48 protein-coding genes and 1 pseudogene (1 of these 49 cut by a window edge) are annotated in these 57094 nt (G+C 72.0%); 18 read left to right on the forward strand and 31 right to left on the reverse strand.

Going from position 1 to position 57094, the window contains the following annotated elements:
* The coding region (locus tag ACWGH0_RS05700) for a hypothetical protein (protein ID WP_453402870.1) at positions 1 to 232 on the forward strand (232 nt) is incomplete at its 5' end.
* A gap of 197 nt (positions 233 to 429) precedes the next feature.
* Here ACWGH0_RS05700 and ACWGH0_RS05705 read toward each other — a convergent pair.
* Positions 430 to 1437, reverse strand: coding sequence for a stage II sporulation protein M (locus ACWGH0_RS05705; RefSeq protein WP_453402871.1), 1008 nt, complete (start codon positions 1435 to 1437; stop codon positions 430 to 432).
* 136 nt (positions 1438 to 1573) lie between these two features.
* On the opposite strand from ACWGH0_RS05705, the pseudogene ACWGH0_RS05710 reads away from it, so the two are divergent.
* Positions 1574 to 2593 (forward strand): annotated as a pseudogene (locus ACWGH0_RS05710) (RDD family protein); the annotation flags it as partial.
* A 535-nt stretch (positions 2594 to 3128) separates the two neighbouring features.
* On the opposite strand, the gene ACWGH0_RS05715 reads toward ACWGH0_RS05710, so the two are convergent.
* Both ACWGH0_RS05715 and ahcY read right to left on the reverse strand, forming a co-directional pair.
* Positions 3129 to 3743 carry a hypothetical protein gene (locus ACWGH0_RS05715; RefSeq protein WP_453402872.1) on the reverse strand — a complete coding sequence of 205 codons (615 nt, stop codon included), beginning with the start codon at positions 3741 to 3743 and terminating at the stop codon, positions 3129 to 3131.
* Positions 3744 to 3843: 100 nt separating this feature from the next.
* Positions 3844 to 5301: an adenosylhomocysteinase gene (gene ahcY, locus ACWGH0_RS05720; protein ID WP_453402873.1), complete on the reverse strand. Its 1458-nt coding sequence runs from the start codon at positions 5299 to 5301 to the stop codon at positions 3844 to 3846.
* 285 nt (positions 5302 to 5586) lie between these two features.
* On the opposite strand from ahcY, the gene lepB reads away from it, so the two are divergent.
* Entirely contained in the window at positions 5587 to 6288 is a 702-nt protein-coding gene (gene lepB, locus ACWGH0_RS05725) for a signal peptidase I (protein ID WP_453402874.1), read from the forward strand.
* Between the two features lie 273 nt (positions 6289 to 6561).
* Here lepB and ACWGH0_RS05730 read toward each other — a convergent pair whose 3' ends face one another.
* From ACWGH0_RS05730 to ACWGH0_RS05755, 6 genes are all read right to left on the reverse strand, one after another.
* Positions 6562 to 7530: a cation diffusion facilitator family transporter gene (locus ACWGH0_RS05730; RefSeq protein ID WP_453402875.1), complete on the reverse strand. Its 969-nt coding sequence runs from the start codon at positions 7528 to 7530 to the stop codon at positions 6562 to 6564.
* Between the two features lie 97 nt (positions 7531 to 7627).
* The gene (gene manA / locus ACWGH0_RS05735; RefSeq protein ID WP_453402876.1) at positions 7628 to 8800 is read right to left on the reverse strand and encodes a mannose-6-phosphate isomerase, class I; all 1173 of its coding nucleotides are present in this window, start codon (positions 8798 to 8800) and stop codon (positions 7628 to 7630) included.
* 139 nt (positions 8801 to 8939) lie between these two features.
* Positions 8940 to 10073: an SIS domain-containing protein gene (locus ACWGH0_RS05740; protein WP_453402877.1), complete on the reverse strand. Its 1134-nt coding sequence runs from the start codon at positions 10071 to 10073 to the stop codon at positions 8940 to 8942.
* A gap of 92 nt (positions 10074 to 10165) precedes the next feature.
* The gene (locus ACWGH0_RS05745) at positions 10166 to 10348 is read right to left on the reverse strand and encodes a Trm112 family protein (protein ID WP_453402878.1); all 183 of its coding nucleotides are present in this window, start codon (positions 10346 to 10348) and stop codon (positions 10166 to 10168) included.
* Positions 10349 to 10699: 351 nt separating this feature from the next.
* Entirely contained in the window at positions 10700 to 12073 is a 1374-nt protein-coding gene (locus tag ACWGH0_RS05750; protein ID WP_453402879.1) for a phosphomannomutase/phosphoglucomutase, read from the reverse strand.
* A 67-nt stretch (positions 12074 to 12140) separates the two neighbouring features.
* A complete protein-coding gene (locus ACWGH0_RS05755; RefSeq protein WP_453402880.1) occupies positions 12141 to 12515 on the reverse strand; it encodes a DUF3499 domain-containing protein in 375 nt (124 codons plus the stop codon).
* A gap of 321 nt (positions 12516 to 12836) precedes the next feature.
* Between ACWGH0_RS05755 and ACWGH0_RS05760 the strand changes: the two genes are divergently transcribed.
* Complete coding sequence (locus ACWGH0_RS05760; protein WP_453403003.1) at positions 12837 to 13301, forward strand: metallopeptidase family protein; 465 nt, start codon at positions 12837 to 12839, stop codon at positions 13299 to 13301.
* Between the two features lie 27 nt (positions 13302 to 13328).
* Here the strand turns inward: ACWGH0_RS05760 and ACWGH0_RS05765 are convergent, their stop codons facing one another.
* The 3 genes from ACWGH0_RS05765 to ACWGH0_RS05775 all read right to left on the reverse strand — a co-directional run bounded on the left by ACWGH0_RS05765 (position 13329) and on the right by ACWGH0_RS05775 (position 19158).
* Positions 13329 to 14894, reverse strand: coding sequence for a DUF5719 family protein (locus tag ACWGH0_RS05765; protein ID WP_453402881.1), 1566 nt, complete (start codon positions 14892 to 14894; stop codon positions 13329 to 13331).
* On the reverse strand, positions 14891 to 18637 hold the full coding sequence (locus tag ACWGH0_RS05770; RefSeq protein WP_453402882.1) for a glycosyltransferase: 3747 nt from the start codon (positions 18635 to 18637) through the stop codon (positions 14891 to 14893). Before ACWGH0_RS05770 ends, ACWGH0_RS05765 begins: the two co-directional genes overlap by 4 nt.
* Before the next feature lie 257 nt (positions 18638 to 18894).
* Entirely contained in the window at positions 18895 to 19158 is a 264-nt protein-coding gene (locus ACWGH0_RS05775) for a WhiB family transcriptional regulator (RefSeq protein WP_028810740.1), read from the reverse strand.
* 746 nt (positions 19159 to 19904) lie between these two features.
* Here ACWGH0_RS05775 and ACWGH0_RS05780 point away from each other — a divergent pair.
* The 3 genes from ACWGH0_RS05780 to ACWGH0_RS05790 all read left to right on the forward strand — a co-directional run bounded on the left by ACWGH0_RS05780 (position 19905) and on the right by ACWGH0_RS05790 (position 22983).
* Complete coding sequence (locus tag ACWGH0_RS05780; RefSeq protein WP_453402883.1) at positions 19905 to 20414, forward strand: cysteine dioxygenase; 510 nt, start codon at positions 19905 to 19907, stop codon at positions 20412 to 20414.
* A gap of 161 nt (positions 20415 to 20575) precedes the next feature.
* On the forward strand, positions 20576 to 21532 hold the full coding sequence (gene cofD, locus ACWGH0_RS05785; RefSeq protein WP_453402884.1) for a 2-phospho-L-lactate transferase: 957 nt from the start codon (positions 20576 to 20578) through the stop codon (positions 21530 to 21532).
* Between the two features lie 32 nt (positions 21533 to 21564).
* Entirely contained in the window at positions 21565 to 22983 is a 1419-nt protein-coding gene (locus ACWGH0_RS05790; protein ID WP_453402885.1) for a coenzyme F420-0:L-glutamate ligase, read from the forward strand.
* Positions 22984 to 23273: 290 nt separating this feature from the next.
* Here ACWGH0_RS05790 and ACWGH0_RS05795 read toward each other — a convergent pair whose 3' ends face one another.
* The 3 genes from ACWGH0_RS05795 to ACWGH0_RS05805 form a co-directional block, all read right to left on the reverse strand.
* Positions 23274 to 24284 carry a DNA-3-methyladenine glycosylase family protein gene (locus ACWGH0_RS05795; RefSeq protein WP_453402886.1) on the reverse strand — a complete coding sequence of 337 codons (1011 nt, stop codon included), beginning with the start codon at positions 24282 to 24284 and terminating at the stop codon, positions 23274 to 23276.
* A gap of 40 nt (positions 24285 to 24324) precedes the next feature.
* The gene (locus ACWGH0_RS05800; RefSeq protein WP_453402887.1) at positions 24325 to 25407 is read right to left on the reverse strand and encodes a sugar phosphate nucleotidyltransferase; all 1083 of its coding nucleotides are present in this window, start codon (positions 25405 to 25407) and stop codon (positions 24325 to 24327) included.
* 77 nt (positions 25408 to 25484) lie between these two features.
* A complete protein-coding gene (locus tag ACWGH0_RS05805) occupies positions 25485 to 26867 on the reverse strand; it encodes a peptidoglycan recognition protein family protein (protein ID WP_453402888.1) in 1383 nt (460 codons plus the stop codon).
* Between the two features lie 139 nt (positions 26868 to 27006).
* Here ACWGH0_RS05805 and ACWGH0_RS05810 point away from each other — a divergent pair, with 139 nt between their 5' ends.
* The 4 genes from ACWGH0_RS05810 (at position 27007) to ACWGH0_RS05825 (ending at position 32960) form a co-directional block, all read left to right on the forward strand.
* Complete coding sequence (locus ACWGH0_RS05810) at positions 27007 to 27771, forward strand: TIGR03089 family protein (protein ID WP_453402889.1); 765 nt, start codon at positions 27007 to 27009, stop codon at positions 27769 to 27771.
* Positions 27772 to 27934: 163 nt separating this feature from the next.
* Positions 27935 to 29317 (forward strand): LCP family glycopolymer transferase, encoded by a 1383-nt coding sequence (locus ACWGH0_RS05815; RefSeq protein WP_453402890.1) that lies wholly within the window; start codon positions 27935 to 27937, stop codon positions 29315 to 29317.
* Between the two features lie 219 nt (positions 29318 to 29536).
* Positions 29537 to 31261, forward strand: a complete 1725-nt coding sequence (locus ACWGH0_RS05820; RefSeq protein WP_453402891.1) for an LCP family protein — start codon at positions 29537 to 29539, stop codon at positions 31259 to 31261.
* 31 nt (positions 31262 to 31292) lie between these two features.
* On the forward strand, positions 31293 to 32960 hold the full coding sequence (locus ACWGH0_RS05825) for an LCP family protein (RefSeq protein WP_453402892.1): 1668 nt from the start codon (positions 31293 to 31295) through the stop codon (positions 32958 to 32960).
* Between the two features lie 65 nt (positions 32961 to 33025).
* On the opposite strand, the gene ACWGH0_RS05830 is transcribed toward ACWGH0_RS05825, so the two are convergent.
* The gene (locus ACWGH0_RS05830; protein ID WP_453402893.1) at positions 33026 to 34042 is read right to left on the reverse strand and encodes a glycosyltransferase family 2 protein; all 1017 of its coding nucleotides are present in this window, start codon (positions 34040 to 34042) and stop codon (positions 33026 to 33028) included.
* Between the two features lie 87 nt (positions 34043 to 34129).
* On the opposite strand from ACWGH0_RS05830, the gene ACWGH0_RS05835 reads away from it, so the two are divergent.
* Entirely contained in the window at positions 34130 to 35593 is a 1464-nt protein-coding gene (locus ACWGH0_RS05835) for an LCP family protein (RefSeq protein WP_453403004.1), read from the forward strand.
* 9 nt (positions 35594 to 35602) lie between these two features.
* Here the strand turns inward: ACWGH0_RS05835 and ACWGH0_RS05840 are convergent, their stop codons facing one another.
* Positions 35603 to 36157 carry an acyl-CoA thioesterase gene (locus tag ACWGH0_RS05840; RefSeq protein ID WP_453402894.1) on the reverse strand — a complete coding sequence of 185 codons (555 nt, stop codon included), beginning with the start codon at positions 36155 to 36157 and terminating at the stop codon, positions 35603 to 35605.
* A gap of 107 nt (positions 36158 to 36264) precedes the next feature.
* Here ACWGH0_RS05840 and ACWGH0_RS05845 point away from each other — a divergent pair, with 107 nt between their 5' ends.
* A complete protein-coding gene (locus ACWGH0_RS05845) occupies positions 36265 to 37524 on the forward strand; it encodes an LCP family protein (RefSeq protein ID WP_453402895.1) in 1260 nt (419 codons plus the stop codon).
* A gap of 103 nt (positions 37525 to 37627) precedes the next feature.
* On the opposite strand, the gene ACWGH0_RS05850 is transcribed toward ACWGH0_RS05845, so the two are convergent.
* A complete protein-coding gene (locus ACWGH0_RS05850; protein WP_453402896.1) occupies positions 37628 to 38785 on the reverse strand; it encodes an acyl-CoA dehydrogenase family protein in 1158 nt (385 codons plus the stop codon).
* Positions 38786 to 38961: 176 nt separating this feature from the next.
* Here ACWGH0_RS05850 and ACWGH0_RS05855 point away from each other — a divergent pair, with 176 nt between their 5' ends.
* On the forward strand, positions 38962 to 40308 hold the full coding sequence (locus tag ACWGH0_RS05855) for a UDP-glucose dehydrogenase family protein (RefSeq protein WP_453403005.1): 1347 nt from the start codon (positions 38962 to 38964) through the stop codon (positions 40306 to 40308).
* 1 nt (position 40309) lies between these two features.
* On the opposite strand, the gene ACWGH0_RS05860 is transcribed toward ACWGH0_RS05855, so the two are convergent.
* Positions 40310 to 40813, reverse strand: a complete 504-nt coding sequence (locus ACWGH0_RS05860) for a CGNR zinc finger domain-containing protein (protein ID WP_453402897.1) — start codon at positions 40811 to 40813, stop codon at positions 40310 to 40312.
* A 95-nt stretch (positions 40814 to 40908) separates the two neighbouring features.
* Between ACWGH0_RS05860 and ACWGH0_RS05865 the strand changes: the two genes are divergently transcribed.
* Positions 40909 to 41286 carry a VOC family protein gene (locus ACWGH0_RS05865; protein ID WP_453402898.1) on the forward strand — a complete coding sequence of 126 codons (378 nt, stop codon included), beginning with the start codon at positions 40909 to 40911 and terminating at the stop codon, positions 41284 to 41286.
* A 10-nt stretch (positions 41287 to 41296) separates the two neighbouring features.
* Here the strand turns inward: ACWGH0_RS05865 and ACWGH0_RS05870 are convergent, their stop codons facing one another.
* From ACWGH0_RS05870 to ACWGH0_RS05885, 4 genes are all read right to left on the reverse strand, one after another.
* Positions 41297 to 42460, reverse strand: a complete 1164-nt coding sequence (locus ACWGH0_RS05870) for a dipeptidase (RefSeq protein WP_453402899.1) — start codon at positions 42458 to 42460, stop codon at positions 41297 to 41299.
* Between the two features lie 968 nt (positions 42461 to 43428).
* Entirely contained in the window at positions 43429 to 44652 is a 1224-nt protein-coding gene (locus ACWGH0_RS05875; RefSeq protein ID WP_453402900.1) for a dipeptidase, read from the reverse strand.
* Entirely contained in the window at positions 44649 to 45185 is a 537-nt protein-coding gene (gene purE / locus ACWGH0_RS05880) for a 5-(carboxyamino)imidazole ribonucleotide mutase (protein ID WP_453402901.1), read from the reverse strand. Before purE ends, ACWGH0_RS05875 begins: the two co-directional genes overlap by 4 nt.
* Positions 45182 to 46387, reverse strand: coding sequence for a 5-(carboxyamino)imidazole ribonucleotide synthase (locus tag ACWGH0_RS05885; RefSeq protein ID WP_453402902.1), 1206 nt, complete (start codon positions 46385 to 46387; stop codon positions 45182 to 45184). The genes purE and ACWGH0_RS05885 overlap by 4 nt, the downstream gene beginning before the upstream one ends.
* An 85-nt stretch (positions 46388 to 46472) precedes the next feature.
* Here ACWGH0_RS05885 and ACWGH0_RS05890 point away from each other — a divergent pair, with 85 nt between their 5' ends.
* Positions 46473 to 46988: a GtrA family protein gene (locus ACWGH0_RS05890; RefSeq protein ID WP_453402903.1), complete on the forward strand. Its 516-nt coding sequence runs from the start codon at positions 46473 to 46475 to the stop codon at positions 46986 to 46988.
* On the opposite strand, the gene ACWGH0_RS05895 is transcribed toward ACWGH0_RS05890, so the two are convergent.
* Positions 46981 to 48246, reverse strand: coding sequence for an ATP-binding protein (locus ACWGH0_RS05895; RefSeq protein ID WP_453402904.1), 1266 nt, complete (start codon positions 48244 to 48246; stop codon positions 46981 to 46983). The genes ACWGH0_RS05890 and ACWGH0_RS05895 overlap by 8 nt on opposite strands.
* A gap of 15 nt (positions 48247 to 48261) precedes the next feature.
* Positions 48262 to 48939: a response regulator transcription factor gene (locus ACWGH0_RS05900; RefSeq protein ID WP_453402905.1), complete on the reverse strand. Its 678-nt coding sequence runs from the start codon at positions 48937 to 48939 to the stop codon at positions 48262 to 48264.
* Positions 48940 to 49326: 387 nt separating this feature from the next.
* Between ACWGH0_RS05900 and ACWGH0_RS05905 the strand changes: the two genes are divergently transcribed.
* Positions 49327 to 50826, forward strand: a complete 1500-nt coding sequence (locus ACWGH0_RS05905; RefSeq protein ID WP_453402906.1) for a peptide MFS transporter — start codon at positions 49327 to 49329, stop codon at positions 50824 to 50826.
* A 77-nt stretch (positions 50827 to 50903) separates the two neighbouring features.
* Here ACWGH0_RS05905 and ACWGH0_RS05910 read toward each other — a convergent pair whose 3' ends face one another.
* The 6 genes from ACWGH0_RS05910 to ACWGH0_RS05935 all read right to left on the reverse strand — a co-directional run bounded on the left by ACWGH0_RS05910 (position 50904) and on the right by ACWGH0_RS05935 (position 56306).
* Positions 50904 to 52298 (reverse strand): hypothetical protein, encoded by a 1395-nt coding sequence (locus tag ACWGH0_RS05910; RefSeq protein ID WP_453403006.1) that lies wholly within the window; start codon positions 52296 to 52298, stop codon positions 50904 to 50906.
* Between the two features lie 14 nt (positions 52299 to 52312).
* On the reverse strand, positions 52313 to 53449 hold the full coding sequence (locus ACWGH0_RS05915; RefSeq protein WP_453402907.1) for a hypothetical protein: 1137 nt from the start codon (positions 53447 to 53449) through the stop codon (positions 52313 to 52315).
* Positions 53446 to 54354, reverse strand: coding sequence for a COG1470 family protein (locus tag ACWGH0_RS05920; protein ID WP_453402908.1), 909 nt, complete (start codon positions 54352 to 54354; stop codon positions 53446 to 53448). Before ACWGH0_RS05920 ends, ACWGH0_RS05915 begins: the two co-directional genes overlap by 4 nt.
* 8 nt (positions 54355 to 54362) lie before the next feature.
* Positions 54363 to 55055, reverse strand: coding sequence for an LPXTG cell wall anchor domain-containing protein (locus tag ACWGH0_RS05925; RefSeq protein ID WP_453402909.1), 693 nt, complete (start codon positions 55053 to 55055; stop codon positions 54363 to 54365).
* Positions 55056 to 55250: 195 nt separating this feature from the next.
* Positions 55251 to 55742: an ATP-binding protein gene (locus ACWGH0_RS05930; protein WP_453402910.1), complete on the reverse strand. Its 492-nt coding sequence runs from the start codon at positions 55740 to 55742 to the stop codon at positions 55251 to 55253.
* 195 nt (positions 55743 to 55937) lie between these two features.
* Entirely contained in the window at positions 55938 to 56306 is a 369-nt protein-coding gene (locus tag ACWGH0_RS05935) for an STAS domain-containing protein (RefSeq protein ID WP_453402911.1), read from the reverse strand.
* Positions 56307 to 56545: 239 nt separating this feature from the next.
* Here ACWGH0_RS05935 and ACWGH0_RS05940 point away from each other — a divergent pair, with 239 nt between their 5' ends.
* Positions 56546 to 57094, forward strand: partial view of an RNA polymerase sigma factor SigF gene (locus tag ACWGH0_RS05940; protein ID WP_453402912.1) — the 5' portion only. It continues 408 nt past the right edge of the window; only the first 549 of its 957 coding nucleotides appear in the window; its start codon is at positions 56546 to 56548; its stop codon lies beyond the right edge, outside the window.

Here is a 57094-nt window from a genome sequence, read left to right on the forward strand (position 1 = left end):
TCTGGCGTTGACTTTTGGCACGCTGTTGAGTTCTCAAGGAACGGACGCTTCCTTTGTACTCACCCTCTCGGGCTTTCCTCCGGGCTTTCGTTCGGTACTTCGTGTTTCCAACCTTACCAGATCCGTTTTCCGTTCCGTTTCCGGTTCGGAGTTTGTTTCTGGTGGCCGTTGGAGTGGCCTTTTGCCTTTCGGCTTGTCCCCGACTTTATCAGAACCATTTCCGCCGACCTAATCGGCTTCGTGGTTCGAAATTCGAATCGAGAGGCTCTCCAGGAAGTAACACCGCCGGAGAGCGAGACAGACGCTAACCGTTGCCAGTGGGTATGTCCACCCGTTGCAACCGTTTGAATCTACCTCCCCACGCCAGCCGTGTCAACAGCTCTTGTGGGGCGGACAGGACAGTACCAGCTCAGAGGGGTCGTACGCACATCACGCGGCTGTGGGGAGCTCCGCGCTGCGGTCGGCCTCGTCGACGTCGCCCTGGTCGCCCGCCCGGGCCGCTCGGCCGCCGAGGACGTAGACGTACGCGAGGAAGGCCAGTTCGGCGACGACCCCGATCGCGATACGGGCCCAGGTCGGGAGGCCGGACGGCGTGACGAAGCCTTCGATCACGCCGGCGACGAACAGGACGAGCGCCAGGCCGACCGCCATGCCCAGAGCCGCGCGTCCTTCCTGAGCCAGGGCGGTGCGACGGGTTCTCGGGCCCGGGTCGATGAGGGTCCATCCCAGGCGCAGACCGGTGCCTGCTGCCACGAAGACGGCGGTGAGTTCCAGCAGGCCGTGCGGTATGACCAGGCCCAGGAAGACGTCGAGGCGGCCGGCCGAGGACATCAGGCCGAAGGCGACACCCAGGTTCAGCATGTTGAGAAAGAGGATCCAGAGGACCGGGAAGCAGAGGAAGGCGCCAAGGACCAGGCACATGGCGGCGGCCTGGGCGTTGTTCGTCCACACCTGGGCGGCGAAGGACGCGGCGGGGTGGCTGGAGTAGTACGTCTCGTACTGGCCGCCCGGGCGGGTCATGTCGCGGAGCTCCCCGGGCGCCGCGATGGCGGCCTGGACCTCGGGGTGGGTGGCGATCCACCAGCCGATGACGGCGGCCACGGCGATGGAGAGCAGTGCGGTGGGGACCCACCAGTGGCGGGTGCGGTAGATCGCGGCGGGAAAACCGGCGGTGAGAAAGCGGGTCGCGTCGCGCCAGGACGCTCGGCGGGTGCCGGTCACCGTGGCACGGGCCCGGGCGACGAGCTGGGTGAGGCGGGCGGTGAGCGTGGGGTCCGGGGCGCTCGACTGGATGAGCGAGAGGTGGGTGGCCGTGCGCTGGTAGAGGGCGACGAGTTCGTCGGCTTCCGCGCCGGTGAGGCGGCGGCCGCGACGCAGGAGGTGGTCCAGTCGGTCCCACTCGGCGTGGTGGGCGGTGACGAAGACGTCGAGGTCCATGATCGGCTGCTGCTCCAGGCCCTGGGTCCGTACGGTCCGTACTGCGCGGCGCGCGCTGCGGGCCAGCTTGGCAGACTGGGGATCCAGGGGGCAGGGGCGGGAGGAGCCGCCATGGGCGGTGGAGGGTGGGTTTCCGGTGAGTGAGCTAGTTACGGGTGACGCGGTCGTACTGGGGCTGCGGCCGGCGAGGCTGCCCAGCCGGGCGCTTGCTCTGGCCATCGACATGGCAGTGGTGTGGACGGCTTACCTGAGTGTGTCGGTGGGCCTGGCGATAGCCACCGCCTCGCTCGACGAGGCGGCGGGCATGGCGATCGCGGTGGCGTCGTTTCTGCTGGTGCTGGTCGGGGCTCCGATCGCGGTGGAGACGCTCACGCACGGGCGGTCCCTCGGGAAGATGGCGTGCGGGCTGCGGGTGGTGCGGGACGACGGGGGGCCGATCCGGTTCCGGCACGCGTTGGTGCGGGGGGCCGTGGGGGTGGTGGAAATCCTGGCAACGTTCGGGGTCGTCGCCTGTATCGCCTCGCTGGTGTCGGAGCGGGGGCGGCGGATCGGCGATGTTTTCGCGGGGACGCTCGTCGTACGGGAACGGGTGTCGGCGGGGCGGGTCGGTGCGGTGCCGCCTCCCCCACCGTGGCTGGTGGGGCGGTTCGCCACTCTTGATCTCTCGGGGGTGCCGGACGGACTGTGGCTCGCGATACGCCAGTACCTGACGCGGATGGGGCAGCTGGATCCGCAGGTGAGCTGGTCGATGGCTGAGCGGCTGGCCGGGGATCTCGCGCAGCGCACGGGGGCGCCGGCGCCGCGGGACGTACCGCCGGCGATGTACCTGGCCGCCGTGGTGAACGAGCGGCAGGCGCGGGACGCGCGGCGGGTGGGAAGCGGTGGAGGTACCGGGGCCGTGGGGGGCGGTGGGGGTGCTGTGGTTGGCGCTGCTGCGGGTGCGGGTGCGGCTTCTGCGTCCGCTTCGGGGGGTTCTGCTTTTGGAACAGGTTCAGGTGCGGCCGCTGGTGCCGGTGCCTGGCCTGGTGCCGGTGCGGGAGCTGGAGCCGGTGCGGGGTGGAGCGCCGGTGGCGGTACGCCGGGTGCCGGTCCCAGTGCCGGTGCGGGGTCGGATGCCGGTGCGGGGTCAGTCACCGGTGCGGACGCCGGAACAGGGTCGGGCGCTGGTTCTCGTACGGGGTGGGGCGCCGGTCCCACTACCGGTGGGGCAGACATCGGGGCGGACGCCGGCTCGGGCTCCGGTCCTGGTACGGACTCGGGTGCGGGGGCTGAGGGGAGTGACTTGCCGGGGGGTCCGGTGGAGGTGCGGCGGGCGCCCGGCCGGACCGGGTTCGCGCCGCCTGCTTAGGGTTGCCGGCCTCCTTGCGACCTCTGTGAATGCGGGCCCCGGTTTCTCCACGGGCTGAGGCTGTACGGGGCGATTGCTTTGCGCCGTCGAAGGCGGCCGCTGTGGTCGGTCTAGCTGCCCCCGACAGAGCGGGCGGGGCGCGGTGCAGCCGTTGTGCGGGCGGTGAAGCGTGGCACGCGGGCCGCGGGCCCGCTCACGCCGCCGGAAGGTCATGCGCCGCACCAGGGTGTCTCGCCTCCGGGGACGGCGTGCGTGGAGGGCGCGTACGGCCCAGGTGGCTCCGTGCTGCGTGTCGAGTGAACTGTGACGGGCCTCGGGGCGAGGGGGCCTCTCGGCGTCGGGGTCAGGGGAAGACCGAGGGTGGGGTTTCCAGGTGTTCGAGTTCCAGGCCGGGGGCTGACAGGACCACGTCGCCGGCGATGTGCACGAGGTGCTGTTCACCGGTGTCCAGGGCGTTGACCTGGTACTCGTCCACCGTCAGGGGGCCATTGTCAGTGGCATGCGCTTCACTCTTCCGCAAGGCCCAGGACTGGTCGATGGTGCGGGGGGCCAGGACCGGGTCGGTGAAGGCGACCAGGCGGACACGGGTGGCGGGGGAACCGGGGGTGAGGCGGAGGAGACGGGTGGTGGCGATGAGGAAGGCGGGGGATGTGCCGGTGAAGGTGTGGGCGCGCGCGTTGCCTTCTGTGGCGTGAGTGCCGGTCGGGTCGGTTCGGACCCAGGTGACGCCGTCGATCGCGGCGCCCCTGACCTGCCAGCTCGCGGCGTGCAGTTCGAGGCGGATGGGGCGGCCGAGTTCGTCGATGGCCAGGTCGACGGACCCGGCGTGGTCGCCCGAGGGGGTGGTGATCTGCGAGACGTAACGCCAGCCGGAGGGGCCGGGGGCGCAGTGGAAGTGTTCTTCGCCGAGGGGGGTGTGGTCGTGGGGGTCGTGGAGCGAATAACGGCCGCGGGGCATGGGTCTCGGGTCCTTAGGGGTCCGACATGGGGCAGGCCCCCGACACGGGGGTGCGGGGGCCTGCCTGCAAGTTACTGCTGCTGAGTGCCGGGCGTACGGCTCAGTAGCGGTAGTGGTCGGACTTGTACGGGCCGTCGACCTCGACGCCGATGTAGGCGGCCTGCTCGGGGCGGAGGGTCGTGAGCTTGACGCCGAGGGCGTCGAGGTGGAGGCGGGCGACCTTCTCGTCGAGGTGCTTGGGGAGCACGTAGACGTCGGTCGGGTACTCCTCGGGCTTGGTGAACAGCTCGATCTGGGCCAGCGTCTGGTCCGCGAAGGAGTTGGACATCACGAACGAGGGGTGGCCGGTGGCGTTGCCCAGGTTCAGCAGGCGGCCCTCGGAGAGGACGATGATCACCTTGCCGTCGGGGAACTTCCAGGTGTGGACCTGCGGCTTGACCTCGTCCTTGACGATGCCGGGCACGGCGGCGAGGCCGGCCATGTCGATCTCGTTGTCGAAGTGGCCGATGTTGCCGACGATCGCCTGGTGCTTCATCTTGGCCATGTCCGCGGCCATGATGATGTCCTTGTTGCCGGTCGTGGTGATGAAGATGTCGGCGGTCTCGACGACGTCGTCGAGCGTCGTCACCTGGTAGCCGTCCATCGCCGCCTGAAGGGCGCAGATCGGGTCGATCTCGGTGACGATCACGCGGGCGCCCTGGCCGCGCAGGGACTCCGCGCAGCCCTTGCCCACGTCGCCGTAACCGCAGACGACGGCGACCTTGCCGCCGATCAGGACGTCGGTGGCGCGGTTGATGCCGTCGATGAGGGAGTGGCGGCAGCCGTACTTGTTGTCGAACTTCGACTTCGTCACGGCGTCGTTCACGTTGATCGCCGGGAAGAGGAGGGTGCCGTCGCGGTGCATCTCGTACAGGCGGTGGACACCGGTGGTGGTCTCCTCCGTCACGCCGCGGATCTCGGAGGCGAGCTGGGTCCACTTCTGCGGGCTCTCACCGAGGGTGCGGTTGAGGAGCGTGAGGATGTGGGCGTACTCCTCGCTGTCCGCGGTGGACGGGTCCGGAGCCGCGCCGGCCTTCTCGAACTCCACGCCCTTGTGGACGAGGAGGGTGGCGTCGCCACCGTCGTCGAGGATCATGTTCGGGCCGCCGGTGGGCGTGTTCGGCCAGGTGAGGGCCTGCTCCGTGCACCACCAGTACTCCTCCAGGGTCTCGCCCTTCCAGGCGAAGACCGGGACGCCGGCCGGGGCGTCGGGGGTGCCGTTCGGGCCGACCGCGATGGCCGCCGCGGCGTGGTCCTGGGTGGAGAAGATGTTGCAGGACGCCCAGCGGACGTCGGCGCCGAGGGCGACCAGCGTCTCGATGAGGACGGCCGTCTGCACGGTCATGTGCAGGGAACCGGTGATGCGGGCGCCGGCCAGGGGCTGGGCGGCGGCGTACTCCTTGCGGATCGACATCAGGCCGGGCATCTCGTGCTCGGCGAGAGTGATCTCCTTGCGGCCGAAGGCGGCGAGCGAGAGGTCGGCGACCTTGAAGTCCTGGCCGGTTGCGACAGTCGTCATGCGGGCTGCTCCTCGTGGATGTGGGTCGAGGTGGGTACGGCTGACTCTGCGGCGGCGGGCATACGAGTGCCCGGGCGCTCGCAGCGCAGTCCGTCGGAGGCCCTCTCTCCCTCGGCCGGCCCACCGGACCGCCCGACCGCCATCAGCAGCGACGTCTGGCTAGGTCACGAATCTACACCGATCGGCCCAGTGATCCCCAGCCGCCCTGGTCAGCAGTACGCCGCCGTCGGCCCGTGCACCTGAGGGCTCTAGCGTGTGGGCGGCACATTCCGGGGAGGGGTTTCGATGCGACAGACGGCAGTGACGGGCGGACGGCGTCCGGGCAGAGGGCTGGGAATCGCGGCAGTCGTGCTGCTGATCGCGGGGGCGGTGCTCGCTGCGGCCGGGCTCGGTCTGAGCCGGGGCGGATACCAGGCCTCCAAGGTCGGCAGCGACAGCATGAGTCCGACGTACCGGCAGGGCGACACGATCGTCGCCGAGGAGATAGCCGGCGACGACGTACGGCGTGGGGACGTGGTGCTCTACGCGGCTCCCGAGCGGATTCCCGGCAGGCTCGTCCTGCAGCGGGTCGTGGCTGTGGGCGGCGACCGGGTGGCCTACCGGGACGGCGACGCGTCGGTGAGGCTGAACGGTTCGCCGCTCGACGAGCCGTATGTGCGCGACGGCCTGGCCGGTGTCGCCGGCGCGGCGTTCGACGTCACGGTCCCCGAGGGGCGCATGTTCGTGCTGGGGGACAACCGGGGGAACTCGCTGGATTCGCGGTTCTTCCTCTCCGAGCGGTCGGGAACGGTCGCCGTTTCCAGCGTGCGCGGCCGGGTGCTGGACGACTGGACGGTGCCGGTGGTGCTCTTCGCCGCGGGCATGGCGGGTGTGCTGCTGTTCCTGACCGGCGGGGGCCTCGGGGCGGCCGCCCTGGTGGTGCGGCGCCGAGGGGTGGCGACCGTTCCGGCCCCGGTGTGGCCGGCCGCGCCGCAGCCTCCGGCGTAGCTGGAGGGCTTGCCGCGGGCGCCGGTAGGCGGGGCCGGCGCGGCGTCCGGCGCAGCGGGAGTCGTGGCGCGGCCTGGGCGTAACAAGGGCCGCAGGCTCCGGCGTGGCCGAAAGCGCGCTGCGGCATTTGGCGTCTTCGGGGTGGTGAGGAGCCGTGCCTGCGGGCTGAGGTGCGACGTCTCGCCTACGCGTTCGGCGTCCCTGGGAGTAGGCGGTGCAGCGGAAGGCCCCCGCCGGTGTGTCGGTGGGGGCCTTCGGTCCGGCGGGGTGGTGTCAGTGGGTGGCGGGGCCGCCGGGGGTGGTCGCCGGGTTCTCGCCGGCCGTCGCGGCGGCCTCGCTGTAGATGTCCGGCTCCAGGTAGATCACCCGGGCGATCGGGACGGCGGCGCGGATGCGGTCCTCCGCCGCGTTGATCGCGTGGGCGACCTCGGTGGCGGTCTCGTCGTGCCGGACCGCGATCTTGGCGGCGACCAGCAGTTCCTCGGGGCCGAGGTGGAGCGTGCGCATGTGGATGACGCGGGTGACCGTCTCGCCGTCCACGAGCGCGGCCTGGATCTTCTCGACGTCCTCCGTGCCCGCCGCCTCACCGAGGAGGAGCGACTTGGTCTCGGCGGCCAGGACGATCGCGATGATGATCAGCAGGACGCCGATGCACAGGGTGCCGATGCCGTCCCAGATGCCGTCGCCCGTGGCGATCGCGAGGCTGACGCCGACGAGGGCGAGGATCAGGCCGACCAGCGCGCCGAGGTCCTCGAGGAGGACGACCGGCAGCTCGGGGGCCTTGGCGCGGCGGATGAAGTCCTTCCACGACAGGTTTCCGCGGGTCTGGTTGGACTCCACGATCGCCGTGCGGAAGGAGAAGGTCTCGGCGATGATCGCGAAGACGAGGACGCCGACCGGCCAGTACCACGCTTCGATCTCGTGCGGGTCGTGGATCTTCTCGTAGCCCTCGTAGATGGCGAACATGCCGCCGACGGAGAACAGCACGATGGAGACCAGGAAGGCGTAGATGTACCGCTCGCGGCCGTAGCCGAAGGGGTGCTGCGGGGTCGCCTCGCGCTTCGCCTTCTTGCCGCCGAGCAGCAGCAGGCCCTGGTTGCCCGAGTCGGCGAGCGAGTGCACGCTCTCCGCGAGCATCGAGGACGAACCACTGAAGAGGAACGCCACGAACTTGGCTACTGCGATCGCGAGGTTGGCGGCGAGTGCCGCCACGATCGCCTTGGTTCCGCCTGACGCACTCATGGGTGCCGGATGTCCCTTCCTTGGTGCCGCGGCCCTGGCGCCGCCGTACGGCCGCACATTGTTGCAGCTTGTCGGGGCGGCGCGTGCGGACGGTACGTCAGGCGGCCACTGTGGCACGGAAGAGCGTGCCCGTACCGGACAAATCAACCGATTCGCGCGCCGGTACGAAGGCTGACTCGCCGGGTGCGAGCGTCAGTTCGCCGGCGCTGACGGTGCCCGCCGTGCACAGCAGGATCTGCGGGGCGCCCGCCGGGAGGGTGCGGGGTGCGGCGCCCGGGGCGAGTACGTGGCGCGAGAGGCGGAACTCGTCGGTCGGCGTGTCGTACACCTCCTCGCCGGTGGCGGACGACGCCTCCGGACGCAGGATGCCGGGGTCGCGGGCCTCGAAGCGGACGACGCGCAGGAGCTCGGGGACGTCGACGTGCTTGGGCGTCAGGCCGCACCGCAGCACGTTGTCCGAGTTGGCCATGATCTCGACGCCGAGGCCGCCGAGGTAGGCGTGCGGGACGCCGGCGCCGAGGAAGAGGGCCTCGCCGGGCTGGAGCCGTACGTGGTTGAGCAGCATGGCGGCGATGACGCCGGGGTCGCCGGGGAAGTGGTGGGCGATGGCCGCGTACGGGGCGAACGCGCCGCCCAGGCGGTCGGCGGCGGCAGCGGCAGCCGTGACGGTCTCGGCCATCTCGGCGCGGTCGGCCGACAGTACGGCGGTGAGCACCTCGCGCAGGGCGGCGTCCTCGGGGTGGGCGTGCAGCAGGTCGACGTACGGCTTGAGGGAGTCGACGTCGAGTGCGGCGAGGGCGTCGGCCGACGCGGCCGGGGTGCGGAAGCCGCAGAGGCCCTCGAAGGGGGTGAGGGCGCAGAGCAGTTCGGGCTTGTGGTTCGCGTCCTTGTAGTTGCGGTGCCGGGCCTCGACCGGGATTCCGGCGCTCTCCTCGGCGGCGTAACCCTCCCTGGCCTGGGCGAGGTTCGGGTGGACCTGGAGGGAGAGGGGGGCGCCGGCGGCGAGGATCTTGAGGAGGAAGGGGAGGCGGGGGCCGAACCTCTCCACGACGGCTTCGCCCAGTTCGGCCTCGGGGGCCGCGTCGATGACGGCCGACAGCGGCTGTTCGCCCGTACCGTCGCCGCGGTCGACGCGGGACGGCGCGCCGGGGTGGGCCCCCATCCACATCTCGGCCTGGGGCTCGCCGGTGGGGGCGGTGCCCAGGAGGGCCGGGATGGCTGTCGTGGAGCCCCAGGCGTAGGGGCGCACGGTGTTCGAGAGGCGGTCCATGGGGCTTCCCCTGGGTGTGGTGACTTCGCTTGTGGTGACCCTTGGCGGTGACGCCGGCGGTGCCCTCGTGGTGACGCTGTTACCCGTGGGGTGCAGTGGTGGTGCCGGTGGTGCCGCGGTCAGGTGCTGGTGTGCGTGCTCATGATCCGCCTGCGGAAGCGAGCGCCAGGTAAACGGCGGCGAAATCCGTGATGGCGAGCATCTCCGCCAGGTTCTCCATCTCGCTGCCGTCCTCCGGCTCGATCTCGCTGATGGCGGTGTCGTGGCTGAGGGCGAGTTCGCGGGCGGCCGGGGCGGCGGTCGTGCCGCCGGTCGGACGGTCCCGCAGGAGCACCACGCGGGCGTGCAGTGCCTGTGCCTCGTTGACGCGGTCGCGGAAGAAGTCGTCGGGGTCGGCTCCGGCGGCGAAGGCTCCGGAGAGCAGTACGCCGTGGGCGGGCAGGGCCTCGGGGAGCTCGGCGGGGAGGGCGGGGCGGCCGGCCAGTTCGGCCAGTACGGCGGCGAAGCGGCGGCCCACGGGCCCGGCGTACGCGCCCTCCGTCCAGATGAGCGGGAGCGAGTCGGCGAGTTCGGACGCGAGCGTCTTGGCCGGGTTTCCGTACATCGCGATGGCCGGGCCGCAGCGTTCCGCGGTGCGGTCGAGGCGGTCGGCGACGAGTCGGAGTGAGTCCGCGGGGGCGGAGATCAGGCCGAGCCGGTCGAAGAGCACGAGCAGCGGGGTCAGGAGCGCCCAGAGCGCCGCGGGGCCGGTGGCCGTGCCCTCGTCGTACTCCTCGTACGGGGCGGTCGCCATCGGTACGACCAGGCCGTGCACACCGTTGACGGATTCGCTCAGCGGGGAGCGCTGCGGGGCCACCGCGACGACCGTGCAGCCGCGGCGGTACGCCTGTTCGGCCAGGACGGCGAGGCCCGGTTCGGCGCCGTCGGGGGTGACGAGGATCAGGAGGTCGACGGAGCCTGCCCAGCCCGGGAGCGCCCAGCGCAGGGCGCCGGCGGCGGGGGCGACTCCGGTGGAGTGCAGGCGGGTGACGGGGCACGCGGCGCCGGCGAGGGTGACCAGCAGGTCGGCCACGCCGTTGGCGGCGGTGCCGGGGCCCGCGATCAGTACGGCCCGGGGGCGGCCCTCCGGTTTGATTTCGGCGAGGCCGGCCTCCGTCGCGTGCCGGGCGGCGGTCCGTACCCGGGCGCCTGCCTCGGCGGCGCCACGCAGCAGGCCGCGGCGGTCGGCGCGGGCCAGGGACTCCGGGTCGTCGAGCAACGACTCGTCGAGCATGGTGCGAGCCTCCGATCGCCGGGCGCGTGGCCTGTGGTGGGGCCCTGCGCGGGGTGGGGTTGGGGCGTTGCGGGCTGGTGCCGGGCGGGACGTCAGGCGGGGCGGCGGGCCTCGTCGACGAGGAGCACCGGGATGCCGTCCCGTACCGGGTACGCCAGGCCGCAGTCGTCGCTGGTGCAGATCAGCTCGGGGGTGTCCTCGGTGGACGCGTCGCTGAGCGGCGCGTGGCACGCGGGGCAGGCGAGGATCTCCAGAAGGCCGGCTTCGAGCGGCATGGGGTGGGTCCCTTCGAGCATGGGGAATACGGGTGCGGATTGGGCCAGGTCAGCCTACCGCCGGGTGGGGGGCGACGCGGGGTGGCGGGGCGCGGGTGTTGGCGGGAGACGACGGGGCGGGGCGCCCGGTGGCGGCTGGGTGCCGCAGGGTGCTGTCGGACCGCGCTGGACATTCCGGGCGCCGGGCCCGCGCGTCCCGTCCCTCCGGACGCCCGCCCCGCGCGTCCCGCTCCGGACGCCGCCCCGCGCGTCCCGTCCCTCCCCCGCCGCGGAGTGCTCCGTCGCGGAGTGCCGGGACGGCGCATCGGGAACGGCGAGGGCGTCGGCGGGCTCAGCGGTCGGTTTCCGGGTTCAGGCGCGGATCAGTGTCAGCGCTTCGTCGCGGGTCCTGGCCATCGTCGGCTCGTCCCTCGCCTCCACGTTCAGGCGCAGCAGCGGCTCCGTGTTCGACGGGCGGAGGTTGAACCACCAGTCGGCGGCGGTGACCGTCAGGCCGTCGAGTTCGTCGATTGTGACGCCCTCGCGGTCCGCGTACGCCGCCTTCACCGCCGCCATGCGGCCCGCCTGGTCGTCCACCGTGGAGTTGATCTCGCCGGAGCCGGCGTAGCGGTCGTACTCCGCGACGAGGGCGGAGAGGGTCCCGTCCTGGCCGCCGAGGGCCGCGAGGACGTGGAGGGCGGCCAGCATGCCGGTGTCCGCGTTCCAGAAGTCGCGGAAGTAGTAGTGCGCCGAGTGCTCGCCGCCGAAGATCGCGCCGGTGCGGGCCATCTCCTCCTTGATGAAGGAGTGGCCGACGCGGGTGCGGACCGGCGTGCCGCCGTTCTCCCGTACGACCTCGGGGACGGACCACGAGGTGATCAGGTTGTGGATGACGGCGCCCTCGCCCCCGTTGCGCGCCAGCTCGCGCGCCGCGACCAGGGCGGTGATCGCGGACGGCGAGATGCCTTCGCCGCGCTCGTCCACGACGAAGCAGCGGTCCGCGTCGCCGTCGAAGGCCAGGCCGAGGTCGGCGCCGGTCTCGCGGACCTTCGCCTGGAGGTCGACGAGGTTCTTCGGGTCGAGCGGGTTGGCCTCGTGGTTGGGGAAGGTGCCGTCCAGCTCGAAGTACAGGGGGACCAGGGTCAACGGGAGGGGCTCGAAGACCGTGGGGACGGTGTGGCCGCCCATGCCGTTGCCCGCGTCGACCACGACCTTGAGGGGACGCATCGCGGAGAGGTCGACCAGGGACAGCAGATGGGCCGCGTAGTCCTTCAGCGTGTCACGCCGCGTGAGGGTTCCGGTGCGGTGCGCGGCCGGGGCGGCCGGCGTCGCCGACCACTCCTCCACCAGGGCGCGGATCTCCGCGAGGCCGGTGTCCTGCCCCACCGGGGCCGCTCCCGCACGGCACATCTTGATGCCGTTGTACTGCGCGGGGTTGTGCGAGGCGGTGAACATGGCGCCGGGCAGCCCGAGGTGGCCGGAGGCGAAGTACAGCTGGTCGGTCGAGCAGAGGCCAATCTCGGTCACGTCCACGCCGCGCGCCGCCGCCCCCCGCGCGAACGCCCGGGACAGACCCGGCGACGAGGGCCGCATGTCGTGGCCGGTGACGATCGCGTCGGCACCCGTCACCTGGGCGAAAGCGGCTCCGAACAGCTCGGCCAGCGGCTCGTCCCACTGGTCGGGGACCACTCCGCGCACGTCGTACGCCTTGACGATCTGCGACAGATCAGCCCGCTCAGCAGCCACGGCCAGCCCCTCCTGAAGTCCCTTTGGTCGGCCCTGAGGCTACCCGTACGGACGAACGGGGGTGGTTTCAGGAGTCCGGGGAGCGCAGGACCCGCAGATGGCCGCGGCGCGCGACCTCCATCGGGTCGGCGGTGCGCGCCCCGCCGCTCGCCTCCGCCGCGCGCTCGTGCGGCCGGGCGGCCTCGCGCACGGCGTTGGCGAGTGCTTCGAGATCGTCACCGCTCGGGTGCGCGGGGGCGGAGCCGTCGACGAGCCGCAGGACCTCCCAGCCGCGCGGCGCGGTCAGCCGGTCCGAGTGCTCGGCGCACAGGTCGTAGCAGTGGGGCTCGGCATAGGTGGCGAGCGGGCCGAGGACTGCGGTCGAGTCCGCGTAGACGTACGTCAGTGTCGCGACGGCAGGGCGGCCGCACGCGGTGCGCGAACAGCGACGTACAGGGCTCACGAGGTTGGACGGTACCGCACTCTTGAGCGGGCCGCGACGACTCTCCCCCACGTCACTCCACCGTGTCGCGGGTCTCGTCCCGTCCCAGGCGCCCCTTGTGCAACTGGCTTGACCTGCGCGGGGACCCACGCGCACAGCCGGTCACCGGACCGCGACCAGTCGCCACTTGGGGCAAATGCCGTCAAGCGCCGCGAGATCGACGGTCGCGTACGGGCCTGAATTCGAGCCCAACCTTGGCTGGAATGCTCAATATGCGACATGCCCTCTGCCGCCCGTCCGGCGCGGCGGCACCGCCGCGATGAGGGCTACGCTGCGTCAGTGATGGACAGTCCCGTACCTCCCCTCCCCACCGGCCCGGGGCCCCGGCGGCGCGACCGGCACGGTCGCGGCATGCGCGGCCCGGTGGCGCCGCCGCAGGTGCCCCTCTCGACCAGCAGGGCCGCCGCCTTCGGCGATCTCGTGCAGGACTCGGTAGAGCGGCTGGAACGGCGGTGGCCGCAGCTCGCCGAGGTCGACTTCCTGGTGCTCGACGTGCCGCCGGCCGGCGGCGGCGACTCCGACGGCTGGGCCGCCGAGTCCGTGCCCCTGGGCGGGATGATCGCCGCGACGAGCGCCCATCCGGCGCGGATCGTCATCTACCGGCGGCCCGTCGAGATCCGGACCAAGAACCGGGACGAGCGGGCCATGTTCGTGCACGAGATCGTGGTGGAACAGGTCGCCGAACTGCTGGGCCTGTCACCGGAATCGGTCGATCCGCGGTACGGGGACGAGGAGGGCGACGGCTGACGCCGTCCGCCCCCGCCCGCCGCGCGGTCAGTCGTCCAGTACCGACAGGTCCTGTTCCGCCTCCGGCACCGAGACCGTCCCCCGGTCGTCCGGCATCGTCTGCACGGTGAACATCGGGATGCCGTCCTCGGGCAGGGCGAGCACGCGCGACGCGTGGACCGGACCGCCCGACCGGGGTTCGACCGTCAGCGCGTACGAGCCCTTGAGCCCGGACGGCACCGGCGGCTTCGTCACGGCGAGCGTCGTGCCGGCCGCGATCTTGTAGGTCTTGGTCACGGGTTCCCCGCCGCCGCTGCCCGCCGACGCGGTGACCCGGACCTCGGCCGCCTTGCCGGGCGCGGTCAGCGACAGCACCGAGCCCTTGGACCTGTTGTCGGCCACCGTGGCCCTGTCCCCCACCTGCCTGGTCGCCGGGATGTACGCGATCTCCTGGGCGGCGCCCTTGCCGCGCGCCACGCGCAGGGCGGCGACGATCGGAGTGGGGCTGCTCTGCGCGACCGGGTCGAGCAGCAGGGAGGCCGCCTCCCCCTTGGTGATGTCGGCGAGGTCGACGGCCATGGACATGCCCGCCTTGACGTGCAGGTTCTCGTGGCCGGCCGGGGTGATCGTGCCGGTGGGGCCCGCCAGCCGCAGCTTGAGGTCGGCGTCCTCGTCACCGGGCGCGAAGACCACCAGGCGTACGGACGTCGCGTCCGCCGGGATGCCGGGCAGCACCGCGGACGCGGACGCCTCGGCGGACGCGGCGAGCCAGTCGCTGCCGTCCTCCTCGTCGATGGCCTGCACGACGGCTCCGACGCGGCCGGTGCGGGTGGTGACGTGGACGCTCACGTTCTCGGCGCGGTCGGCGGTGAGCGTCGACAGCAGCACGGGGACGCTGGACCTGGCGGGGACCGTGATGCCCTCGCCCGAGTCGGACTCCAGGACGCCGTCCTGGCCGTAGAGCTGGATGTCGGCGACGGCGGCCGTGTCGTCGGGGTTGGTGAGGTGTACGTAGTCCTGCCGCTCGGCGGCGGTGCTCGCGCCCGGGAACCAGAAGCTGGTGTCGGGCGGCGTGCAGCTGACTCCGAGCAGGCCCCTGCCCTGGCCGGCGGTGACCTTGGTGGTCTGCTGGACGGTCCAGCCGGGGGCCAGTGGCCCGTCGGCCGAGCCGACGAGGGCGGGGGCCTCGGCGGTGTTCGCGTCGGCGGTCCGGGGCTTGCCCGGTTCCGTCAGCGACAGGACCGGCTTGCTCGCGCCCTTGTCGCGGGCCTTGCCCTTGTCGCCGTCGCCGGCCTTGTCCTTCTTCGCGTCCTTGGGGTCGTCCGAGGCCGCGAGCGTGGCGTCCGTCGGGACGAGCTCGGCGGAGCCGCCCTTGGCGCCCGCGCCGCCCCTGCCCGCCGGGGTGAACGACGTGTACGCCGTCTCCGCGACGTCGGACGAGCTGGGCGCGGGGCACAGCAGGCTGGAGCGCTCCACCGGCATCCGCGCCGCGGTCTTCGCGCCGCCGTCGGCCGCGGCCGGTCCGGCGCCGTCCGGTGCGGACACCGCGGCGAACCCGGTGACCGCGGCGAGGGCGGTGGCGACGGCGATCAGGGAGAGGGTGGTGCGGTTCATCGGTTGTCGCTCCCGTCGGGACGCTGCTCGGGCTCGTTGCCGTCGGCGTAGGGCTGCTGCGGCTGCTGTCCGTAGCCGTACGGGTCGTACTGGCCGTCCTGGTACGGCTCGGCCGCCGGGTACCGGCCCTCCGGGTACGCGCCCTCCTGGTACTGGCCCGGCTGGTACGGGTCGGCCTGGTACTGCCCGCCGTCGCCGTAGCCGCCGGCCTGGTACGGGTCGGCCCCGTACTGCTCGCCGCCGTAGCCCTGCTGCTGCTCCTGGCCGCCGTACGGCTGCTGCTGCCCGTACTCGGCTCCCGCGTAGGACGCCGGGTCCCACTCGTCGTACTGCTGCTGGCGGGGCACGGACGCGTACGCCGCGTCGCTCCCGTCCTGCCGCTCCGGCTGCGGCTGCGGCTCGGCGTACGGGTCGGCGGCCGGCGGGGGCGGGACCTGTTCCCCGGCCTGCTGGGCGTCGTCGAGGGGGGCGTCGGCCTGCGCCGCCGCGCGCAGCCTGCGGGCCCTGCGCCCCTCGCCCTCGACCGGCTGCGCCGGGACCTCGTACTCCTCCTCGGGCAGGTCGTCGTCGACCTCCCGGCGGCGGCCCGGCAGGGCGAGCACGACGAGGAGCAGGGCGAGGCCGACCTGGGTCCAGATCCACACCCTGTGGGTGACGGGCGCCTCGTAGGTGAGGTCGAGCCTGCCGCCCTCGGCAGGCAGTACGAAGCCCTGCGCCCAGCCGTCGACGGTCTTCTTGTCCAGGACGCGGCCGTCGAGGGCGGCCTGCCAGCCCTCGGCCGCAGAGTCCGCGATGCGCAGGACGCGTCCCGCCTCGCCGGCGGGGATCTTCGTGTGCGCCTCGACCGGGCTCGACGCGACGGACAGCGGCTCGCCGCCCTCCGCGCCGGGGACGATCACGGCCCGCGCGACCTGGCGGTCGACGCGCCACAGCGCGCTGCCGTCGAGCTGGCTCAGCCGGCTCAGTCCGGGCGTCGAGTCGAGGACGCGGCTCATGGAGCGCGGCGCCCCGTCCCGGACGAGGACGTACCGGACGGCGTACCCGCCGAGCTGGTCGGCCTGGTCGGCGCCGGAACCGGCGACGAGGTTCGAGACGATCTTGTCGAGCCGGGGGCTGCCGCCGCCGGCCTCGGTGAGCTCGCCGTCGCCCAGGCGGGCCCCGGATCCGCGCACCAGCGTGTACGAGACCTTCGCCGCGGACGTGCCGCCGAGGACGAGGGTGCGGGCCTGGTCGCGGGTGCCGCTCTCCTCCGCGACGAACGCCGGCACCTGCACCGGGTCGCGCCGCTCCAGCGGTCCCGCGGCGCCGCCGATCATCCATCCGGCGGCGGCGAGCAGGGGTCCGGCCGCCGCGGCGAAGGCGATGAGCACCGCGACGGGCTGGCGCCAGCCGAAGCTCTGGGTGGCGACGCGTTCGCGCGCGCCGTCCGCTCCGAGCACGGTGGCGCCGATGAGCGCGAGACCGTAGACGAGGGTCGCGGGGCCCGCCCAGCCGCCCCCGGCGCTGTTGGCCAACGCGGCGAAGAGGAGGGAGACGAGCGCCACGGCCCACGCCGTGCGGATGGCGAAGGTGCGCTCACCGCGCAGCAGGGCGGCCAGGGCCGCGAGGACGACACCGACGAGCAGCAGTCCGCCGGCCGCCTTGGGGCCGCCGGGGCTGGTGCCGAGCAGGTCGAGCGCGCCCGCCGGGCCCGTGCCGAAGTCGAGGCCCGCCTCGCGGAAGAAGGCGGAGGGGCCGGTCAGGAGCGAGAGCGACCAGGGGGCGAGCATCAGCACGGGGGTGCCGAGCGCGGCGAGGAAGCGCAGCGCGTACGCGGTGATGTCGCCGCGCCGCAGCACCAGTACGCCGATGCCGAGGACCAGGGCGATCAGCCACACGATCGGCGTGAACGCCGTCGCCAGGGTCAGCAGGAGCGCGTACGCCCACACGGCGCGCCAGCCGGCCCGCCCGCCCCCGGCGCGCAGACCGCTCGCGGAGACGGCGCACCGCGCGATGAGCGGCAGCAGGACGGCCAGCACGGCCGTGCCGAGCCGCCCGGTGGCGAGGGCTCCGGTGGCGGCGGGCAGGAACGCGTACGCCACGGCCGCCCAGGCGCGCAGCAGCCGGGACTCGACGAGCGGGCGCGAGACGAAGTACGCGGTGAGGCCGGCCAGCGGCACCGAGCAGACGAGCAGCACGGTGAGGGCGAGCCCCGTGGAGCCGAGGAAGACGGCCGAGAGGCCGGCGAGCACGGCGAGGTAGGGCGGGGCCGTCTGGGTGCCGCCGGTGCCGATGGGGTGCCAGGCGTCGGCGTAGCGCGACCAGAGGCCCGACACGTCGTCGGGGGCCGGCAGCAGGGCGCCGCCCGCCAGCGAGCCGCCGCCGAGGAGGCCGCGGCAGGCGATGAGCGAGACGAAGAGGAGCAGGAGGAAGAGGACGGGGCCCGGCTTGCGGGCGATCCGCTTCAGCCGCGCGAACTGCTCGATCTCCATGTAGTCGGCGTCGTCGCCGCCGGGGCCCGACTCGACGACGCCGTGCCGTGAACCGGAGGCGGATTCGGGCTCGGAGCGGGAGCCGAAGCTGCCGGCGACCTGTTCGACGGTGGCTCTGACGGTGGCGCCGGCCGGCGGGAAGAGCGGTCGCAGTTCGCTCGCCTCGACCTTGCCCTTCCCGCGGCGCTTCCTGGCCGCGAGGATTTTGCCGGGGCGCAGCAGCGTGCCCATCAGGCCGGTGACTTCGTCGACCGCCTGCCCGGGCGCCTTGCCGAGGAGGTAGGCGACGGTGCGCAGCAGCGTGCCGAGGACGAGGCGCAGCATGACGTACGGCAGGGCGGGGCCCCGCGCGTTGACGAGCATCGCGTAGACGGCGCCGGCCTTGTCCACGCGGTGCGGGTTGGCGACGGAGCGCCCGGCGCAGTCGATCGGCCTGCGCTCGCGCGCGGCGGCCTCTGCGTGCCGCAGTACGGCGTCGGGGGCGACGAGGACGCGGTGGCCGGCGGCGTGGGCGCGCCAGCACAGGTCGACGTCGTCGCGCATGAGGGGCAGCCTGCGGTCGAAGCCGCCGAGCTCCTCCCACACGTCGCGGCGGATCAGCATGCCGGCGGTCGACACGGAGAGCACGGAGCGGACCTGGTCGTGCTGGCCCTGGTCCTGCTCGCGCCGGTCGAGACCGGTCCAGCGGCGGCCGCTGTTGGCGATGGAGACGCCGACCTCGAGCAGCTGCTTCCTGTCGTACCAGCCGCGGAGTTTGGGGCCGACGATCGCGGCGTGCTCGTCGGAGTCGGCGACGCGCAGCAGTTCGGCGAGGGCGTCCGGCTCGGGCGCGCAGTCGTCGTGCAGCAGCCACAGCCACTGCACCGGCTCGCCGTGCGGGAGTTCGGGCATGTCGTACGCGTCGTCGCGCCATGTCCTGCTCACCGGGTCCCAGCCGCTGGGGCGCTTCAGGTACGGCAGGTCCTCGGGCGTGAGCACCTGGGCGGTACGGACGGCCTCGTCGACGGCCGTTCCGAAGCCGGAGCGGCGCGCGAGGTGCAGTACGCGCTCGGGACCGATGGCCTCGGTGACGAGTTCGGCGGAGTCGTCCGCGCTGCCGGTGTCGGCGGCGACGACGTTCTGCACGGGGCGTTCCTGCCCCAGCAGTCCGGCGAGGGCGTCGGGCAGCCAGCGCGCTCCGTCGTGGGAGACGAGCACGGCGGTGACGACATGCCGGGGGAACTCGGGAGCGGCCGCCGCGTACGGCGCCGACGTTTGGCTGTGCACGGACATCGGGGTACGGGCCCTCCGGCCGGGGTCCGGGGGTCGCCCCCCGGAAGGCTGCTGTCTGACTGCGTCGACGCGCGCGACCCGTGGGGGCGTTGGTGCGTCTCGGACAGCGCCCCACACTAACGGCTGGGCAACACAACGGTCCGCCGCCTGCGGCCTGGGGCCGGGCGACGGACCGGTTGATACCTGCACGCTTGTGCCATTTGATCGATACGCGTCGAGCGCGGTGCTCGGGTGCGACCGGGTCGGGCGGATCGCGGTCAGACGGCCGCCTTTTTCAGTCGTCGGCGTTCGCGCTCCGACAGACCGCCCCAAATACCGAACCGTTCGTCGTTGGAGAGCGCGTACTCGAGGCATTCCGAGCGGACTTCACAGGCGAGACAGACCTTCTTGGCCTCGCGGGTGGATCCGCCCTTCTCGGGAAAGAAGGACTCCGGGTCGGTCTGGGCGCACAGAGCGCGCTCCTGCCAGCCGATTTCCTCGTCCGCGTCCTCGACCAGCAGTTGCTGGAACAGCTCGGTCATGTGCGCCCCTCGTCTGTCTTTTGCAGTCCCCGTGCTGTAGTCGTTGCCGTTTTCGGCCGAACGACACGAGTGAAATTACAAGTGTGCGGATCCGGGGCAGTCAAGCCGAGATCTGCTATTGAGCCGGTTATTCACTCTGCGGAACCAAAGCTTTGCGGAAAGTGTTCAAATCGCCAAAAACGGTGACACATGCCACCGACTCATCCACACCCCCTCCGCTACCCCCTCATCAAGCTGAGATGCGGCGGGGTTTGATCTTGTTGCGGTCGGCGCGCGGAAGCGATCGGGATCACATCGCGGGTCGCGTCTCGCGTCCACGTCGCGCCGGTTTGCGCCGGTTGCACCGTGCGCGACCCCTTGACGACGTTTGCGTGCGGGGTTGTTGCGGCATGTGTCCGCACCCCCTGTTGCACAAACCTTTCTCCGGATGCACTACCCGGATGAGGTGAAACATTGCGGCCAAAACGGTCATCCAGTTGACAGCGAGTGAGCGACCAGGTCTCCTTGAACCCATGCCGATGACCGCAGCGCTCCCCCGCACCCACACCCGTGGGCCCCGTGGCGCTGCCCAGGTCCGGTTCGGCGCTTCGTGTTCCTGTTGCTGTTGTTCCAGCTGTTGAAGCCTTCGCGCTCCAGCTGACTCTCCGTAGCGATCCGCTTCCGGTCGCTGCACCTGTCTCGCGTCCGCGTCTCGCGGCATCTCTTCCTGCGACACCCCAGCACTCATGCCGAGGAACCCCCGCACCATGAACAGCGACAGCGACCTCCAGATCGCCGGCGACATCCTCGCCGTCCAGCACCTTCTCCAGCCCGCCCGCGAGCACCCGGCGACCGTCGCCGAGTTCGCCGGCCTCGCCCGCTCCATCGCCGCCGACCGCGCGCAGTGGGAACACCTCGTTTCGTACGACGCCACCAGCCGCTGGTACCACCGGCTGCGTACCGGACCCGGGTATGAGGTCTGGCTGCTCAGCTGGGTGCCCGGTCAGGGCAGTGGTATGCACGATCACGGGCCTTCTTCCGGCGTGCTGACCGTCCTCGCGGGCGAGTTGACCGAGCACGCCGGCAAGGGGCGGGCGCCGCGCACGCTGGGGGCGGGTGCGCAGCGGGTGTTCGCGCCGGGGTACGCCCACGACGTCGTCAACGACGCGCTGACGCCGGCCGTCAGCCTGCACGTCTACTTCCCCGGACTCACCGAGATGCCGATGCACGCGGCGCGGTGCTCGTCCCCGGCCGCCCAGGATGTCGTACCGGCCTGACAGATCCCGGGCGGCCCGGGGCGTCGTACCGGCCGGACAGATCCCCGGCGGCCCGGGGCGTCGTACCGGCCGGACAGATCCCCGGCGGCCCGGGGCGTCGTACCGGCCGGACAGATCCCCGGCGGCCCGCGATGTCGTACCGGCCTGACAGACTGCTGTGCATGCGCATTGTGGTTCTGGCAGGCGGTATCGGTGGCGCTCGCTTCCTCCGCGGCCTCAAGTCGGCCGCGCCTGACGCGGACATCACCGTCATCGGCAACACCGGTGACGACATTCATCTGTTCGGGCTCAAGGTCTGCCCCGACCTCGACACCGTGATGTACACCCTCGGCGGTGGCATCAACGAGGAGCAGGGCTGGGGGCGTGCGGACGAGACCTTCCAGGTCAAGGGCGAACTCGCGGCGTACGGCGTGGGGCCGGAGTGGTTCGGGCTCGGCGACCGCGACTTCGCGACGCACATCGTCCGTACGCAGATGCTCGGCGCGGGCTATCCGCTGAGCGCGGTCACCGAGGCGCTGTGCGAGCGGTGGCAGCCGGGGGTGCGGCTGCTGCCCATGTCCGACGACCGCATCGAGACGCATGTCGCGGTCGACATCGACGGGGAGCGCAAGGCCGTCCACTTCCAGGAGTACTGGGTGAAGCTGCGCGCGTCGGTGGACGCGCAGGCGGTCGTGCCGGTGGGCGCGGAGCAGGCGAAGCCGGCGCCGGGGGTTCTGGAGGCGATCGGTTCGGCCGACGTCATCCTCTTCCCGCCGTCCAACCCGGTGGTGAGCATCGGGACCATCCTCGCCGTGCCCGGCATGCGCGAGGCGATCGCCGACGCGGGGGTGCCGGTGGTGGGACTCTCGCCGATCGTCGGCGACGCGCCGGTGCGGGGTATGGCCGACAAGGTGCTGGCCGCGGTGGGGGTCGAGTCCACGGCCGCGGCGGTCGCCCTGCACTACGGGTCAGGGCTGCTGGACGGGTGGCTCGTCGACACGGTGGACGCGGGCGCGGTGGACGAGGTGGAGAGCGCGGGCGTCCGGTGCCGGGCGGTCCCGCTGATGATGACCGACGTGGAGGCTACGGCCGCCATGGCCCGGGAGGCACTGGCACTGGCGGAGGAGGTACGGGGGTGAGCTCGGGGGGTGCGGGGGCGGTGCGGGGTGGGATGCCTGTGCCGGGTGGGGAGGCGGTGCCGGCTGCGGAGGCTGTGCCGGGTGAGCTTGCGGTGCCGGAGGCGGTGCCGCCGGGCGCGGTGACTGTGCCGGGTGCGGATGTGGTCGCTGGTGCGGACGCGGTGGCGGGGTTTCGGGTGTGGGCTGTTCCGGGGATGCCGGAGGTCCGCGGCGGGGACGACATCGCACAGTTGATCGCCGCCACCCGGCCCGGGCTCGTCGACGGCGACATCCTGCTCGTCACCTCGAAGATCGTCAGCAAGGCGGAGGGCCGTGTCATGGCGGCGGCCGACCGTGAGGCGGCCATCGACGCGGAGACCGTGCGCGTGGTCGCGCGGCGCGGCTCCCTTCGTATCGTCGAGAACCGCCAGGGGCTCGTGATGGCCGCGGCCGGCGTCGACGCGTCGAACACCGCTGCCGGGACCGTGCTGCTGCTGCCCGAGGATCCGGACGCTTCGGCGCGCCTGATCCGGGACGGGCTGCGGGACGCGCTCGGCGTGGACGTGGGCGTCGTCGTCACCGACACGTTCGGGCGGCCCTGGCGCAACGGCCTGACCGACGTGGCCATCGGTGCCGCGGGGGTCCGGGTCCTCCACGATCTGCGGGGCGGCACCGACGCGCACGGCAATCCGCTGAACGTCACCGTCGTCGCCGTCGCGGACGAGTTGGCCGCGGCCGGCGACCTGGTCAAGGGCAAGGCCGAGGGGCTGCCGGTCGCCGTGGTGCGGGGACTCGCCCATCTCGTGGGCGGCGAGGACGGCAGCCGCGACCTCGTCAGGTCGGCGGCCGACGACATGTTCCGGCTCGGGACGTCGGAGGCCGTACGGGAAGCGGTGACGCAGCGGCGTACCGTGCGGGAGTTCACGGACGAGCCGGTCGATCCGGCGGCGGTACGGCGTGCGGTCGCCGCCGCGGTGACGGCTCCCGCGCCCCACCACACGACGCCGTGGCGCTTCGTGCTGGTGGAGAGCGAGGCGGCGCGGGTGGCGCTGCTCGACGCGATGCGCGACGCGTGGGTGGCGGATCTTCGCGCCGACGGGAAGTCGGAGGAGTCGATCGCCAAGCGGGTGCGGCGGGGGGACGTGCTGCGCAACGCGCCGTACCTCGTGGTGCCGTGCATGGTGATGGACGGCTCGCACACGTACGGGGACGCGCGCCGGGACGCGGCGGAGCGGGAGATGTTCGTGGTGGCCGCGGGTGCGGGTGTGCAGAACTTCTTGGTGGCGCTGGCCGGGGAGCGGCTGGGGTCGGCGTGGGTTTCGTCGACGATGTTCTGCCGGGATGTGGTGCGGGGGGTGCTGGGGTTGCCGGAGGGGTGGGATCCGATGGGGGCTGTGGCGGTGGGGCATGCGGCGGTTGCGCCGAAGGAAAGGGCGGTGCGGGACTCTGCGGTGTACGTGGAGGTGCGGTAGCGGGGGCTGGGCTCGGGGGTGCTGGGACGGGTCGGCCGGGGCTTTGGGTGCTGTGCCAGGGCTTTGGCACTGAGCCAGGCCGGGGCCTTGGGGTCGGTGCCGCGCCGGGGCGTCTCCTCGGGTGTCGAACCTTCGGGCAGCGCTGCGGAGCGTTCGTGGCGGTTGCGTTCGACACCCTGCGGGGAGCGCCCCGGCACGTCCCCTCCGGCAGCGTCAGGTGTGGGGCGGGGCCGGCCTCACGGCATGGGAGGGACAGGGCGGGGCGGTGACTCCCCGTTGCGTTCGTCCGGTCAGAGGGCCGCGATGTTGCCCGGGGTCATTCGGGGGGCGCGGCGGGGTGGGGTTCGGCCTGAGAGGAGGATCAGGCGGGCCGCGCGGTGGCGTTGGCCGGCGTACGGGGCCAGGAGTTCGAGCATGGCGTCGTCGTCCGCGTCGCGGTTGCCCGCCAGGGCGTAGCCGACCGTGCTCGGCAGGTGGTAGTCGCCGACGGAGACCGCGTCGGCGGCTCCGTTGCTGCGTTGCAGGGTCTCGGCGGCCGTCCAGGGGCCGATGCCGGGGATCAGTTGCAGGCGGGCCGACGCTTGTTCCAGGGGCATCGTGGACGCCTCCTCCAGGCGTCTCGCCACCCGTACCGCGCGCAGGATCGTGGCGGAGCGCTTGCTGTCCACGCCCGCGCGGTGCCACTCCCAGGACGGGACGAGTGCCCAGGTCCTCGGTGCGGGCGTGACGTACATGCGGCCGTCCACCGGGCCGGGGGCCGGCTCGCCGTACTTGCGGATCAGCAGGCGCCAGGCGCGGTACGCCTCGTCCGTGGTGACCTTCTGTTCGAGGATGGAGGCGATCAGGGACTCCAGGACCAGGCCCGTACGGCCCAGCCGCAGGCCCGGACGGCGGCGCCAGGTCTCGGCGACGACGCGGTGGCGGGGTACGAAGGCGGAGGGGTCGTCCAGGGAGCCGAGGAGGGGCGGCAGTTCGTCCAGGAGCCAGTCGGCGCCCTCGCCCCAGGCCGTCGCCTGGACGGCGCCCGCGTCGGCGGTCACCCGCAGGGTGCCCGGGCCGGCCGGTGTGCGGCAGGTGCGCCAGAAGGCGCCGTCGGCGGTCGCGCGGAACGTGGGGTCGGCCGGACCGCGGCGGAGCGGTCCGAGGACCAGGGCGAGGTCGAGCGGTCCCGGCGGGGTCCAGATGCGGGTGCGCGCGGCCGGGACGGGCGTGGTCTGGCGCGGGACGGGCGCGTTCGTCGCCGTGTCACCGCCCCGCACCGAGGTGCGGGTGACGGGGCGGGGCGCGAAGCGGCCTGACACGGGTGTGGTCCTTGGGTCGGGGGGTGCGTGGGCTCCGAGCCTACTGGTCCGACGAGAAGCGGAGCGAGGCGTCGGGGAGCGCGGCGCCGCACCACACCCGTACGCCTTCGCGCAGCTCGTTGTCCGCGCCCACCGTGGCGCCGTCCCCGACGACGGCGCCGGACACGACGGTGCGCGCCCCGATCCTGGCGCCCGCGCCGATGAGGGAGTCGGTGATCACCGCGCCGGCCTCGATCACGGCTCCGGCGAGGATCGCGCTGCCGTCGACGCGTGCGCCCTCGGCGACCGTCGCGCCCTCCCCGACCACCGTGCCGCCGGTCAGCTTCGCGTCGGCGGCGACGGACGCGGTCGGCAGGACCAGGCGGTCGCCGCATCGGCCCGGCACCGCCGGGGACGGGGCCCGCCCCAGGACCAGGTCGGCCGAGCCGCGGACGAACGCCTGCGGGGTGCCGAGGTCCAGCCAGTACGTCGAATCGACCATGCCCTGGAGGTGCGCGCCGGAGGACAGCAGGTCGGGGAAGGTCTCGCGTTCGACCGAGACGGGGCGGCCGGTGGGGATCGTGTCGATGACCGAGCGGCGGAAGACGTACGCACCCGCGTTGATCTGGTCGGTGACGATCTCCTCGGGGGTCTGCGGCTTCTCCAGGAAGGCCGTGACCCGGCCCGTGGGGTCGGTGGGGACGAGGCCGAAGGCTCTGGGGTCCTCGACGCGGGTGAGGTGCAGGGAGACGTCGGCGCCCGACGCGGTGTGCGTGGAGACGAGGGCGCCGATGTCGAGACCGGTGAGGATGTCCCCGTTGAAGATGAGGACCGGGTCGTCGGGGGACGAGTGCAGGCGCGAGGCCACGTTGCGGATCGCGCCGCCGGTGCCGAGCGGCTCCTCCTCGGTGACGTACTCCAGGTGCAGACCGAGGGCGGAGCCGTCGCCGAAGTACGGCTCGAAGACTTCGGCGAGGTACGACGTCGCGAGGACGATGTGTTCGACTCCGGCCGCCCGCGCGCGGGCCAGCTGGTGGGTGAGGAAGGGCACACCTGCCGCCGGGACCATGGGCTTGGGCGTGTGCACGGTGAGCGGGCGCAACCGGGTGCCCTTGCCGCCGACCAGGAGGATCGCTTCAGTCACCTTGTCGTCTCTGCTTCCTGCTGGGGCCGGCCGGGTACGGGCAGGCCAGTGTATGCAGACCGTTCGATACGACCCGGTCAGCGCCCCTGCAGGCGGGCTGAGGCGTCCCGGGCCTCGTCGAGCTTGCTGTAGAGGCGGCCTCCCGGACAGTCGGTGGCGTATCCGTCCCGGTGTCCGGAAATGACGTTGAGCTTGACGATGGTGCCCTTCTTGTAGCGGTTGCCGCCGCCGGACTTGAGTGTGGTCTTGGCGCGCGGGTCGGCGCCGTACAGGCCGAGCTTCCAGGCGGTGAGGCGGGCAACGGCGTTGACGACGGCGGCGGGTGGGTCGGACTTGCTGTAGGTACCGAGAACGGCGATGCCCGTGCTGTTGCTGTTGAAACCGAGAGTGTGCGCCCCCAGGACCGGCTTGGCCACACCGCCTGCCCTGCCTTCGTAGATGTTTCCGCACTTGTCGACGGCGAAGTTGTAGCCGAAGTCGCGCCAGCCGCTGCTCTTGACGTGGTAGCGGTAGATACTGCGCAGGACGGAGTCGGCCTGTGAGCAGCTGTAGTTGTTTCCGGTGGCGCTGTGGTGCACGAAGGCCGCTTTGACCCGCTTGGTGTAGACGAAGTTGCGCTCGCGGAGCTGTTCGTTCGCCCCCCAGCCCTTGCGGGTGACGATGCGCGGGCGGGGTCCGATCAGCGGCTTTCCGCCCAGTACGAAGGTCTGGTCCTCCGTCTCGGCCTTGGTCAGCGCCGGTACTTCCGTGGCGCCGAGCGGTACGAGGTCGGCGTTGACGGCGGAGGCCGCGGCGTCCTCGGCGGTCATGAGGGTGGTGCGGGGGTCGTCCGCTTCGACGGCCCCGGTCTGGGCGGCGCTGTCGTCGGCGTTGGCGTCGACGGCGTCGACGGCGGTCTCCGCGGAGGTGGTCGTGGTGCCGGCGGGCGGGTCGTCGCCCGGGTCCACCAGTTCGAGGCGCAGGCCGGACGGGAGCCGGGCGGGGGCGGAGCCTCGGCGGGCGGGTTCCTCGGGGCGTACCCGTACCTCCACGCCGTCGCTGGCGCCGACCCACAGGGGCGCGGTGGAGCCGCGGACCTTCCCGGTCTCGCGTTCCGGCGTGCCGGAGTCGGCGGCGTGGTCGTGGTTGTGGGTTTCGAGGTACTGCCAGCCCGACCAGGCGCCCGTCCCGGTCGAGCGGGTACGGACCTGGGCCGTGCCGTGGAGTTCGGCGCCGGCGTCGTCCCAGACGACCCCGACGAGTGAGAAGGGCTTGGCGTCACGCTCCGTCAGGCCCTGTGGGACGGTGCCGGCGGCGCGGTCGTTGCCGGGGGCGTCCGGCACGAGCGGCACGAGGGGCAGCGACTGGGTGGAGCCCGGTGGCGCCGTACTGGCGGGGACCGGAGCGGCGAGGGCGGCGGTGGGCAGGACCAGAGCCGCGGTGCACGCGACTCCGATCGCGGAAGCAAGGAATGCACGCATGGAGCAGATCTTGGACATAAGTAGACAAATATGTCCATTGGGAAATTGACGCCCCGTCGGCCGAACCGGTGTACGGGCAGCCGTCGCGCACCCCGGGCGACCCGGCCCCCGCCCGGCGGCGCGGCGTACCCTTGCGCGGGTGAACGCCACCGATCGCACCCCCGCCGACCTGCTGCGATCCGCGCTCGCCGCGGACCCGGCCCAGCCACTGGTCACCTTCTACGACGACGCCACCGGCGAACGCGTAGAACTGTCCGTCGCCACCTTCGCCAATTGGGTGGCCAAGACCGCCAATCTGCTCCAGGGCGACCTCGCCGCCGCGCCGGGCCCCCGGCGCGGGCTGCGCCGGCCCGCCCACGGCCAGCCCGCCGTGGGGGTGCCGGCGGGCCCCCCGGTGGGCGGCCCCGCCGACGCCGGCGGCGCCCCGGCCGACGCCGACCTCGTGGTCGCCGGACCCGACACGCTGGAGCAGGCGCGCGCCTGCGGCGGCGAACGGGTGGCGCTCGCGCTGCGCCCCTTGGGCGGCCGTTTCCCGCAGCCGCCCGCCGGATTCGCGGACTACGCCGTCGAGATCCCGGGGCAGGGCGACCGCTTCGCGCCGTACGCGCCCGTCGACCCGGACGGGCCCGCGCTGCGCGTCGGCGGCGCGGAGCTCACCGGCGCCGAAGTCGTCGACCGGGCCCGCGCGGACGCGAAGGCGCTGGGGCTCGCACCCAGGGCCCGGCTGCTGTCCGGACTGGCGTACGACACGTGGGAGGGGCTGTCGTCGGGCCTCTTCGCGCCGCTCGCCATCGGCGGGTCGGTGGTGCTGTGCCGGAACCTCGGCCACCTGTCGGAAGACGGACTCGCCCAGCGGATCAAGAGCGAGCGCGTCACCAACACGGCGGTATCGCAGGCGCCCTGAGTGCCACCCGTCCGGCCCACCGGCTGCCGAGCCCTGCGGCCGGAGGGGCGGGCTCCGGTGGATGATCGGCGGTGCACCGCACAACCATGCGCGAGGTTCGTCCGTCTACCCCTGCGACCGGCGGCCCAGCGCGCCGCCGACTCCGTGAAGGATGGACGCAGACGTGACCGACAGTGCTGGCACGCCCTCCGGACCGGACACGCCGGACGAGGAGGACGAGGCGAAGGGCCGGGCCACGGAGGGTGCGGGCGAGGCGGAGCCCAAGGCCGAGTCGAAGACCGACTCGAAGGACGAGCCGAAGGACGGCGGCGGGAAGACCGGTGAAGGCGACACGAGCCCGCGCGCGGGCGGGGACGCCGAGGCCGATGCCCCCGACGGGAGCTCCGGCGAGGGGGACGGCGCCGGTGCGGACGCCAACGGCTCCCGGCGCTGGCTGCGTTGGACCGCCATCGGCGCGTCCTTCGCCCTCCTGGTCGCGGCCGGCATCGGCTGGTGGCTCTACCGGACGCTCGACGGCAACATCACCACCGACACCACCGCCGCCGCCGAGCTGGAGGAGTACGAGAAGGAACGCCCCACGCCCATCGCGCTGGACGCCCAGAACATCCTGCTCATCGGCTCCGACACCCGCTCCGGCAAGGGCAACAGCAAGTACGGCGCGGACGAGGGCACCCAGCGCTCGGACACGACGATCCTGCTGCACCTGGCCGGCGACCGCGGGAGCGCGACAGCCGTCTCGCTGCCGCGCGACCTGATGGTGGAGGTGCCGAGCTGCCGCAAGCCCGACGGGAAGCGGACGGGCAAGCAGCTCACCCAGTTCAACTCGGCGTTCGAGCTCGGCGGTACGGCGTGCACGATCCGTACGGTCGAGAAACTCACGGGCATCCGCGTGGACCACCACATGGTCGTCGACTTCGCGGGCTTCAAGGGGATGGTCGACGCGGTGCACGGCGTGGAGATCTGCCTCAAGGAGCCGATCGACGACGACGACGCCCTGCTGCGGCTCGACAAGGGCCGCCAGAAGCTGAACGGCGAGCAGGCCCTCGGCTTCGTACGGGCCCGCAAGAGCATCGGCGACGGCAGTGACACCGAGCGCATGGAACGCCAGCAGCGGTTCCTGGGCGCGCTGGTGAACAAGGTGCAGAGCAACGGCGTACTGCTCAACCCGACGCGGCTGTACCCGGTGCTGGACGCGGCGACGAAGTCCCTCACGACGGATCCCGGGCTCGACTCGCTCAAGGACCTGTACAACCTGGTGCGCGGCATGCGGAACATCCCCACCGACCAGGTGCAGTTCATGACGGTGCCCCGGCAGCCGTACCGGCAGGACCCGAACCGCGACGAGCTCGTGGAGCCGGACGCGAGCCGCCTGTTCAAGCAGCTGCGCGAGGACGCGCCGGTCTCCGTCGTACCCGCGGGGTCACAGGAGGAGCGCGGGAAGAGCGGGAGCGACGCCGACGGGAAGCCGGACGACGCGGGCGCGACCAGCCCGGCACCGACACCGACGTTCACCGGGAGCAATGCCGCCACCGACGAGTGCGAGTAAAGCCATGACCAAGGCATGGCCGCCAACTGACGCGGATTGGGCGTATTGCCCAGGTGTAAGGGGAGTGGAATTTGTCACGGACGTCGCCCCGCGTTGAACTGGGCAGATAGTGTGACGCGATCCGGTGCTTCCGGCCCTGAGGTCGCACTGCTGGAAAGAACGCCAGAGGGCCTGGGGGGAGGCGCCTCATGTGGCACCCGACGGAGGACTCAAGCAACCGTGGATGCGCAAAACCGTGGGCGGGCCGAGGAAATCGACCCGGCAGACCAGTGGGTTCTGAACCCGGCCACCGGTGATTACGAGCTGCGACTGGACCAATCCGCTGGGCAGTCGCCCGCCGCGTCCCCCAGAGGCCCCCGTTCCAGAAGAAGCTCCGGCGATGTGGCCACGGCCCCCCGGCGGCAGGTCCCGGCGCAGCGCGGCGGCCGGCGTGCCGCGAACGGCTCCGACGGCAAGGGCTCCGGCGGTTCCGACCCGCAGGCGGGCCGGCGCAAGCGCAAGGTGAAGAAGTCGGGCAAGAAGAAGGCGCTGGTGTGGACCGGCGGTGTGATGGGCTTCGTGCTGGTGGGCGTCTCGGTCGGCGCGTACGTGCTCTACGACCGCCTCAACGGGAACATCAACAAGATCGACGTCGGTGATGCCGCCAACGGGGGCCTCAAGGACGGCCCGCTGAACATTCTGATCATCGGTACGGACAAGCGCACCGGCAAGGGCAACGAGGGCTACGGCGACCGGGAGAACACCACCGGGCACGCCGACACGACGTTCCTCTTCCACGTCTCCGAGGACCGGACCAACGCGACCGCGCTGAGCATTCCCCGCGACCTGAAGACGGACATCCCCGACTGCCCCACCAAGCAGCCGGACGGCTCGACCAAGATCATCCCCGGCAAGGCGTACACGAAGTTCAACGAGAGCTTCGGCGTGGCCGGCCGCGACCCGGGCTGCACCATGCGCACGGTCAAGGAGATCACCGGCGTCCCGATCGACCACTTCATGATGGCCGACTTCAACGCGGTCAAGACGCTGACCACCGCGATCGACGGTGTGGACGTCTGCCTGACCAAGCCCATCAAGGACGACGACTACTCGAAGCTCGACCTGGGCGCGGGCGACCACACCCTCCAGGGCGAGCAGGCGCTCGCGTTCCTGCGCAACCGGCACGGCCTCGGCAACGAGAGCGACCTCGACCGCATCAAGATGCAGCAGCAGTTCATCGCCTCGATGATCCGCAAGATGAAGGAAGAGACGCTGGGCAACCCGAAGCGGATGCTCGCGCTCGCGGACGCGGCCACGAAGGCGCTCACGGTGGACCAGGGCATCGGCGAGATCTCGCAGCTCAAGGGACTGGCCGAGGAACTGGGCCGGATCAACCTCAAGAACATCACGTTCACGACGATCCCCGTCATCGACAACCCCAACGAGAAGGTGCGGGCCACCGTCGTCCTGGACCCGGTCAAGGCCCCCCAGGTCTTCAGCATGCTCCAGAGCGACACCTCCTTCACCGAGGTGAAGAAGAAGGAGAAGGCCGCCAAGAGCAAGCAGGCGGCGCTGCTCAAGGGTCCCAGGGCCGACGCCTCCGAGGTGCGGGTCGACGTCTACAACGGGAGCGACACCGCCGGGGCCGCGCAGAAGACGCTGAACTGGCTCCAGGTCGAGAAGGGCGTGCTCAAGTCCGCGAACAAGAGCAACGCCCCGGAGAAGATCGACAAGACTACGCTTGAGTACGCGCCCAACCAGGCCGACCAGGCACGCAAGCTGGCGGACCTGATGGGCCTGCCCGCCACGGCCATGAAGAAGGGCGCCGACGACGCGGGCGAGATGCAGGCCATGGTCCTGACACTCGGCGCCGACTTCAAGGGCGAGGGGGTGCCGATCACCGGACCGGTGAAGGCGCCCGAGGTGGACAAGGTCGAAGCAGACAAGAAGATCTGCGCACAGTGAAACTCGGGCCACCGGACTGTCCGGCGCCCGAATGACAGGGGGGCCAGGGGTGGGACACAACAGCGTGCGTGAGGAGGGGACGCGAGGGGGCGTCCGGGACGCAGGCGAACGGGGCAGGGGCGGAGCCGACGGCGATGCGGCGGGCGCCGGGTCCGCCGGTGGCGGCCCGCACCGGCGGCGCGGCAGCGGGCACAGACGCGGCGGCAGGGGCGGCAAACGACGGGTGCTGCGCTGGGTGGCGTCCGTACTGTCCCTGCTGATACTCGGCACGGCCGGCGCCGGATACCTGTACTACCGTCACCTCAACAGCTCGCTGAAGAAGGAACAACTCAACCTCGGGGACAAGCCGATGGCCGGCCACAAGGCCAACGCCGCCGGCCAGACCCCGCTGAACATCCTGCTCATCGGTTCGGACGCGCGGAACTCCGACGCCAACAAGCGGCTCGGCGGCGCCAGAGAGACCTTCGACAGCCCGCCGCTGGCCGACGTGCAGATGCTGCTGCACGTCTCCGCCGACCGCAGCAACATCTCCGTCATCAGCATGCCGCGCGACACCCTGCTGAAGATGCCCAAGTGCACCGACCCGGAAACCGGCGAGGTCTACCCGGCGACGACGAACCTGCGGATGACCAACCAGAGCCTCGGCCGCGGCGGTCCCGGTTGCACGGTCGCCACCTGGTACGAACTGACCGGCATCACCATCGACCACTTCATGATGATCGACTTCTCCGGTGTGGTCTCCATGGCGGACGCCATCGGCGGCGTCCCGGTCTGCGTCACCGACAACGTGCACTCCCGCAACAGCAAGGGCGAGGGCTCCGGCCTCAAGCTGGAGAAGGGCACGACCTACGTCAAGGGCAAGCAGGCCCTCCAGTGGCTGCGCACCCGTTACGGCTTCGAGGACGGCACCGACCTCGCGCGTACGCACGGACAGCACATGTACATGAACGCGATGGTCCGGGAGCTGAAGAAGAACACCAAGCTCAGCGACCCGAACAAGCTGCGGAAGCTGGCCTCGGCCGCCACCGGGGCCCTCACCGTCGACGAGGGGCTCGACACCGTCACGAAGCTGTACGACCTCGGCGAGGAGCTCAAGAAGGTCCCGACGGCCCGCATCACCATGGCCACCATGCCGTGGGTGCCGCAGGGCGGACGGGTCCTCCCCAAGCCGGGCGAGGCCGAGCTGCTCTTCAAGATGGTGCGCGAGGACACGCCGCTGGACGGCAGGGCCTCGAAGAAGCAGAAGCCGAAGGCGTCCGAGGACCCGGCCGCACCGGACGCCGAGATCGGCGTGATGGTGCAGAACGGCACCTATACCGACACCCTCGGCTCGGCGACGGGACGTGCGTCGGAGGTCGCCCGCGTACTCGTGGAGAAGGGCTTCGCGCAGGCGAAGGCCGACACCCGCAGCGTCCCCCTGGAGCGGACGACGGTGTACTTCCCGAGCGCGGACCTGGAGGGTGACGCCCAGGCCGTCGCCAAGTCGCTGGGGCTGCCGCCGAGTTCGGCGAAGAAGTCCACCGACGTCTCGGGCGTCACGCTGGTCGTGGGCGCGGACTGGCGTACCGGCAGCGCGTACCCGGAGTCGGCGGCGAAGGACGACGGCAAGAGCACGGCGGAGGCACTGAAGTCCGGCCGTGCGCTCAACGGCGAGGACAGCGAGGCGTGCATGACGGTGCAGCCCGGATTCACCTGGTGACCGCGGCACATTGACGGCGAGCCGGCGGGCAGGTCCTCAGCGGTACGGGGACCTGCCCGCGGTCGTCAGACCGTCGTGGGGCGGACCGCCGGGCGGCGGCTCGCGATGACCTTCTCGGCGAGGGAGCGGGGGCTGGTCAGGAAGCCGTAGCCCCAGGACATGTGCATCGTCGCCAGGGCGAGCGGGATCTGCGCGCGGGCCTTCAGCGACAGGCCCTTGCCGGCCGGGACCGAGCCCGCCACGATCGCCGCCAGGTAGCCGCCCGGTACGAGGAAGCCCCAGGGGGTGAGCGCGGCGCCGACGACGAGGCCCGCGGCGATCGCGCAGACGGCGGTCGGCGGCGCGAGGTAGCGCAGGTTGATCGAACCGGCGTGGTAGCGGGCCACCACGTGGCGCCAGCGGCCGTAGTCCTTGTACTGCTTGGCGAGGGCCTTGACCGAGGGCCTCGGGCGGTACTGGACGCGCAGTTCGGGCGAGAACCAGATCAGGCCGCCCGCCTCGCGGATGCGGAAGTTCAGCTCCCAGTCCTGGGCGCGGATGAACTCCTCGTTGTAGCCGCCCTGCTGCTCCAGGGCCTCGCGGCGGAAGACGCCCAGGTACACGGTCTCGGCCGGAGCGGCCTCGCCGCCGGTGTGGAACGCCGCGTTCCCGACGCCGATCTTCGAGGTCATCGCGGCGGCGACCGCGTCCTCCCAGGCGTTCTCGCCCTCGGCGTGCATGATGCCGCCGACGTTCTGGGCGCCGGTCTCCTCCAGGAGGCGCACGGCGGTCGCGATGTAGTTCGGCGACAGCATCCCGTGCCCGTCGACCCGCACCACGACGGGGTGCCGGGACGCCTTGATGGCGGCGTTCAGCGCGGCGGGGGTGCGGCCCGTCGGGTTGGGGACGGTGCGGACGCGGGGGTCCTCGCGCACCAGCTCGGCGGCGATCTCCTCGGTCCGGTCGGAGGACGGGCCGATGGCGATCACCACCTCCATCTCGCCGTCGTAATCCTGCTCCAGGATGTGGCGGACCGAGTTGCGCAGATGCCGCTCCTCGTTGAGGACCGGCATGATCACGGAGACTGCGGGTGTGGCGTTCATCGGGGGTCACGTTACCGCGAACGGGGGACACGGTCGCGCGGCGGCCGCGTCGCTGCCCGGGGTCGTTGATCGTATGGGCTTACGTTGCTGCCGATCCCCCCATGCCCTCGCGGAGGTCCCCACGTGCCCCAGTCGCCCCGTCCGCAGAAGGGCCGCAGCCGGCGGCGGGACGAGCGCCCGCAGTGGTCGATGCGCCTGTTCACCACGATCTCGGTCCTGGTGCTGTGCGCGGGAGGCATCGGTCACGCCGTGGTCTCCGGGATGGAGACCGGCATCGAACGGGTCGACCCGTTCAAGGACATGAAGAACCGCCCCGCGCCCGGCGACGGCACGAACATCCTGCTCGTCGGCACCGACGGCCGCGACCGGATCACGGCCGAGGAGAAGCGCAAGTACCGGCTGGGCGGCGAGCCGTGCCACTGCACCGACACGATCATGGTGGTGCACATCTCCGCGGACAAGAAGCGGGCGAGCGTCGTGAGCCTGCCGCGCGACAGCTACGCGATGGTCCCGGAGCACACCGACCAGTCCACGGGCAAGCACCACAACGCCCATCCGGCGAAGATCAACGCGGCGTACGCGGAGGGCGGTCCCGGGCTCACGGTCCGGACCGTCGAGCACATGACGAAGGTGAAGATCGACCACTACCTGGAGGTCGACTTCACCAGCTTCATGCGGACGGTGGACGTGATCGGCGGGGTGGAGGTCTGCACGGTCCGCCCGCTGAAGGACGCGTACACCGGTCTCGACCTGCCCGTCGGCAGCCACCGGCTGAACGGCGGGCAGGCCCTCCAGTACGTCCGCTCGCGGCACATCGACGGCGCCGCCGACTTCGGCCGCATGCAGCGCCAGCAGCGTTTCCTCGCGGCGTTCATCGCCAAGGCGGGAACGGCCGGCGTCCTGCTGAACCCGGTCAAGTTCCGCGAGGTGACGTCCACGCTGCTCGGCTCGGTACGGGCGGACAAGGGGTTCGGCACGGAGCAGATGCTGGCCCTGGGGCAGGCGATGCGGGGCTTCCGGCCGGCATCGTCGGAGTTCACGTCCGTGCCGGTCACCGGGGTCAACACCCCCGTGCGGGGCATCGGCTCGACCGTGAAGTGGGACGAGACGAAGGCGGAGAAGCTGTTCCAGCACCTGCGCGAGGACAAGCCGCTCGCGCCGCTGCGGGTCCGCAAGGAGAAGGCCGTCGTGGACGTGCCGCCGCAGCAGATCGCCGTACAGGTCTACAACGGGACGCTGATCCGCGGCCTCGGCAGGCGCGTGGACGACGCGCTGCGCTCCACCGGCTTCCGGACCACCCGGGCCCCCGAGGACGCCGACCGGCACGACGTGAGGCGCACCCTCGTCATGTACGACCCGCGCTGGGACCGTTCGGCGAAGTCCCTCCAGGCGGCGCTGCCCGGCTGCGAGCTGCGGGCGGTGGAGGGTCAGGGCGGGCTGCTGAAGGTGATGGCCGGGACGGACTTCAAGGAGGTGCGGCCGGTACGGGCGGACGATCCGGGCCAGGGCGCGTTCCGTGCGGTCACCGGCGACCAGGTCGTCTGCCCGTAGCGGCCGGCGTCACAGCTCCGTGTCGAGGCCCTCGGCGGCGCGCTTGTCCCGCAGTTCCTTGATGGCGCGGCGCCGCGCGAGGCGGTGCGTACGGCGGATCTGGGCCTCCTGGTAGCGCCGGCGGTCTCGTTCCGTCTCGGGTACGACGGGCGGCACGCGGCGGGGCTTTCCGTCGGCGTCGACGGCGGCGAACACGAGGTAGGCGCTGCCGACCTGGGTGGCGGGGGTCGACTCGTTCCAGCGCTCGGCGAGGACCCGTACGCCGACCTCCATCGAGGACCGGCCCGTCCAGTTGACCTGGGCCTTGACGTGGACCAGGTCCCCCACGCGCACCGGCTCCAGGAAGACCATCTCGTCCATGGAGGCGGTGACGGCCGGCCCGCCGGAGTGCCGTCCGGCGACGGCGCCCGCCGCGTCGTCCACCAGTTTCATGATCACGCCGCCGTGCACCGTGCCGAGGAGGTTGGTGTCGCTGCCGGTCATGATGTGGCTGAGCGTGGTGCGGGACGCCGCGGTGGGCTTGCCCGGAATGTGTTCTTCCGGACTCTGGGATGGATCTGTCATGCCGTCCACCTTATGCGCGGGCGCATTGCATCAGCTTCGCAACAGCCCTGCCCCGATTTCCCACCCGCCCTGTAAGCGCCCCGCACCTTGCCTGCACACTGGTCCGCATGAGCGACTGGCCGGACGGATGGAACGACCGCAGCGACGCGCACGGACGCGGCAGCGGCGGCGCGCAGCCCGAGGGCGCGCGCGTGATGAGGCACGTGCAGCGCGGCCAGGTCCCGCCGCCCGCCTCCCCCGCGCCTCCCGCGCACCGCCCGGTACCGCCGCAGTCGACGGGTTACGACGACGGTTACGGCCAGGGCTCGCGCGGCGACGGCTACAACACCGGCCAGGTCTACGGCGGGGGCGGCGGCCGTCCGCCCCGGGGACCGCGGGCGGGTGCGGCGCCGGACTGGAGACGCCGGATCAAGCTGGGGTCGCTGACGCTGGTCGTCGTGCTCCTCGCCGTGTCGATCGGCACGTACTTCTGGGCGGACGGCAAGCTCAAGCGCGAGGTCGACCTGTCGAAGGTCATCGAGCGCCCGGAGGCCGGCGACGGCACCAACTACCTGATCGTCGGCTCGGACAGCCGTGAGGGCATGTCGGCCGACGACAAGAAGAAGCTGCACACCGGGTCGGCCGAGGGCAAGCGCACCGACTCGATGATGATCCTCCACGACGGCTCCAACGGCCCGACCCTCATCTCGCTGCCGCGCGACTCCGAGGTGGAGATCCCGTCCTTCGTCGGATCCGAGTCCGGCAAGACGTTCCCGGGCCAGGGCCGGCGCGTGAAGCTGAACGCGGCGTACGCCGAGGACGGCCCGGAGCTGCTGGTCCGTACCGTCGAGCACAACACCAAGCTGCGCATCGACCACTACGTCGAGATCGGTTTCGCCGGCTTCGCCAACATCGTGGACGCGATCGGCGGGGTGGAGATGGACATCCCCAAGGCGTTCAAGGACAAGAAGTCGGGCGCCGACTTCCAGGCCGGCAAGCAGACGCTGAACGGCGAGCAGTCGCTGGCGTTCGTCCGCACGCGGTACGCGTTCGCGGGCAGCGACCTGGACCGTACGAAGAACCAGCAGAAGTTCCTGGCGGCGCTCGCGAGCCAGACGGCGACGCCGGGCACGATCCTCAACCCGTTCAAGCTCTACCCGACGATGGGCGCCGGCCTCGACACGCTGATCGTCGACGAGGACATGAGCCTGTGGTCGCTGAGCCAGATGTTCTTCGCGATGAAGGGCGTCACGGGCGGCGACGGCACGTCGATGAACATTCCGATCTCGGGCAGCAACGGCGGCAACCTGGTCTGGGACAAGGCGAAGGTCGCGCAGCTCGTGGAGCAGCTGAAGAACGACGAGAAGGTCACGGTCACCGGCAACTGACCGCTCATGCCGAAGGGGCCCGGACGGATCACCGTCCGGGCCCCTTCGTCGTGCGTGACGCGTGTCGTGCGTGAAGCGTGACGTGCGTGACGTGCCTCGTGCGTTACGGCAGGTTGCGGGCCATGACGATGCGCTGGACCTGGTTCGTGCCCTCGTAGATCTGGGTGATCTTGGCGTCGCGCATCATGCGCTCGACCGGGTAGTCGCGGGTGTAGCCGTAGCCGCCGAGGAGCTGGACGGCGTCCGTGGTGGCCTCCATGGCGACGTCGGAGGCGAAGCACTTCGCCGCCGCGCCGAGGTAGGTCAGGTCGGCGTCGACGCGCTCGGAGGCGGCGGCGGCCTGGTAGGTGAGGGCCCGGGCGGCGGAGATCTTCATCGCCATGTCGGCCAGCATGAACTGGACGCCCTGGAAATCACCGATCGGCTTGCCGAACTGCTTGCGCTCCTGGACGTAGCCCTTGGCGTAGTCGAGGGCGCCCTGGGCGATGCCGAGGGCCTGGGCCGCGATGGTGATGCGGGTGTGGTCCAGGGTCTTCATCGCCGTGGCGAAGCCGGTGCCCTCCTCGCCGATCATGCGGTCGGCGGGGATGCGGACGTTGTCGAGGTAGACCTCGCGGGTCGGCGAGCCCTTGATGCCGAGCTTGCGCTCCGGCGCGCCGAAGGAGACGCCCTCGTCCGACTTCTCGACGACGAAGGCGCTGATGCCCTTGGAGCGCTTGGTGGGGTCGGTGACGGCCATGACCGTGTAGTACTCGCTGACGCCGGCGTTGGTGATCCACCGCTTCACGCCGTTGAGGACCCAGTAGTCGCCGTCGCGGACGGCCCTGGTCTTCATGCCGGCCGCGTCGGAGCCGGCGTCCGGCTCGGAGAGGCAGTACGAGAACATGCCGTCGCCCTTGGCGAGCGGCGTCATGTACTTCTTCTTCAGGTCCTCGCTGCCGGAGAGGATCACGGGGAGCGAGCCGAGCTTGTTGACCGCCGGGATCAGCGAGGAGGAGGCGCAGACGCGCGCGACCTCTTCGATGACGATGACGGTGGCCAGCGCGTCGGCGCCCGCGCCGCCGTACGCCTCGGGGACGTGGATGGCCTGGAGGTCGTTGGCGACCAGCGCGTCCAGGGCCTCCTGCGGGAAGCGGGCCTCCTCGTCGACCGCGGCCGCGTGCGGCGCGATCTTCGCCTCGGCGAGCGAGCGGACCGCGTCACGGAGCATGTCGTGCTCTTCGGACGGGCGGTACAGGTCGAAATCAGGCGAGCCTGCCAAGGTCTCTCACTCCCCAAGGATGCTAACTACCGTTAAGTAACCCAATTTTAGGGGGTGGGCCGCCCGCGGGGATACGTGAGCTTGCCGACAGGCGGCGACACGAGGACAGGTTCCCGCCGCCGGGCCGGACTATGCTCGACCGGCGAATGTCTGCCCGTACCTCTCTGGAGCACCACATGGCCCTCAAGATCACTGTGATCGGCACCGGGTACCTCGGCGCGACCCACGCCGCGGCCATGGCTGAGCTGGGCTTCGAGGTGCTGGGGCTCGACGTGGTGCCCGAGAAGATCGAGACGCTGTCCGCCGGCCGGGTCCCGATGTACGAACCGGGGCTGGAGGAACTGCTGCGCAAGCACGTCGCCGGCATCGAGGGCTCCAGCGGCCGGCTGCGCTTCACCACCTCCTGGGAGGAGGTCGGCGCGTTCGGCGACGTGCACTTCGTGTGCGTGAACACGCCGCAGAAGCACGGCGAGTACGCGTGCGACATGAGTTACGTCGAATCCGCCTTCCGCTCGCTCGCGCCGCAGCTCACGCGGCCCGCCCTGGTGGTCGGCAAGTCGACCGTCCCGGTCGGCAGCGCCGCCCGGCTCGCCGCGCTGCTCACGGAGCTGGCGCCCGCCGGAGCGGATGCGGAGCTCGCTTGGAACCCGGAGTTCCTGCGCGAGGGCTTCGCCGTGCAGGACACCCTGCACCCGGACCGGATCGTCGCGGGCGTGGAGAGCGAGCGGGCGGAGAAGCTGCTGCGCGAGGTGTACGCCGGGCCGATCGGGGAGGGCTCGCCGTTCGTGGTGACGGACTTCCCCACCGCCGAACTGGTGAAGACGTCCGCGAACTCCTTCCTGGCGACGAAGATCTCCTTCATCAACGCCATGGCCGAGGTCTGCGAGGCGGCCGACGGCGACGTCGTGAAGCTGGCCGAGGCCATCGGGTACGACGAGCGGATCGGCAAGAAGTTCCTGCGGGCCGGCATCGGCTTCGGCGGCGGCTGCCTGCCGAAGGACATCCGGGCGTTCATGGCCCGCGCGGGTGAGCTGGGCGCCGACCAGGCACTCACCTTCCTGCGCGAGGTCGACTCCATCAACATGCGCCGCCGCGGGCACATGGTGGAGCTGGCGCGCGAGGCGGTCGGCGGCAGCGGCGGGTTCCTGGGCAAGCGGGTCGCGGTGCTGGGCGCCACGTTCAAGCCGGACTCGGACGACGTACGGGACTCCCCCGCGCTGAACGTCGCCGGGCAGATCCACCTCCAGGGCGGCCAGGTCACCGTCTACGACCCGAAGGGCATGGAGAACGCGCAGCGGCTCTTCCCGACCCTGGGCTACGCCCCGACCGCCGTCGACGCCGTGCGCGGCGCGGACGTGGTGCTGCACCTGACGGAGTGGCGCGAGTTCCGGGAGCTGGACCCGGCGGTGCTGGGCGAGGTGGCCTCCGAGCGGCTGATCCTGGACGGCCGCAACGCGCTGGACCCGGAGCTGTGGCGCGAGGCGGGCTGGACGTACCGGGCGATGGGCCGCCCCAAGGCGTAGCTCAGCCGCGGGCGCGGGCGGCGCGGTACGTGCGCATCTTCGCGCGGCTGCCGCAGACCGCCATCGTGCACCAGCGGCTGCGGCCCGCCGGGCTGCGGTCGTAGTACGCCCATCGGCAGTCCTCGGCCTCGCACGCCTTGAGCCGTCGCCAGGTGCCGTCGGCGTGGGCCGCCGCGATGGCCGCCGCGACGCGCGACGCGAGGGCTCCGGGGTCCGCTGGGCGCAGCGCGGCCGCGCCCCCGCCGTCCACGGTGACGAGCAGTGGGGCCGCCGCCAGCAGCCGGTCGAGGGGCGCGGTGTCCACCGGGTGGCCCGCGTGGGCCAGGCATGCCGCGCGCAGGGCCTCGCGCAGTTCGCGCGCCGCCGGCAGGTCCGCCTCGGTGAGCCCGAAGGCCGCCCGGCCGGCCTCCGTGTCGAGGGAGTCGGCACCCTTCTCCACGTCGAGCGTGTTCACCAGGGCTTCCACCAGTGCGAGGTCTCCCGGCGCGGGTGCCCTGTCATTCATGGTTGCGAGGTTACCCCTTATGCGGGAGCATGCAGTAACGGTTACTGGTTGAGCGAGCCAACCGGTAACACCTTCACTCCCCGGAGGACTTCACCATGAGCAGCACCACAGCCGTCGCCAAGCTGGGCGCGGTCGTTCTGGACTGTCCTGACCCGCAAGCCCTCGCACGCTTCTACGCACCGCTGCTGGGCGGGGTGCCCGAGGTCACCGACGGAGGGAAGTGGGTCGACCTCACCGGTTACGAGGGGACGCCGCTGGCCTTCCAGGAGGCGCCCGGGTTCGTGCCGCCGCGGTGGCCGTCGCCGGACGGCTCGCAGCAGTTCCACCTCGACCTGACGGTCGACGATCTCGACGCGGCGGAAGAACGGGTGCTCGCACTCGGTGCGAAGCCGCTGGACGCGGCCGACCCGGACAGGTCGTGGCGGGTCTACGCCGACCCGGCCGGGCACCCGTTCTGCCTCTGCGCCTGCTGACCTCGCTCCGTCACGTGACGACGGGGGCGGGGCGGCGGCGGGCGGCGCGGGAGGTGAACTCCGTGTCCCGTACGACCCGGGCCGCGTTGCCCCACGTCAGCAGGGCCAGATCGGCCTCGTCCCAGCCGCGGTCGATCAGCTCCGCGAGGAGGTGCGGGTAGCAGGAGACGTCCCTCAGGTCGTCCCCGTGCGGTACGTCGGCCACATCGGCCCCGTACATACCGCTCAGCCCCACGCAGTGCCGCCCGGCCACCTCGCGCACGTGGTCGAGGTGATCGGCCACCCGGCGCACCGTCTGCTCCGGGGCGAACCCGACCATGCACACGCCCTTGTCGGGGGTGAGGGCACGCAGTACGTCGTCGGAGGCGTTCGCCGGGGCGTCGGTCAGCGCGCCGGCTCCCGAGTGGGACAGGATCACCGGGGCGCGGCTGACGGACAGCACGCCGCGGACGGCCTCCTCGGGGGCGCCGGTCAGGTCGATGAGTACGCCGAGGCGGTTCATCTCCCGTACGACCTCCCGGCCGAACGGGGTCAGCCCCTCACCCTTCGGGCCGGCCCAACGGGTGCCGGCGAACACGACGCTGCGGACGCCGAGCGCGTGGTACGCGCGGAGCGTGCCGAGGGAGTCGCCCAGGGCGTGGCCCGCGACGGGGCCGAGCAGGGAGGCGATGCGCCCGCAGTTGCGGGCGTCGGCCATGTCGCCGGCGGTGAGGGCGAGGCGCAGGCCCTCGGGGTAGGCGGCCACGACCTTCTTGACGAGGTCGATCTGTTCCAGGGTGGCGCTGATCGCCCGGTCGCCGGCGTACTCCGCCGGGACGAGCAGGGACCAGAACTGGGCACCCACTCCGCCGTCGCGCAGGCGGGGGATGTCGGTGTCCAGCGTGCTCTCGCCGAGTTCGAGATCGTGCCACTGGCGCTGCCCGAGGATCGACGCGAGCCGGTTGAAACCGTCGGCGACGGGATGCTCGACGAGGAGCGCGCGGGCGCGGGCCAGGCTGTCGTCGGGGGCGGGCGGCGGGTCGTCCTCCCCCACGGGCTCGTGGAACACCAGCTCGTCGAGCTCTTCGGGTGACGCCGGCTCCGGAAGCTCCGGGACATCCGTCCCCAGTATTCGGTCGAGCTCGCCGACCGCGGTGGTGGACGAGGTGTGCGGGTCGTCCTGCAGATCTGCCATGACGGGACTCCGAATTCATCGGACGCAGTACGGCCACGGTGTCACGGGAGCGGCGAGGCTTCTCGGCGGACGGCGCGTTCGGGGTACACCCCGTGCCCCGAGCGGCCTCCGGCCCCCTCCCCCGCCGAAGCCCGGGCCCTACCGGCCGGTGCCGGAGCCTCCGGCACACCCCGCTCGCCGAAGCCCCTGCCGGGCTCGCCCCCACCACCGGCGCCGCGCGCCGGGTGCTGCCGCTTGGCCGAAGCCTCTGCCGTGCGGCCCTCCCCGGGGACCTGGCCGCCGTCGGCCGCCGCCAGGCCGGCGGGTGGCTACCGGCGCTCCGCGCCGGGTGCTGCCCCACCCGGCCCGCCCATTCGGCGGGAGCAGTGGGCGTGCGGCCCTCCCCTGGGGCCTGGCCGCCATCGGCCGCCACGGGGCCGGTGGGTGGCTACCGGCGCTGCGCGCCGAGTCCTGCCCCACCCGGCCCGCCCGTTCGGCAGAAGCAGTGGGCGTGCGGCCCTCCCCTGGGACCTGGCCGCCATCGGCCGCCACAGGGCCGGCGGGTGGCTGCCGGCGCTCCGCGCCGGGTGCTGCCCCACCCGGCCCGCCCGTTCGGCAGAGGCGGTGGCTGTGCGGCCCTCCCCTGGGACCTGGCCGCCGTCGGCCGCCGCCTCGCCCGTGGGTGGCTGTCGGCGCTCCGCGCCGAGATCTGTCCCGGGCCTCGGTGTGGGCCGGGGGCAGCCCAGACCCGCTTCGCTCGCGCGGTGGCAGGAGGGGACGTGGCGGGGCGCTCCCCGCAGGGTGTCGAACGCAACCGGGCCGCACCACGTCGCGGTGCCCGAACGTTCGGCACCCGAGGAGACGCCCCGGCGCGGCACCGACCCCGAAGCCGCCGCACCTGCAGACGCCACACCCCCGCCGCACCGACCCCGCAGCCGCCGTACCCGTCGCGAGGCCGCAGCCCCCGACCCCGGCAGCCAGCCCAAGCCCTACGCGTCCAGTTCCCCCAGCGTCGCGTTCGACGGGGGGACGTGGCTCAGGCCGGCGGAGGCCGACTGTGCGTCGCGGAGGGCTCGTACCGCGTTGTGCCAGGTCAGTTTGGCCACTTCCGCATCCGACCACCGCCGCCGCAGCAGCTCCGCGATCAGGTTCGGGTAGCCCGACACGTCCTCCAGACCGGCCGGAGTGAACGCCGTGCCGTCGTAGTCGCCGCCGATGCCGACGTGGTCGACGCCCGCGACCTCCCGCATGTGGTCGAGGTGGTCGGCCACCGTGGCCACCGTCGCGACCGGCCGCGGATGCGCGTCCTCGAAGGCGCGCTGCACCTTCATCGCGTCCGCCGTCATCGCCAGCGGATGCAGCCCGTGCGCCCGCATGTTCTCGTCCGCGCGCCGCGTCCACTCCACCGCCTCCGGCAGGACGAACTTCGGCACGAACGTCGCCATCGCCACTCCCCCGTTGCCGGGCAGCAGCTCCAGCACGTCGTCGGGGATGTTGCGCGGGTGGTCGCACACGGCCCGCGCGGAGGAGTGCGAGAAGATCACCGGCGCCACCGAAGTGGCCAGCGCCGCCCGCATCGTCGTGGCCGCCACGTGGGACAGGTCCACGAGCATGCCGAGGCGGTTCATCTCCCGTACGACCTCGTGGCCGAACGGGGAGAGCCCGCCCACCCCCGGCTCGTCCGTGGCGGAGTCGGCCCACGCGATGTTGTCGTTGTGCGTCAGCGTCATGTAGCGGACGCCGAGCGTGTGCAGCGCGCGCAGGGTGGCGAGGGAGTTGTTGATCGAGTGGCCGCCCTCGGCGCCCATCAGGGAGGCGATGCGCCCAGAGGCCCGCGCCGCCTCCATGTCGTCCGCGGTCAGGGCCCGCACCAGGTGCTCCGGGTAGCGGGCGAGGAGCTGCGCGACGACGTCGATCTGCTCCAGCGTCGCGCTGACCGCGTCGTCCCCCGCCAGGTCGGACCGTACGTACACGGACCAGAACTGGGCGCCGACGCCCCCCGCCCGCAGGCGGGGGATGTCGGTGTGGAGGCAGGCCGACTGGTCGCCGGCGATGTCGCGCCGGTCCAGGTCGTAGCGGACCTGCTCGCGCAGTGCCCACGGCAGGTCGTTGTGCCCGTCGACGACCGGGTGCGCGGCGAGCAGTTCCCGGGCCCGCTCGACCGCCCGCTCGACCGCCCGCCCGGCCGCCCGGCCGTCCTCCACGGGCGTCACTTGCCGAAGCCGAACGCGTCCGCGCCCTGCGCCTTGGCGCGCAGCCGCTTGCCCTTCTCCGTCGCCTGATCGTTGAGGTCCTGCTGGAACTCCCGCATGCGCGCGAGGAGTTCGGGGTCGTGGGCGGCGAGCATGCGGATCGCCAGCAGGCCCGCGTTGCGCGCGCCCGCGACGGACACGGTGGCGACCGGGACGCCGGCCGGCATCTGCACGATGGACAGCAGCGAGTCCATCCCGTCGAGGTACTTGAGCGGCACCGGCACGCCGATCACCGGCAGCGGCGTCACCGACGCCAGCATGCCGGGCAGGTGCGCCGCCCCGCCCGCACCCGCGATGACCACCTTGAGGCCGCGGCCGTCCGCCTCCTCGCCGTACGCGATCATCTCGCGCGGCATCCGGTGCGCCGAGACGACGTCGACCTCGTACGGGACCGAGAACTCGTCCAGGGCCTTCGCGGCGGCCTCCATGACCGGCCAGTCCGAGTCGGAGCCCATCACGATGCCGACTACGGGGGCTGCAGCAGGGGTCGTCATTCGGTGATCGTTCCTCGCAGGTAGCCGGCGGCGTGACGGGCGCGCTCCAGCGCCTCGTCGAGGTCGTCGCCGTAGGTGTTGACGTGGCCGACCTTACGGCCGGGCTTCACGTCCTTTCCGTACATGTGGATCTTGAGCTGCGGGTCGCGCGCCATGCAGTGCAGGTACGCCTGGTACATGTCCGGGTAGTCGCCGCCGAGGACGTTGGCCATGACCGTCCACGTCGCACGGGGGCGCGGGTCGCCGAGGGGCAGGTCGAGCACGGCCCGGACGTGGTTGGCGAACTGCGAGGTGACGGCGCCGTCCTGCGTCCAGTGCCCGGAGTTGTGCGGGCGCATGGCCAGCTCGTTGACGAGGATGCGGCCGTCCGTCGTCTCGAAGAGTTCGACGGCGAGGTGGCCGACGACTCCGAGCTCCTTCGCGATGCGCAGCGCCAGTGCCTGCGCCCGGCCGCCGAGCTCCTCGGAGAGGCCGGGCGCCGGGGCGATCACGGTGTCGCAGACGCCGTCGACCTGCCGCGACTCGACGACGGGGTAGGCGACGGCCTGGCCGTGCGGGGAACGGACGATGTTCGCCGCCAGCTCCCGTACGAAGTCGACCTTCTCCTCCGCGAGGACCGGGACGCCCGCCTTGAAGGGCTCCTCCGCGTCCTTCTCGTCGCGTACGAACCAGACGCCCTTGCCGTCGTATCCGCCGCGCACGGTTTTGAGGATCACCGGGAAGCCGCCGGTCTCGGCGGCGAACGCCGCCGCGTCCGCCGGGTCGCTCACGATGCGGTGGCGCGGGCAAGGCGCTCCGATCTGCGTGAGCTTCGCTCGCATCACGCCCTTGTCCTGGGCGTGCACCAGTGCGTCGGGCCCCGGCCGGACGGGGATGCCGTCCGCTTCCAGGGCCCGCAGGTGCTCGGTCGGGACGTGCTCGTGATCGAAGGTGATCACGTCGCAGCCGCGCGCGAAGGCGCGCAGCGTGTCCAGATCGCGGTAGTCGCCGATGACGACGTCACCGACGACCTGGGCCGCCGAGTCCTGGGGTGTGTCACTGAGGAGCTTGAATCTGATGCCGAGGGGGATGCCCGCCTCGTGGGTCATACGGGCGAGCTGGCCGCCACCGACCATGCCGACTACGGGGAACGTCACGCCTCCAGGGTATCCGCAGGCCCGCGGCCCTCCGTCCCCGCATGACTCTTCCCTCGCACCCCGCATCCGCGAAGGCCGCTGGTTAGCATGGCCGGGTTGACGACACGACCGAACGTCGACGACACCGACCGGAACGGGGCTTGCGAACACCATGAGTGGACGGGACGGCGGCCCCTGGCGCAGGCGCCTGGAGCGGCTCGCACGCGAGTTCGCGAAGTTCGGGGCCGTCGGCGGCGTGGGGCTCCTGGTGGACCTCGGGGTGTTCAACCTGCTGTGCCACGTCATGGACGTGCCGGTGGTGCCGGGCGGGATCATCGCCACCGTCGTCGCGATCGGCTGCAACTACCTGGGCTTCCGCTACTTCACCTACCGGGAGCGCGACAAGAACCGCCGCAGCCGTGAGCTGACGCTGTTCCTGCTGTTCAGCGCGGTCGGCCTGGTGATCCAGAGCGGGGTGCTCTACATCGCCACGTCCGGCTTCGGCTGGGACAGCCCGCTCCAGAGCAACGCCTTCAAGTTCCTCGGCATCGGCATCGCGACCGTGTTCCGGTTCTGGTCGTACCGCACCTGGGTCTTCAAGAAGCTGCCGCCGCCGCGCGAGGACCCGGACACTGCGGAGCCGTTCGCGGACGACCCGCGCGTCACCGAGGGCGACCGCGTCATCTGACGGTCGGCTCCGGCTCCTCCCTGGGGCGGGTCACCCTGCTCAGGAAGAGCGCGAAGACCGGCGGCTGCTGCTGGAGCATCTCCAGCCGCCCGCCGTCCGCCTCCGCGAGGTCGCGGGCGACGGCCAGCCCGATGCCGGTGGAATTGCGGCCGCTGATGCTGCGCTCGAAGATCCGCGCGCCGAGGTCGGCCGGTACGCCGGGGCCCTCGTCGGTCACCTCGATGACGGCCTGGTTCCCGGTGACGCGGGTGCGCAGGGCGACCGTGCCGCCACCGTGCATGAGGGAGTTCTCGATCAGCGCGGCCAGCACCTGGGCGACCGCGCCGGGCGTCCCGACGGCCCGCATGCCGTGCTTGCCCGAGTGGACGATGGCGCGGCCGGCGCTGCGGTAGGCCGGGCGCCACTCCTCGATCTGCTGCTTGACGACCTCGTCGAGGTCGAAGGCGACGGCGGAGCCGGTGCGCGGGTCGCGGGAGTTGGTGAGCAGCCGCTGCACGACGTCGGTGAGCCGCTCGACCTGCGTCAGCGCGATCGTCGCCTCCTCCTTCACCGTGTCCAGGTCCTCGGTGAGGGTGATCTCCTCCAGCCGCATGGACAGCGCGGTCAGCGGCGTGCGGAGCTGGTGGGAGGCGTCGGCGGCGAGCCGGCGCTCGGCGGTGAGCATGCGGCCGATGCGTTCGGCGCTGGAGTCGAGCACGTCGGCGACGCGGTCGAGCTCCGGTACGCCGTACCGCTTGTGGCGGGGGCGCGGATCGCCGGAGCCGAGGCGCTCGGCGGTCTCGGCGAGGTCGGTGAGCGGGGAGGCGAGCCGGTTGGCCTGGCGTACGGCCAGCAGGACGGCGGCGATCACGGCGAGCAGTGCCACCGCCCCGATGATCACGAGCGTACGGCCGACTTCGTCGGTGACCGTGGAGCGGGACTCCTGGACGGTGACGACCTCGCCGGAGTCGCCGCGCTCCACGCCCGTGATGACGCTGCCCCGGGGGCGTTCGCCGATCTCGATGGGGGCGCGGCCCGGAATCTCGATACGGGCGTACCGCTCGGGGTGGATCTGGTCGCCCAGCACCCCGGTGTTGACGCTCTCCTCGCCGAGGACGCGGCTCTCCACGACGCTGATGAGCCGCAGCGCCTCGGAGTCGACGCTCTCCTGGGCGCTGTTGCTGATGGTGCGCGTCTCGACGATGACGAGGGAGACGCCGAAGACGGCGATGACGACGAGCACCACGGCGAGCGTGGAGTTGATCAGGCGGCGGCGCATGGCTGTGTGTGTACGTCAGCTCTTCTCGAAGCGGAAGCCGACGCCCCGCACGGTCGCGATGTACCGCGGGTTGGCGGCGTCGTCGCCCAGCTTCTTGCGGAGCCACGAGATGTGCATGTCGAGGGTCTTGGTCGACGACCACCAGGTGGTGTCCCAGACCTCGCGCATGAGCTGGTCGCGGGTGACGACCCGGCCGGCGTCGCGCACGAGGACCCGCAGGAGGTCGAACTCCTTCGCCGTGAGCTGGAGTTCCTCCTCCCCCATCCAGGCGCGGTGCGACTCGACGTCGATGCGTACGCCGTGGGTGGCGGGCGGCGGGGCGGGCTCGCTGGCGCCGCGCCGCAGGAGGGCGCGTACGCGGGCGAGGAGTTCGGCGAGGCGGAACGGCTTGGTGACGTAGTCGTCCGCGCCGGCGTCGAGGCCGACGACGGTGTCCACCTCGTCGGCGCGGGCCGTCAGGACCAGGATCGGGATGGCGTGACCCTCGGCACGCAGCCTGCGGGCGACCTCCAGGCCGTCCATGCCGGGCAGGCCGAGGTCGAGCACGACCAGGTCGACACCGCCCTTCAGGCCGGCGTCGAGCGCGGACGGACCGTCCTCGCGCACTTCGACCTCGTAACCCTCCCGGCGCAGTGCGCGGGCCAGTGGCTCCGAGATGGACGCGTCGTCCTCGGCGAGCAGTACACGGGTCATGGGGTGATGGTAGTCCGCGCCGGGTTCGGGTCGCGGCCGGTCGGTGCTTGATCGTTCCGCCCTGCGGCTACCGGATGCGATCCTGGTGTGGACCTTGGAATGATGGGCTGTGGTTCCGCGTCGGCCTGTGATCCATCTCTCAAGTCCTTCCATATGGTCCAGGTTCGTGGCGTATGGTGGCGAGTCGTCTGTAGCAGGACTCTGAGCCCTTTCGGGCCTTTGGTCAGCGAACCGCACCAAAGGGCTCTTCTCTGCACGGGACCGGCATCGCCGTTCCGCACAGTGACTGACCACGGGCCGGGCCACCCTCGCGCGACGCCGGCCGCCCCCCACCCGGGCGCGCACCGCTCACGAGGCGGACGCGTCCCGAGCAAGCAAGGATCGACCATGGCGTCCAGCCTGACGAAGGACTCGGCCAGTACTCCTGGCGTCGAGAAGACCTTCCTCGGCCACCCCCGCGGCTTGGCCAACCTGTTCATGACCGAGATGTGGGAGCGCTACAGCTATTACGGCATGCGCGCCCTGCTCGTGCTCTACCTGTCGGCCGCGGTCGCCGACGGCGGCCTCGGCTTCGACGCGGGTACCGCCATCGCCATCTACTCGGTCTACAACGCGATGGTCTACCTGCTCGCCCTGCCGGGCGGCTGGTTCGGCGACCGCGTCTGGGGCGCCCGCAAGACCGTGGCGGTCTCGGGCACGATCATCATGATCGGCCACTTCCTGCTGGCCCTGCCGACCGTGGTGTCGTTCTTCATCGGCCTGGCGTTCATCGCCGCCGGTTCCGGTCTCCTCAAGGCCAACATCTCGACGATGGTCGGCCACCTGTACCGGGACAAGAACGACCCGCGCCGTGACGGCGGCTTCACGATCTTCTACATGGGCATCAACCTCGGTGCCTTCGTCGCCCCGCTGACCATCGGCTGGGTCGGCCAGAAGGTCAACTGGCACTACGGCTTCGCCATGGCCGGCGTCGGCATGGCGATCGGCCTGGCCTTCTTCCTCCTCGGCTTCCGCAACCTCGCGCCGGAGTCCAACCACGTGCCGGCCCCGCTGTCGGACGCGGACCGCGCCGGTGTCGTCCGCAAGGCCCTGGTCTGGCTGGCCGTCGCGGCCGTCGCGTACACGCTGGTCGGCCTGAGCGGCCAGTTCACCATCGACTGGGTCCTGTGGCCGCTGACCATCCTGGGTCTGGTCCTGCCCGCGTACTACATCATCCGCATCAAGCGCGACAGCGACCTGACGGCCGTCGAGCGCTCGCGGGTGTCGGCGTACGTCTGGTTCTTCGTGGCCGCCGCCGCCTTCTGGGGCATCTACGACCAGACCGGCTCGACCCTGACGCTGTTCGCCAAGGACAACACCGCCAGCTCGATGCTCGGCTTCGCCTTCCCCGAGAGCTGGTTCCAGTCGCTGAACCCGCTGTACGTGATGGCTCTCGCGCCGGTCTTCGCCTGGCTGTGGGTGGCGCTCTCCCGCCGCTCCAAGGAGCCGAGCACGCTCAGCAAGTTCGCCTTCGGCCTGGTGATGATCGGCGCCTCCTTCTTCGTGATGATGCTCGCGCAGACGGCGTCCGCGGGCGGCGTCAAGGTCACCCCGCTGTGGCTGTGCTCGGTCTACCTGATCCAGACCGTCGGTGAGCTCACCCTCTCCCCGGTCGGCCTGTCGCTGACGACGAAGCTGGCCCCGGCCAAGTACGCGTCCCAGATGATGGGTGTCTGGTTCCTCGCCGTGACCGCCGGATCCTCGGTGATCGCCCTGCTCCAGCTCGTCGGGGCGCCGACCGACACCGAGTGGTGGTTCGCCAGCCAGGGCGCCATCGCGATGCTCGGCGGATTCGCGATCTTCATGTACCGCAGGAGGGTGCAGCCGCTCATGGGCGGCGTGCACTGACCCGCACCCCCACCCGTGCCAAGGGCCGCCGCACCGTTTCCGGTGCGGCGGCCCTTCGCCGTGCCGGACGCCTCCGGTCAGCGCCCCAGCCGCCGCCACGGGGTGAAGGTGAAGACCGCGCCGCCGAGCAGGATCACCGTGCCGGCGACCAGGGCGAGGGCGCGCAGGCCGCCGTGGTCGGCGGCGCCCGTGTCGGCGAGGCCGCCGCCGGAGTCCGTGCCCCCTCCGCCGGCCACCGAGGCGCCCGGGGTGCCGCCCGCCGAGCCGCCCGAGGTACCGCCGCCCGAGGTACCGCCCGACGCCCCTCCCGGCTGGGCCGAGGTGTCGAGTTCGAGGGAGACGGGCGCCTTCCCCTTGACGGTGCAGGGGATGGTGATCTTCTGTCCGCCCAGGGTCACGTCGATCGTGAGCGTGCCGGGGCTGAGCGTCGACCTGCCGTCGGCCCCCGGTTTGTACGTACCCGTCATGTCCGGCAGGTCCACCGGCTTGCCCTGTTCGAGCGGGTCCTTGTTGGGCGGACCGGTCACGGCGACGGCGCCCTTGTCCGCGCCGCCCAGCAGCACCTGCATGGAGGGCTTGAGCGCGCCCGCCGGGAGGGCGGCGGGGCTGTCCATGACGCCCTTGGCCGTCTTGACCACGAGATCGTAGGCGCCGCCGTTCTTCCTGGCGTTGACGGTCACCTTGGAGTTGATGGCCGCCGGGCCCGGGGACTTGCACGCGAAGGCCACGGTCACCTCCTTGCCGGGGAAGCCGCCGCCGCCCCCGCCGCCGCCCGACGTGCCGGAGGTCGTCGTACCGCCCGAGGTTGTGGCGCCGCCGGACGTGCCGGACGTCGTGGTGCCGCCGGACGTGGTGCCACCCGAGGTCGTGGTGCCGCCCGAGGTCGTGGTGCCGCCGGACGTCGTGGTGCCGCCCGAGGTCGTCGTACCGCCCGAGGTGCCGCCGGCCGCGGAGACCTTGACCGTCGCCGCGGCCTTCACCGTCTCCTTCGGCGCGCACTTGGTGTCCGTGGACAGCGGCTTGCTGACGTTGATGGTGTACGCGTCCGGTGTCAGCGTGATCTCGCCCGCCTTCTCCAGCTTCAGCTTCCCCTTCATGTCCGGCAGCACCATCGGACTGTTCTTGGGGATCGGCGGGTTCTGCCGGGGCCCCTCCATCCGCAGGTCCCCGGTCGCCGCGCCGCCCACCTTCACGGTGCCGGTCGGCTTCACGGTGTCCTTGTCCAGGTCGAGGACGTCGGGGTTCTTGGAGGCGGCCTCGACCGTCTTCCACACCACCTCGATCTCGTCGCCCACCTTCGCCTCCGCCGGCGCCGTGATCAGCACCTTCGTAGTGCCCTGGACGGGCGGCAGGCCGGAGATGGCCGGCGGTACGCACTCGGTCTTGTACGAGACTTCGGCTGCTTGCGCGGGACTCGCCGCGAGCAGGATTCCCGCGCCGCCGAGCATCAGCGCGACGCCGGCCGCGCTCATCCTCCGTTGCGTGGTCACGAATTTCCCTTCGTCGTCGGACTGTTCTGCTGAGACGGTGCGGAGATCGGGGGGTGCGGGCCCGGCGCGGTGTCCGGGGTGAACCACGGCAGGCCCGCGGCGGCGGCCGGAGACGGGCCGGGAGCCGCCCGTTCGCGCGGCTCGCGGGTACGGGCCGGGCGGTGCCGGCCCGGCGTACGCGGCGGCCGGACCTTGTCGACGACCGCCATGCCGACGCGGAACACCGCCGCCGGCACCACCACGCACAGCAGGACCCAGAACAGCGTGACGCCCCACGGCCGCCCCACGCCCCACGGCTGCTCGGCCAGCACCTTGGGCCCGTACTTGAGCGAGACGAGGTAGTCGCCGTGAGCGCCGGCCGGCAGCCGCACGTCCAGCGCGACACGGGCCTTCTCGCCGGGCCGGACCGTGCCGCGCCACTGGCGTTCCTCCCACTGCGGCGCGAAGACGCCGTGCGAGGTGCCGATCTCGAAGACGGGGTCCTTCACCGGGTCCGGGCCCAGATTGCCGACGGTGACGACGAGTCTGCGGCTCTGCGGGGCGCCGAACCACGTCAGCACGGAGCCCGATCCGTCGAGCCGGGCGGCCGCGAGCACGGCGAGCTTCCCGCCGCTTCCCGGCCGCGGGAGCGGTGCGACGGGGTGGCCGGCCACTTCGAACACGGCGTCGGCGGCGGCCGGTTCACCGCCGGTGACGGTGGCGACGTGCACCACGCACGGGCACGGCCTGGGCGGCTCGGCGACGGGCATCTTCTTCCGGAAGGCTCCCCGGGCGTCGGTGGTGACGGCGCGGCCGTCGGAGTTGGCGCACGCGTTGGTGCCGCCGACGACGCCCCGGCCGGGCGAGGACTGCCCGCAGATCAGCATCATCAGGAGCGTCCGGGGCCGCCACCCGGTGCCGCTGACGGTGATGTCACCGCCTTTGCCCGCCTCCTGACGGGACAGGGCGACCCGGGGCGGATCGTCGGAGTCCGCGCTCGCGCGGGCGGCGGGAAGGAGGGCGACGGCCGCGAGCAGGGCGCACAGCGACACCACGGCCCAGGGGTTTCGGGCCCGCCCTGGACCGGCCGTCTTCACACAGGGTGCCGGGCGCACGGGGACGGCCGGCTGCCGGGCCGGCACGGCGTGGGTCATGGCATCGCTCCTGACTGCGCCAACGGCCTTTTGGCGACGAGGGGTTCGGCAGCGTCCTGCGGTGGTCGCGGCCGGCGGCGCAGGCGGCGCACCGCACCTGCCGCGACGCCCAGCACCGCCAGCGCGGTGACCGCCACCGCCGTCCGGGGGACGAACGACGCGGACGCCGTCGCCTCGCTCCGCGCTCCGCCGGCGGCCGTCGCGGTGAGGCGGACGTCCACCGCGTCGAGGGCGGGGGCGCCGGGCCACGGCTCGGTGCGCTCCACACGGGCGCCGGGGGCGAGCCGCTCCGGCAGGGTGCGGGGTGCGCGGCGCAGGAGCTCGCCGCCGAGGAGCCCCTCGGCGCGGACGGCGAGGCGCGGGGCGAGCGCCGTGTTGCCCCGGTTGACCAGGACGTACGCGATGACGGCTCCGTCGCCCCGCCGGCGGACCGTGACGTCCTCGACGGTGAGCGCGGCCAGCGTGGGCCCACTGACGCGCAGATGGATGGGTACCTTCGTGGCCCGCCCGCCGCCCGAGGCGGCGATCGCGGCGGAGTGGCTGCCCGGCGCGGCGCCCGGCGGCACGGTCACGGTGAAGGGGACCTCGGCGCGGGTGCGCGCCGGGATCCGTACCTCGGTGGCGGCGAGCGCGATCCAGTCGCCGCTGTCCGCCCCCTCGGCGCGCAGCACGAACGTACGGGCCCCGCCGCCCGGGTTGGTCAGCGTCAGCCGGTCCTCGAAGACCGTGCCGGCGGCGCCCTCCAGGTAGAAGTACGGCCGTCCCGCGCCGCTCGGGGCCGCCGTCCAGGCCGGCGCGCGGTCCGCCGCGGCGGCGGCCGGGACCGGCGCGGCGGCGTTCAGCAGCAGGACGGCCGCGGCGGCGAGGAGGCGGCCGGCACGGCGGGCCCGGCGCGGCGACTGCACGGGCGGCGTCAGGCCGCGGGCCGCTGGCCGCGCCGGGTCAGCCACAGCGTTCCGGCCGCCCCGGTGAGCAGGACCGTTCCGCCGAGGGTGCCGAGCGCCAGGACGGAGTCCGTGGGGCCGGTCTTCGGCAGTTCGCCGGGGCCGCCGGTCGGGTTCTGCGGCGTACCGCCCGTGGAGTCGCCGGCCGGGCCGCCCGCGCCCTCGACGTCCAGTTCGAGCGACGGCCCGGGGTTGTTGGAGGGGGTGCAGGTGGTAGTGGTGCCGAGCGCCTTGATGGTCAGGACGGACGCGGTGAAGGTGACCTTGCCGCTCTTGCGCGGCGTGTACGTACCGCTCAAGTCGGTTATTTTGATGGGGGTGTTGGCGGGTATCGCGGCCGGGTTCGACGGTCCCGACACCGCCATGGTGCCGCTGTCCGCGCCGCCCAGCCTGATGACGGCGCTCGGGTTCATCGCCCCCTTGCCCAGTTCCACGGGGCTGGACGAGACGCCCTTCTGGAACGACATGGTGAGTTTGTAGGCGCCGCCGCTCTTGACGGCCTTGATGTCGATCGGGGAGACGGCCGACTTGTTGCCGATCGGCGTTTTGCACTGGTAGTCGACGTCCACGACGTCGGCACGGGCCGCCGGGGCGGCCAGCAGCACCACCGAGCCCGCGACCGCCGCGGCCAGCGCGAGAGTTGTCCGTTTCTCGTACGACACCTCAGGTCACCTCATGCCGGAAGACAGGTTCTGACGACACATCAGATTGGGCGTCAAGGTACGCCGGAGGTCTTGCCGAGGGAAGACAAAGCGCACGCCGGATCGGCGTGCGCGAGAAGGGACGTGAACCGCCGGTAACCCCGTGTCGCGCCTGGGCCGAAGCCGTCGGGGCGCCCGGGAGGACCGGCCGGTGGACTACGCGGGGGCGGCGAGTTCCGCCCAGACCGTCTTGCCGGTGGACTCGCCGGTCCGCTCGACCCCCCAGTCGAGGCACAGGCGCTGCACGATGAACATGCCGTGGCCGCCGGGCCGGCCGGCGCGGTGCGGTGTACGGGGGGCGGGCTGGCCCGTGCCCCGGTCGACGACTTCGAGGCGCAGCTTCTTGCCGTCGCACGCGACGCGCAGTTCCTCGGGTCCCTCGGCGTGCAGGCAGGCGTTGGTGACCAGCTCCGAGACGACGAGCAGGACGTCCTCGGCGGCGGCCCGCCGGTCGGCCGACGAGGCGGGGAGCCAGCCCCAGTCGTACAGCGCCTGGCGGGTGAAGTCTCGGGCGAGCGGCACGATGCCGCTGGCGCTGCTGAGCGTCAGAGAACGCGCCTGGCCGGCGGCGGACACGGCGGAGGCCGGGCCGTGGCTCGCCGACTCCTGGCCGGAGTCGCCCGACCGAGGCTGCCGGGTGGTGCTCATCAGCGCTTCACCTCACCGATTCGCCAATTCATCAAATTCATCGCTGCAAGGACAACGGGAGCGTTCTGAGCCCCCTGGGGCCGACACGGTCAGAGACCTCCTGCCCGACCGAACGGTGAGAACACCCACTTTTTCGGTACGGACGCGTGACGCGGTCGACAAACCGGTCAGCCGGAGGCGTCACTGAGACGCGATTCACTCTTCCAGCGCGTCGTCGAGCGACTCGTGAACGGTGAAGACGGCCTCTGCCCCGGTGATCTCGAAGACTCTGGCCACCACCGGCTGCATCCCGGCCAAGTGAACCCCTCCCCCGGCCGCCTCGGCCTTGAGGCGGGCACCGAGCAGCACGTTCAGCCCGGTGGAATCACAGAATTCGAGCGCCGAGCAGTCGATGACCAGCCGCGTACGCCCTGCCTCGAGGGCATCGTCCAGGGGCTCGCGGAGGAGCTCGGCGGTGTGGTGGTCGAGCTCACCCGCCGGCGTGACGATCTCACTCTGGCCCTCGGTCCGAACTGCGACCCGGAGCCGACCCCGGTTCGCGCTGCCGACCGTCCCGCGCTCCATGCCCGTCTCGTCTCTCTTCGCAGTCGTGACTGTCAATGACGTGCCAGAACCTTACGCCTTCTCCACGCGGACCGGTAGCCGAAGAACCTTTCAATACTAACCAATTCGGGCATATGGGACTTGCAACGGCCGGTCGAGAGCGGGTAGGCCTAGTAGGGACACAACCAACACGACCGGCTTTGGAGGCGCCGCACATCGCACGCAGACGTATCGGCATCGGCAGCCATATGCCGAGAACGATGGAGGAGACCATGTCACCCCGGCTCGACGAAGCGCGTACGCGCACCGTGCAGCAGACCGCGCCGTCGGCACACCTGCCCGCCCAGCCCGAGCACATCGACCCGGTCGAGCAGACCGGGCACACCGAGCAGACCGAGTCCGCGCTCGGCGGCCTCGAAGGACTGCCCGAGATCCCGCCGTACGACGAGGTGGCGCCGCTGGACGCCAGAGCGCTGTCGAAGACGCTCTTCGGACGCCTCGAAACCCTCGAAGAGGGCACGCACGAGTACGCGTACGTACGCAACACGCTCGTCGAACTGAACCTGGCACTCGTCAAGTTCGCCGCCTCCCGGTTCCGCTCCCGCAGCGAACCGATGGAGGACATCATCCAGGTCGGCACCATCGGCCTGATCAAGGCGATCGACCGCTTCGAGCTCAGCAGGGGCGTCGAGTTCCCCACCTTCGCGATGCCGACGATCGTCGGCGAGATCAAGCGCTTCTTCCGTGACACGTCCTGGTCGGTCCGCGTTCCGCGCCGGCTCCAGGAGTTGCGCCTGGACCTCGCGAAG

The organism is Streptomyces sp. NPDC054887, assembly GCF_053610585.1.

Bases quoted from the DNA above. Each gene is read 5' to 3' on its own strand.
- ACWGH0_RS05705 (WP_453402871.1), bottom strand. From the start codon at position 1,437: ATGGACCTCGACGTCTTCGTCACCGCCCACCACGCCGAGTGGGACCGA.
- ACWGH0_RS05715 (WP_453402872.1), bottom strand. From the start codon at position 3,743: ATGCCCCGCGGCCGTTATTCGCTCCACGACCCCCACGACCACACCCCC.
- ahcY (WP_453402873.1), bottom strand. From the start codon at position 5,301: ATGACGACTGTCGCAACCGGCCAGGACTTCAAGGTCGCCGACCTCTCG.
- lepB (WP_453402874.1), top strand. From the start codon at position 5,587: ATGCGACAGACGGCAGTGACGGGCGGACGGCGTCCGGGCAGAGGGCTG.
- ACWGH0_RS05730 (WP_453402875.1), bottom strand. From the start codon at position 7,530: ATGAGTGCGTCAGGCGGAACCAAGGCGATCGTGGCGGCACTCGCCGCC.
- manA (WP_453402876.1), bottom strand. From the start codon at position 8,800: ATGGACCGCCTCTCGAACACCGTGCGCCCCTACGCCTGGGGCTCCACG.
- ACWGH0_RS05740 (WP_453402877.1), bottom strand. From the start codon at position 10,073: ATGCTCGACGAGTCGTTGCTCGACGACCCGGAGTCCCTGGCCCGCGCC.
- ACWGH0_RS05745 (WP_453402878.1), bottom strand. From the start codon at position 10,348: ATGCCGCTCGAAGCCGGCCTTCTGGAGATCCTCGCCTGCCCCGCGTGC.
- ACWGH0_RS05760 (WP_453403003.1), top strand. From the start codon at position 12,837: ATGGACAGTCCCGTACCTCCCCTCCCCACCGGCCCGGGGCCCCGGCGG.
- ACWGH0_RS05765 (WP_453402881.1), bottom strand. From the start codon at position 14,894: ATGAACCGCACCACCCTCTCCCTGATCGCCGTCGCCACCGCCCTCGCC.
- ACWGH0_RS05770 (WP_453402882.1), bottom strand. From the start codon at position 18,637: ATGTCCGTGCACAGCCAAACGTCGGCGCCGTACGCGGCGGCCGCTCCC.
- ACWGH0_RS05775 (WP_028810740.1), bottom strand. From the start codon at position 19,158: ATGACCGAGCTGTTCCAGCAACTGCTGGTCGAGGACGCGGACGAGGAA.
- ACWGH0_RS05780 (WP_453402883.1), top strand. From the start codon at position 19,905: ATGAACAGCGACAGCGACCTCCAGATCGCCGGCGACATCCTCGCCGTC.
- cofD (WP_453402884.1), top strand. From the start codon at position 20,576: ATGCGCATTGTGGTTCTGGCAGGCGGTATCGGTGGCGCTCGCTTCCTC.
- ACWGH0_RS05790 (WP_453402885.1), top strand. From the start codon at position 21,565: ATGCCTGTGCCGGGTGGGGAGGCGGTGCCGGCTGCGGAGGCTGTGCCG.
- ACWGH0_RS05805 (WP_453402888.1), bottom strand. From the start codon at position 26,867: ATGCGTGCATTCCTTGCTTCCGCGATCGGAGTCGCGTGCACCGCGGCT.
- ACWGH0_RS05825 (WP_453402892.1), top strand. From the start codon at position 31,293: ATGACAGGGGGGCCAGGGGTGGGACACAACAGCGTGCGTGAGGAGGGG.
- ACWGH0_RS05830 (WP_453402893.1), bottom strand. From the start codon at position 34,042: ATGAACGCCACACCCGCAGTCTCCGTGATCATGCCGGTCCTCAACGAG.
- ACWGH0_RS05840 (WP_453402894.1), bottom strand. From the start codon at position 36,157: ATGACAGATCCATCCCAGAGTCCGGAAGAACACATTCCGGGCAAGCCC.
- ACWGH0_RS05845 (WP_453402895.1), top strand. From the start codon at position 36,265: ATGAGCGACTGGCCGGACGGATGGAACGACCGCAGCGACGCGCACGGA.
- ACWGH0_RS05855 (WP_453403005.1), top strand. From the start codon at position 38,962: ATGGCCCTCAAGATCACTGTGATCGGCACCGGGTACCTCGGCGCGACC.
- ACWGH0_RS05860 (WP_453402897.1), bottom strand. From the start codon at position 40,813: ATGAATGACAGGGCACCCGCGCCGGGAGACCTCGCACTGGTGGAAGCC.
- ACWGH0_RS05865 (WP_453402898.1), top strand. From the start codon at position 40,909: ATGAGCAGCACCACAGCCGTCGCCAAGCTGGGCGCGGTCGTTCTGGAC.
- ACWGH0_RS05870 (WP_453402899.1), bottom strand. From the start codon at position 42,460: ATGGCAGATCTGCAGGACGACCCGCACACCTCGTCCACCACCGCGGTC.
- purE (WP_453402901.1), bottom strand. From the start codon at position 45,185: ATGACGACCCCTGCTGCAGCCCCCGTAGTCGGCATCGTGATGGGCTCC.
- ACWGH0_RS05885 (WP_453402902.1), bottom strand. From the start codon at position 46,387: ATGCGGGGTGCGAGGGAAGAGTCATGCGGGGACGGAGGGCCGCGGGCC.
- ACWGH0_RS05890 (WP_453402903.1), top strand. From the start codon at position 46,473: ATGAGTGGACGGGACGGCGGCCCCTGGCGCAGGCGCCTGGAGCGGCTC.
- ACWGH0_RS05895 (WP_453402904.1), bottom strand. From the start codon at position 48,246: ATGCGCCGCCGCCTGATCAACTCCACGCTCGCCGTGGTGCTCGTCGTC.
- ACWGH0_RS05900 (WP_453402905.1), bottom strand. From the start codon at position 48,939: ATGACCCGTGTACTGCTCGCCGAGGACGACGCGTCCATCTCGGAGCCA.
- ACWGH0_RS05905 (WP_453402906.1), top strand. From the start codon at position 49,327: ATGGCGTCCAGCCTGACGAAGGACTCGGCCAGTACTCCTGGCGTCGAG.
- ACWGH0_RS05910 (WP_453403006.1), bottom strand. From the start codon at position 52,298: ATGAGCGCGGCCGGCGTCGCGCTGATGCTCGGCGGCGCGGGAATCCTG.
- ACWGH0_RS05915 (WP_453402907.1), bottom strand. From the start codon at position 53,449: ATGACCCACGCCGTGCCGGCCCGGCAGCCGGCCGTCCCCGTGCGCCCG.
- ACWGH0_RS05930 (WP_453402910.1), bottom strand. From the start codon at position 55,742: ATGAGCACCACCCGGCAGCCTCGGTCGGGCGACTCCGGCCAGGAGTCG.
- ACWGH0_RS05935 (WP_453402911.1), bottom strand. From the start codon at position 56,306: ATGGAGCGCGGGACGGTCGGCAGCGCGAACCGGGGTCGGCTCCGGGTC.